Source organism: Puerhibacterium sp. TATVAM-FAB25 (genome assembly GCF_046535855.1).
Lineage (GTDB): Bacteria > Actinomycetota > Actinomycetes > Actinomycetales > Cellulomonadaceae > Puerhibacterium > Puerhibacterium variabilis_A.
In genome coordinates this window covers 1-57,167 of sequence record NZ_JAXUAK010000001.1, presented here as the reverse complement: position 1 = coordinate 57,167, position 57,167 = coordinate 1, and the positions used below count along the sequence as shown (strand labels likewise).

Sequence of the window (57,167 nt, the reverse complement as noted above, 5' to 3'; positions counted from 1 at the left end):
CGAGCGTGCCGAACACGTTGATGCAGATCGCGGCGAAGGTGGGCCCGTAGTCGACCGCTCCGTACATGCCGGTGAAGTTGAGCAGGCCGACCTGGATCGTCTGCAGGCTCGAGCTGTTGGTGAACGTCAGCGCGATCAGCAGGTCGTTCCAGATGAAGAAGAACTGGACCAGCGCGACGGTGAAGATGGCGTTGCGCACCATCGGGAACCCGATCGACCAGAAGGACCGCAGGATCGAGGCCCCGTCGAGCGTGGACGCCTCGAAGATCTCCCGCGGGATGGCGCGGAAGAACGTGGCCATCATGAACACCGTCAGCGGCAGCCCGATGGCGGTGTACGTGATGATCAGCGGCAGGAGCGTGCCGGTCAGGTGCAGCCGGAAGTAGATGGTGAACAGCGGCAGCAGGATCATCTGGCCGGGGACCATGATCCCGGCCAGGAACAGCAGCAGCGTGGCCGCGCGACCGCGGAACACCATCACCTCGAGGGCGAAGCCCGCCGCCACGCCCAGGATGACGATCAGCCCGAGCGCGGGAAAGACCGCGACGATGCTGTTGCGGATGTATGTCCCCAGCCCGCCGGCCGTCCACGCGGCGGAGTAGTTGTCGAGGCTCCAGCTGGACGGCAGGGACCAGAACGGCTCGTTGAGGAACTCGTCCTGCGTCTTGAACGACCCCAGCGTGAGCCACACCAGCGGGTACATCACGATCACGAGCAGCAGCGCCACGACGACGTTGCTGACGAGGCCGCGCCCGGCCCGCCGGGTCCGGCGGGCGCGGGGGCGGTCGGCGAGGCCCGAAGGGGTCCCGGCCCGGGTGTCCGTCGCGAGGGAGGTCACGATCAGCTCACCTCACTTCGTCAGGTCTCGGCGGGAGGAACGGAAGATGAAGACGGTCACGACCAGGCACAGCAGGGTCAACATCGTCGCGATGGTGCTGCCGTACCCGTAGTCGCCGTACGTGAAGGACGTCTGGAACATGTACAGCGTCAGCGGCGTGGTCGAGCTGCCGGGGCCGCCGTTCGTCAGGGCGACCACCGAGTCGAACACCTTCAACGTGCCGTTGATGCTGAAGATCAGCGACGACAGCAGGACCGGCGCCGACAGCGGCAGGACGATGTGCCGCGTCAGGCGCCAGCCCTTGGCTCCGTCGACCCGGGCGCTCTCGATCACTTCCTCGGGGATGTCGACGACCCCCGCGAACAGCAGCACCGCGTAGAAGCCCATCGAGCGCCACACGTCCATGAGGATGATGACCCAGAACGAGGCGCTCGGGTCCCCGAACCAGTCGATGGGCGCCACTCCGAACCAGCCGAGCACGGAGTTGACCGGCCCGACGGTCGGCGCGGCCTCGAAGAGCTTGCGGAACAGCAGCGAGACGGCGACGGTCGGCAGGATGACCGGGAAGAAGGTCATCGTGCGCACGAAGGACGACGCGCGGCGCAGCCAGAAGACGTACATCAGCGCGAGCAGGTAGCCGAGCGCGACCTGCAGCACCGTCAGGACGATCGCGTAGCGCACCGTGTACGACACGGCCTGCCAGGCGGCGGGGTCCTGGAAGAAGGTCCGGAAGTTGTCCAGGCCGACGTAGGCAAAGCCCGTGACGACGCTGCCGTCGTACACCGTGTAGATGAGCGACCACACGATCGGCACGAGCATGACGAGCGAATAGACGGTCAGCGCCGGGCCGAGCAGGATCGCGATCGCTCGGCGGTCCCCCAGAACGCTTCTCATTGCGGTACTCCCCCTCGGGCGAGGACGTGCCCGGGGGGCGCGACGGGTGTCGCCGCACCCCCCGGTGCCGCCGGTTCTCAGCTGGCGTTGGCGGACTGCACGAGCTCCATGAACTGCTTGCCGTCGATCTGACCGCTGATCAGCGGGATGGCGTTGTTCTGGCTGACCGTGGTGCCCTTGGCGGTGAACAGCGCCTCGAACCACAGCACGCTGGTCTCCGCGTCGGCCATCGTCTCCTGGACGCTCTGCGTCAGGGCTGGGAGATCGGCCGGCGGGTTGTCGATCGTGAAGCCGGAGACCACGCCCTCGTTCTCCAGGACGGTGCCGCCGTAGTTCTTCGCGATGCAGGCGACCCAGTCGGCGTTCGTCGTGCCGAAGTCCTTGGCGCCGAACGCGATCGGGACACCGACGTTCGCGGGAACCTGGTCGATGCTGCCCGCGCCGCCGGTGACGTTCGGGAAGGGCATGAAGCCGATGTTGTCGGCGCCGATCTTGTTCTGCGCCGGGTCGTTGAAGTTGCCCAGCGCCCAGCTGCCCATGTAGAGCATGGCGGCCTCACCGGTGAGGAACTGGTTCATCGCGCCGTTGTAGTCGATGGAGCTCGGCGCCGGGCCGTAGGCCTGGAGCTCGCCCAGCTCGGCGACGGCGTCGGCCGCCTTGACGTACTCCGGGTCCGTGAGCTCCGCCTGACCGTCGGCCACCTTCTGCAGGGCGTCGGGGCCCAGGTCGCGGAAGATGTAGCCGCCGATGAGGCGCGTGATGTTCCACCCGTTGTCCTTGCCCGGGGTGGTGAGCGGCTGGACGCCGGCGGCGTCCAGCCGCTTCACGGCGTCGATGAAGCCGTCCCAGGTGTCCGGGACCTCGATGCCGTTGTCGGCGAAGATCTGCTTGTTGTACCAGATGCCCTCGATGTTGAACTCGGTGGGCAGGGCGTAGAAACCGCCGTAGAGGGCCTCGACCGTCGACCTCGCCGCAGGCAGAACACTTTCCGCGGCGCCGGCCTCCTCGAGGACCGGACCGAGGTCCTCCAGCTGGCCGGCCTCGATGAACTGCTTGTTCAGGGCGGGGGTCCCGGCCGCCATCAGCACCTGGGGCAGGGCGTCCTGGCCGGCCAGAAGCTGGAGCTTCTGGTCGAAGCTCGCTCCCGGAGCGGTCTGGTGGCTGTACGGGGCGGCGTCGTTCTCGGCGCTGCAGGCACCGGTGGAGAGCGCCGTGAGCGTCGCGTCGATGGTCGTGTTCTCGGTCTGGCCGAGGAACTCGAACTTCGACGAGCCCGGCGCGCTCCCGCCCCCGGTCGAGCCACCCGAGGCGGTGTCGCCGGACGACGAGCTGCTGGAGCAGGCGCTCAGCGTGAGGCTGGCCGCGGCGGCGACAGCGATCACCGACAGCGCGTAACGGCTGTGACGAGTTGTCCTGTCCACACTTCCTCCTTGAAGTGGCCGTTCCTATTGGAACGTTTCATCCGGATGCTAGATAGCCCTCGTCGCTGCGTCAATCGGTTGGTGCGGCCGTCTTGATAACGGTCGGGACACGGTTATGAGGACCTGCTAGTTCACCCAGAGCACGCGGTTGCGGTGCCTGTGTCGAGAGGCTTCCACCAACGATTGACACGTGTCAAGAACATCTGTCAATCTCCGTTCACCACCACGGAGAGGACGGGACGATGGCGACCCAGCCCCAAGACCGCATCACGCCGGGACAGCCCTGGCTCGACACGAAGGGGGACCGGATCCATGCCCACGGCGGCTCGGTCATCGCCGTCGACGGCAGGTTCTACTGGTACGGCGAGAACAAGGAGAGGTCGACGCCTGGCAGCGGCATCTGGCACTGGGGTGTGCGCTGCTACTCCTCGACCGACCTGTACAACTGGACCGACGAGGGCCTGATCATCCCGCCGGAGCTCGATGACGTCGCCTCACCGCTCCACCCGTCGCGCGGCATGGATCGGCCGCACATCATCCGCAACCCGCGCACAGGCCAGTTCGTCTGCTGGATTAAGGTCATGGGCGCCGGCACCACGCAGCTCTCGACCGTGCTGGTGGCCGACTCGATCCTCGGCCCGTACCGCACGGTGCACGCCGACTTCCGCCCCCTGGGGATGAACGCCGGCGACTTCGACCTCGCCGTCGAGCCGACCGACGGCAAGGCGTACTACGTCTTCGAGCGGGTCCACTCCGAGCTCGTCGTCGCGGACCTCACCGACGACTACACCGACGTCACCGGCTACTACTCGACGCACTTCCCCCAGCCGCACCCGCCGTTCGTCCGCGAGGCCCCGGCGTACTTCCGCCGCGGCGGCCTGCACTACCTGATCACCTCCGGGACCACGGGCTACTACCCGAACCCGTCCCAGGTGGCGGTCGCACGGTCGTACCACGGGCCGTGGAGCGTGCTGGGCGACCCCCACCCGGCGGACGAGTCACGGACGTCGTTCCACTGCCAGATCAGCTCGGTCTTCCAGCACCCGGCGAAGAAGGACCTGTACATCGCCATCGGCGACCGGTGGCTCCCCCACTTCACCGAGGACAGCGCGCGGGCACTCGCGCTCTTCGAGCACCACTTCTCCCCCGCAGGCCCCGGGCCCGAGGCGGTCATGGAGGAGCTGGCACCCGTCGACACGTCCCTGGCCGACTACGTGTGGCTTCCGATCCGGTTCGACGGCGAGATGGCGTACATCGACTGGCACGACGAGTGGCGCATCGAGGACTTCGGCTGACCGCCGACTCACGGTCGGGCGAGCGCCTCCACGGCGCTCTCCCCCACCCGGTGCAGGTCCGCCGCGCGGGCGCCGAGGCGTTCCCCCGCGCCCCTCACCGGCCGCTACGCTCACCTGAACGGTCGGAGCAAAGGAGCTGTGCGTCGTGACGAACGATCCGTCGAGCCGAGTCTCGGCCAAGCCGCGCCCGAGCGTCGGCGACGTCGCGACGCTCGCCGGCGTCTCGCTCGGCACGGTGTCCAACGTGCTCAACCACCCGGACAAGGTGGCGGCCGCGACGCGCACGCGCGTCGAGCGGGCGATGGCGATGCTCGGCTACGTGCCGAACACGATGGCACGCTCGCTCCGGTCGGGCACGACCCGCACGATCGGCCTGATCGTCTCGGATCTGAGCAACTCGTTCTTCGTCGACATCGCACGCGGCGCCGAGACTGGCGCGGAGCACGGCGGGCTGACGCTGATGCTCGCCAACTCCGACGCCCGGGTCGAGCGCGAGTCGAACTACCTCATGATGTTCGCCCAGGCCCGAGTCACGGGCGTGCTCATGACACTGAACGACGCGGCGCACTTCGCCGCAGTCGATCGGACGGCACCGGCGGGGATGCCGCTCGTCTTCCTCAACTTCGGCGCGCCCGCCTCGCAGTACTGCAGCGTCGACGTGGACAACGTGCTCGGCGGCCACCTCGCGACGAAGCACCTCATCGAGTCCGGTCGCCGGCGCCTCGTGTTCGTCGGCGGGCCGGCAGAGCTCCAGCCCATCGTCGACCGACACAAGGGTTTCCACGAGGCCGTCAGCGAACACCCCGATGTGACGGCAGAGGTTGTGACCCCTGAGTGGATCAACCGCGCCGACGGCTGGACCGTCGGCGGTCACCTCGCTGGACGTATCGCCGCCGGCGCGATCGACGGCATCTTTGCTTCCACCGATCTGCTCGCCGCAGGGATCGTCCAGGCCCTCTCGGCGTCCTCCGACATTCGTGTCCCCGAGGATGTCGCCATCATCGGGTACGACAACAACCAGGCCGCCTGGGACAGCTCGATCCCGATCTCGACGATCGCCCAACCGGGCGAGGAGGTTGGGCGCCTCGGCGCGATGCTGCTCCAGGAGGAGGCCGCACACGACGCCACGCACAGGCACAACGCAATCGTTCTGCCGCCACGACTCGTCACGCGTCAGAGCTCGGTCGCCCGACCGGCTTGATCAAGGCTGCCCGCGACTAGACCTACGCCCAGACCGGGCCGAGCCGGTGCCGACTCGAGGAACCGAACACTGGCTTGGCAATCAGCCCGTGAGGCGTCGCCATCGGCCCGCCGGCGCCTGGCGCGGGAGCCGATATTGCCGCGCCGTCCGCACGTGGCGTGCGTCGGTGGCGTCGGGCGGGAACGCAACAGCGCACCCGCCCGACACCACGACGCGTCAGCGTCCGAACAGGCGGGCCAGGAAGCCACCCGCGCGCGGGGCGTCGGCGTGTCCGGCACACCACTGGGTTGCGGGGACGCTGCGGCGGACGTCGGCGACGTGCTGGCCGCACCCGGACCAGGTCGTCTTGCCGCACTGCTTGCAGGTGACGGCGTAGCACATGGGGCGTTCCTCCAGGGTGGTTCGATCGATGCTTCAGGGGTCAGGCGAGGGTGAGGAAGAGCTTCTCGAGCTCTTCGGTCGTCAGACCGTCCTCGGTGCGCGCGGTGGTCTCCGGGTCGGCGAGGCAGTCCTTCATGGCGGTCGCGATCACGGCGAAGCCGGCCCGGTCCAGGGCGCTGGACACCGCGGCAAGCTGTGTCACGACGTCGCGGCAGGAACCGCCGTTCTCGACCGCATCGATGACGGCGTTGAGCTGTCCGCGCGCCCGGCGCAGACGGTTGAGGATGCGCCGCTGGGCGTCGGCGTCGCTGGTGACCATGGGGATTCTCCTGTCAGTGCGGGTCATGGGATGTCGGCGGACGAGGCGTGCAGACCGCGGCACCGGGCAGGCACGCACCGGTGACCGCGCCGGTCGCGGCCGCGAGGGCGAAGAGGCCCGCCAGGACCGCGACGGCCGATTGGTCCAGCGCGGACGCCGCGAACACGCCCGCGACGACTGCGACGACGGCCGCGGTCACGCGGTATGCCAGCCCTCCGGCACAGGCGCCGCGGGCCTGCCTCTCAGGCATCCGTCGCCCCCGCCGTGGTCAGGGCCGCGTCGGCCCCGTCGCCCAGCGTCGCGCGCAGGGTCAGCATGCCGCCGGAGAGCGACGCCGAGTCGAACCCGGCCTGCGCCAGGACGCGGTGCGCGATCGCGGAGCGCACGCCGGATGCGCACAGCACCCGCACGGGACGCCCGGCGGCCGCCTCGCGCACCTCGTCCAGACGCTCGCGCAGCTCGGTGTGCGGGACGTTGAGGGCGCCGGGACGGTGGTCGGCGGTGAACTCCTCGCGGGTCCGGGCGTCCAGGACCAGCACGGAGTCACCGAGCTTTTCGAGGTCCTGGGCGTACCAGAGCCGCAGGGTCCCGTCGAGCACGTTGGCGCCGACCATGCCGGCGAGGTTGACTGGGTCCTTGGCCTGGCCGTAGGGCGGGGAGTAGGCCAGGTCCAGGTCGATGAGGTCGGTGACCGCCATCCTGGCGCGCATCGCCGTGGCCAGCACGTCGATGCGCTTGTCGACACCGTCGGCGCCCACGGCCTGAGCCCCGAGCAGGAGCCCGTCTTCGGCACCGACGTGCAGGACGAGGTGGACCTGGCTGGCCCCGGGGAAGTAGCCGGCGTGCTGGTTCGGGTGCAGGTGCAACGTGCGGTAGGCGACGCCGGCGGCATCCAGCGCGGCGCGGTTGGCGCCCGTCATCGCGGCGGTGACGTCACCGACGCGCACGATCGCGGTGCCGACGGGGGCGGGGATCGGCCGCGCGAGCTCCGGCCGCAGGATGTCGTCGGCGACCAGTCGCCCGGCGCGGTTGGCCGGGCCGGCCAGGGGCACGGGCCGGCGCACGCCGGTGACGGCGTCGGCCTGGGTGACCGCGTCTCCGACCGCCCACACCCCGGGCGCCGAGGTGCGGCCGTGCTCGTCGACCACGATGGCGCCACGCTCGCAGGCGATGCCGGCGGCCTCGAACACCTCGGTGTCCGGCCGGACGCCGGCCGAGAGCACCACTACGTCGGCGGCGAGGCGGGTGCCGTCGGCCAGGACGACGACATCGTGATCCGCCTCGTGCTCGATGGCCTCGGCGGCGGTCCCGGCGCGCACCGCGACCCCCAGCCGGCGCAGCTCCTGGGTAGCCAGATGCGCGAGCTCGGCCTCCAGCGGCGGCAGCACGTGCGGTCCGAGCTCGACGAGAGTGACGTCCATCCCCGCGAGGGCGAGGGCCTCGGCGGCCTCCACGCCGATGAACCCGGCGCCCAGCACGACCGCGCGGCGCCACCCGGCCTCGACGCCCGCGCGCAGGGCGACGGCGTCGGTGACCGTGCGCAGCGTGCGCACCCGCGGCGAGTCCAGCCCTGGCACAGGCGGGCGGACGGCACGGGCGCCCGGTGACAGCACGAGCGCGTCGTACCCCACCTCGGACTCCCCCGCCTCGGTGCGAACGGTCAGCACCCGGCGGTCGACATCCACCGCCGTCACCTCGTGACCGGTGCGCACGTCCAGGGCGAGGGACGCGCGCAGGGACCTGGGTGTCTGCACCAGCAGCCTGTCGGCCTCGGCGATCTCGCCACCCACGTGGTACGGCAGGCCGCAGTTGGCGAACGACACGTGCTCGCCCCGCTCCAGCACCACGATCTCCGCCGCCTCGTCCAGCCGCCGGGCGCGCGCGGCGGCGCTCATCCCGCCGGCCACGCCACCCACCACGACGATCCTCATCGGGACACCTCCGACTGCTGCGCCTCGATCCGGGCGTGCACGTCTGCCATGTCGAGCCCCTGCACGGCTGAGACCACCTGCTCGAGCTGCGATGCACTCAACGCTCCGGGCCGGGAGTAGACGACCACGCCCTCACGGAACGCCACGAGGGTGGGGATCGACGTGATGCGGAACGCGACCGCCAGGTCCTGCTGCGCCTCGGTGTCCACCTTGCCGAAGGCGATCTCCGGGTGATCCACGGCGGCCTGCTCGAAGACCGGCGCGAACGCGCGGCACGGGCCGCACCACGCGGCCCAGAAGTCGAGCAGGACGATGTCGTTCGCGGCGACGGTCTCCTGCAGGGTCTCGAGGGTCATCTCTGAGGTAGCCATGCCTTCACCATATACCCCGGGGGGTATGGCGGTGACGTGAGGTGGGCCACGTTCAACAGGAGCGATGGCCACAGCCGCGGCTGCCCGACTCGTCGAATGCACGTGCCGGCGTCGCGACGATCAGCGACCGAACCGGCTCGCCGCCAGCGCCGCGCGCAGCGGTGGATAGCGCCATCGTCGCGCCGCGCGCCGGGCTGACGGCGAACTGGACGACTCGCGCGAAGCGTTGGCCCGAAGCCCCATGCGGGGTTCACCTGCGGACGCGCCGGCACCTCACCCTTGCACCGAGCCCCGACCGGGCGCCGGCTGCGCACGGTGCTCGCGCCCTCGGCCTCGCCGCGGGACGTGGGACGTGCCGGCCGGCTCAGGCGGTCGCGCTGCGGGCGTCGAAGCGGCGGCGGTACTCCGAGGGCGAGGTACCGAAGGCGGCGGCGAAGTTCTGCCGCAGCGTGACGGCGTTGCCGAAACCGCAGGCGGCTGCGACCTGCTCGATCGGCAGGTCGGTGGACTCGAGCAGGCGGCGGGCCTTGTCCAGCCGGCGAGAGCGCACCCAGGCCGCCGGTGTGGCTCCCGTCGAGGCCTGGAAGGTCCGGATGAAGGTGCGCCGGCTCATGTGTGCCACGGCGGCCAGCTGATCGACGGTCAGGGCCTCGTCCAGGTGCAACAGGGCCCACTCCAGCACCCGGGAGATCGGGTCGTCAGCCGGACGCGGCGGCAGCGGACGGTCGACGTACTGCGCCTGCCCGCCCTCGCGGTGCGGGGCGACGACCAGGTGCCTGGCGACCTGGTTGGCGGCGGCGGCGCCGAGGCGGCCACGGACCAGGTGCAGGCACGCGTCGATCGCCGAGGCCGTGCCGGCGGAGGTGAGCACATCGCCGTGGTCGATGTACAGGACCGAGGGATCGATGGCGACGTCGGGATGCCGGGTGGCGAGCGCGGCGGCGGCCGCCCAGTGCGTCACGGCCGCACGCCCCGACAACAGCCCGGCGTCCACGACCGCGACGGCTCCCAGGCAGAGACCGGCGACGGTCGCGCCGCGGGTGTGCGCGCGGTGCAGCGCGCGCCGGAGCACCGGTCCGACAGGACGGTTGTCCGGGTGCCAGGAGGGCACCACCACGACGTCGGCGTCCTCGGCGGCACGTGGTCCACGCACGCCCGACATCCGGTAGCCCTCGGCCGTGCGGATGGACCCTGCCCGGTCGGAGAAGAGAACGGATTCCCAGGTGCCGAGCCCCTGACGAGTGACCTCGTCGAACACGAGCTGCGGGACGGCGAGGTGGAACATCGTCACGCCGTCGAAGGCGTATACGGCGATACGGAGCCGCTCGGTGGAGGTTGGCACGTATCCATCGTAAGCACGCACACGTGCCAATGGTCCAGCGGTCCATCGCCGCCGAGGATCGGTGGGGCGCCCGGCCCGTGGCGCCGATCCCCCAACGAGGAGTACCCACTCATGACCACCCCGCGCCGCGCCCTCGTCCTGGTCGACGTGCAGCAGGAGTACTTCGGCGGCCCGCTGGAGATCCAGTACCCGCCGCACACCGAGTCGCTGCCACAGATCGCCCGCGCGATCGACGCCGCCACCGCCGCGGGCCTCCCTGTCGTCGCGGTTCAGCACACGATGGGCGAGGGTGCGCCGGTCTTCGACCCGACCAAGGCCGGTTTCGAGCTGCACCCGGAGATCGAGGCCCGACGGACCGACGCCTGGAAGTCGATCGTCAAGCAGTACGGCACCGTGTTCGCCGGCACCGACCTGCTTGCCTGGCTGCGCGAGCGCCAGATCGACACCATCACCCTGGTCGGCTACATGACGAACAACTGCATCATCGCCTCGGCCGCCGAGGCCGAGACGCACGGCCTGGCCGCCGAGGTGCTCTCCGATGCCACCGGGGCGATCAACCTCGCCAACGACGCCGGCTTCGCCGACGCCAAGACCGTGCACACCACCCTGCTGACGCTGCTCAACTCCAACTTCGCCGCCGTCGCCGACACCCTCGCCTGGACCGACGCCGTCGCCGCCGGCCAGCCGCTGCCCAAGAGCGACCTCGGCACCTCCGCGGTCATCGGCGCCCAGCGCGCCCAGGGCTGAACCCGCAGGCACCGCGTCCGCCGGCCGATGCTGCGGCCGGCGGACGCGGTGCCGTGAGGGTCGCATCGCGCGACAGCCACCCGTCGAGAGAAGTCAGTGAGGCCGCATGGGAACGCGAGGTGGCACAGAGCGCGCCCGCTGCGCTGTCAGCCGGGCAAACACTCCCGAAGCCGCCACCGCTCGGGGACGGGCGACGGTCGCCACGATCCTCGACGAGGCCATCCGCGCCTTCGGTGAGCTGGGATATCACGGGGCGTCAGTGCGTGGCATCGCTGCACGAGCGGGGGTGTCGCACCCTTCGCTCCTTCGTTACTTCCCGAGCAAGGCGGCCTTGCTCAGGTCCGCACTTGAACACCGCGACGCGCTCGACGACGCAGCGTTCGCCGTCGACCTGGCGCGCGGCGTCGAGTTCGTCGAGGCCTTGGTGGCCGTCATGCAGCGCAACGAGGCCCGCCGCCCATTGGTGGAGGCTCTCGCCGGGTCGGCCGCTCAGGGCGCCGCCCCCGGTCATCCTGCCCATGAGCACATGCGGCGACGCTATGCGCGCCTGGTCGCCCGCATGCACGAGGCACTCCAAGAGCTGGAGCGCGACGACCGGCTCGCTGCTGGAGTAGATCCCAAGGCCGCGGCCCGGGTGATCGTGGCCCTGATGGACGGCTTGCAGGTGCAGTGGCTCTACTCGCTCGACGCCTCAGGGCCGCGACCACTGGACATGGCTGCGCACCTGGGGACCTACCTGCGTCTCGTCACCGAATAGAGATCCCGCCAGGCCCAGTCGGCGCTCAGCCGGCCAGGTCGGTGAGCTCGTAGCCTGCGTTGGCAACCGCGCCGGCCAGATCCCCCGCGGACAGGGGGCCACGCGAGGTGAGGGTCACAGTAGAGACGCCCCCGGCGACCAGTGCCACGTCGACGGCGCGAACGCCCTCGAGTCGAGAGAGCTCGCCCGTGACTGCGCCGACGCAGTGCCCGCATGTCATCCCGCGGACCCCGAGGGTCCTGGTCACGTCGGCCGCGCCGGCAGCCGTCTCCGTGGGCGCGGCAGGCGCTGGGTTCGTGGAGCAGCAGGCACAGCCTCCGCCGGTGGCGTTCACGTCGGTCAGCTGGAGGTTTCGCATGGTCGGGCCTTTCGGATTGGCGGCGCTGCGGCCCGGGACAAACGCCGGCGAGCCGCACGGGGTGGCATGGATACCACCCAGGGGTATACCCTACCGAATCGATACCCCCTAGGGGTACTAATGCCGGGTGTGCCTCACGGGCTCCGGTGCCGTCGAGCCGGGACGACCTCCCGGGTGTCGTGAGGAGTGGGTGTGACCGCAAGGACTGGTCAGCGCGGTGCAGGAGTGCCGCTGCTGGTGATCGCGACCGCGCAGCTGATGCTGGTGCTGGACGACTCGATCGTGAACATCGCGCTGCCGAGCATCCAGCGCGACCTCGACGTGACCGCGGTGCACCTGCCGTGGGTCGTCAACGCCTACATCCTGGCGTTCGGGGCGCTGCTGCTCCTCGGCGGCCGCATCGGCGACCTGTGGGGCCGGCGCGGCGCGCTGCAAGCCGGCATCGCGATCTTCGTCGCCGCCTCATTCGCCGGTGGGCTCGCGCAGACGACCGGCCTGCTCGTCGCGGCCCGCGCGGTCCAGGGCCTCGGCGCGGCGCTGGCCGCACCGAACGCCCTGGCGCTGATCGCCACCACGTTCGCCGACCGCGCCACGCGGGACAAGGCGCTGGCCCTCTACGGGGCCATGTCCGGGCTCGGCATCGTCGTCGGCCTGCTGCTCGGCGGCGTGCTGACCGACACCCTCGGCTGGCGATGGGTGTTCTTCATCAACGTCCCCATCGGCCTGCTCGTCCTGCTCGGCAGCCGCACCCTGGTCGCCGCCGACCGCCACCGCGGCCGCCTCGGCGCACTCGGCGCGGCGCTCGGCACCGGCGGCATGGTCGCCCTCGTCTACGCCATCACCCGGCTCGGCGAGGACGGCTTCACCGACCCGGTCGCCCTGGTCCTGCTCGCCGCGGCGGCCGTGCTGCTGGCCGCCTTCGTGCTGACCCAGGCGCGCAGCGCCAGCCCGCTGCTGCCGCTGGGCCTGTTCCGCGACCGCAACCGGTCCGGCGCCTACGCCACCATGCTGCTGCTGGCCGTCGGCCCGATGGGCACCTTCTACGTCATCACCCTGTACCTCCAGCAGGTCCAGCAGCTCAGCCCCCTGCAGGCCGGCCTCGCGTGGCTGCCGTTCGCGCTCGGCCTCGTGATCGGCGCCGGCGCCGCGCCCAAGCTCCTGGTGCGCCTCGCCCCGCGCCACGTCGCGACCGCCGGGGCGCTGCTCAGCGCCGCCGCCGCGTTCTGGTTCTCCACCATCGGCGTCGAGACCGGTTACTGGACGCACCTGGCCCCGGCCATGCTCGTCCTCGGGCTCGGGTTCGGCCTCGGGGTCATGGCCCTGACCCAGGCGGCCGTCTACCGCGTCGAGCCCGACAAGGCCGGCATCGCCTCCGCCCTGCTGAACACCGCCCAGCAGATCGGCGTCGCCCTCGGCCTGGCCGTGCTCGCAGCCGTCGCGGCCACCATCACGGCAGCACCGGCCAACGCCGCCCTCGGCGCCGAAGCCGGACTGGTGGCCGGGTACAGCACCGCGCTCGTCGTCGCCTCGGCGCTGCTGGTCCTCGCCGGCCTCGTGGCCCTCACCACCCTCAGCGGGCGCGCCACGACCGAGCCCGCCGCGACCGATCCCGCGGCGCCCGTCGGCTGACGTCGCACCCGCCCGCCAGGCACACGCACCAATCCCGGGGTCCGCAGGCCCCACCGGCACCCGAGCCCGCCCAGCAGCGGCACTAGCCGCAGCATGGCAAGCGTCGCGAGCGCCGGCGGTCACCGGCCCCCCACCGTGAACCACGCCGGGACCGGCGCGTCGAGCAGCACGGAGGCGTCACACACGGCCGTGATCGCGGCCACGGACGATGCCGACGAACAACAGGGCTGCGCGCGACTGCGCGGACGTACTCCTTGCGAGCTCTCCGATCGATACACCGGCGCGGGGAGGGTCAGGGTCGCGCACGTCGACCAGCCGACCGACGACCCGAGCCGGGAGCATCAGGGCAACCTGGGATCTCCACCCGGGTCCTGCCCGCCATCGCGTGGCGCGTTACGGGACGACGCGACACGGAACAAGCTCGCCGGTTCGCAACGGGCCCGTGCGGCGCGCGGACCACGCCAGGACCGGTCGCTGATGCAGAAGACGAGGGGTCCGTACGGGTTGCGGGCCTCACGCCGTCAACGTCCCGCACGCCCGGCGTCGCGCCCGGCTCCTCAGCGCCGGGCTCAGCGAGTCGCCAGCCACCAGGCCAGCGCGATCAGCGCGGCGCTGCCGAACGGTGCGGTGAGGGCTGCGACGAGCGTGGCGCCGCGCCTACGGGGCGCCTCCTCGGGCACGGCGAACGGTGACGTCACCGTGTCGCCGGCCAGCGCTGCCGGGCGGAGGTTCCATGCGTTCGCCACCAGGACGCCGAGCACCCCGGCGACCAGCACCGGCAGCGCGGGCAGCGTGAGCGCCTGGTGGCCACCCAGCACGAGCTGGGGCGAGACGACGACGGCGATACCCGCCATCGCGATGCACCATGCGCGCACGGGGTGCGCCACGACGACGCGCAGGACCGGGCCGCTGTGTCGGACGGTCAAGAGCACCGCGACGACGCCGAGCACGAGCGCGAGCAGCGTGCCCCAGCTCAGCGTGAGCACCTGGCCGCCGGTGACGGCAGGCGTCGCGGTGACCGCGGCCATGATGCCGCCGAGCGAGACAACGCCAGGGACGAAGGCCCTCACCATCGATCGCAGGCTCAGCTCTTCGACCTGCTCCAGCTCGAGGCTACGGGCGTAGGCGACCGGATCACCGAAGACCGCCGCGGCTCGTTCGCCGCTGTCCGCACAGTGCGACTCGACCTCCGCGAGCGCGGGGCCGATGTCGGCGCCACCGACACCCTGGATCCGCAGCTCGAGAAGGAACGACTCCGCCCGTTCGGGCTCGACGTGCGGCGCGATGCTCTGCTCCAGCTCGTACCGGCGCTCCTGTGCCTGCTGCCGCAGTCGCGTGATCAGCGGTGTCCTCCCCTGTCGTGAGCGTCGGTGGCCGCCGGGTCTTCGTTCGCTGTGGTGGGCGCGGCACCGGCGGGCCGGGCGGCATGCGCCACGAACCTGCTCGTGACGCGCGCGAACGCCAGCCACTGCGCGGAGCGCTCGTGCAGAGCCGCGCGGCCGGTGTCCGTGAGCTCGTAGTACTTGCGCCCGGGGCCGCCCTCGCCCGCACGCCAGGCCGTGCTCACCCAGCCGGAGCCCTCGAACCGCTTGAGCAGCGGGTAGAGCGTTCCGCCCTTGACCGTCCCGAGCTCACCGTCGGCCAGCGCAGCCGTGATGGCGTAGCCGTACGTCGGCCCGTCGGCCAGCACCCGCAGCACGCAGACCTCGAGGACGCCGCGCAACCAGTCGCTCGGCCACGGGGGCGTCTCGTCCACGGTTTAGTCTGTTACACCTACTAGATAGAAAGCCAAGGCTCTTGGCGGCCCCTAGGACTGATGGCTATGGCGGCGCACCAGGACTGTTGGTCGGTAACCTTCGGGCACCCGGGCAGCGCCGATGCCTCTGACCGGCGGTTCTTCGTCGACGACCGTGGCCTCGCGAGGGTCGGTGGCCAGGGATGCCGGGCACCACGTCTGAAGCCGGTCCGCCTCGCTGGTCAACACCTCGGCGAGGCCCCCTCCGTCGGCCGCCAGCGCTCGTCTGCCACGCGGCAGGTCCCGCGCCTCGCGGCCGACCACCCGTGGGCGCGCACCGTGTCCCAGCGGGCGGCGGGCGGACCGCCGATGTAGCGGATCGACGTGTGGCCGAGCTCGATCAGGTGCTGGGTCGCGGCGTAGGCGCCCGCCCAGTGTGCCCGCCGCTGAACCTGGCGCCGTGACCGACGACGTCGGCGCCGCCGCGGAGTGGTTCGTTACGTACACCGTGGCGGCGCATCGAGGAGCTGATGGTCAAGGGCCGCGCGCACCCCTACCGCGGCGGCGAGCGGGTGTGGGTCAAGGTAAAGCATCGCCGCACCCTGGACGTGGTGTGCGCCGCGGTGATCGGCACCCGGACCGGGCCTACGTGGGCACGCCTCGGCGGCGCCAGCGTGTCTACCGCCCCTTGCCGGTGAGGCCTGCAGCGACAAGGGCCGCGATCGCTACACATAGCGGCCCGTAATACCGGCGGTCCAAGTCGACGAATCTGTCCGAAGGCGCCCACGGCACCAGGCTGCGAGTAGAGCCACTGAGCCCGGCCACTCCCCTGACCGCGAACGCCCCAGCGATGCAGGCCCGCCCGGCTCGCCCGCGCAGTCCGCCGGCTCTCGTCGCGACGACTGCCGCGGCCCCAGCGAGCACGGCCGCGACCGTGAAGCATGCACCCGAGCCAGGGAACTCCGAGGTGCCGGCCACGAGGTCAGCGAGTTCGCGACGGTCCCGCGCCGGCCATGACGATCCAGTGCCCCAAAGGACGTGCAGCGCGGACGCCCCAGCGATTAAGGCGGCCCCCGCTGAAGGCAGAGCTTGCCGTCCGTCGGCCCGAGCCTGCGTTCGCTGATCCATGGCGGCTCCTTCGTGTCGTTAAGGCTTGGTGTTGCACTCGGTCGCGCGCAGCTGTCCTGCGCCATGGTCAGTCCTACCGCTCGTGCAGGGGATGGCTCCCTCGGTCGCCGCAGGCGGTGACCCTGCCGCTGGAGACGTTGGCGACCTGTATCACGTCCAGCTCGGCGGCGTCGATCGGCATCGGGGCTTGGGGTGGCCGCTTGAGCCGCTTGACCCCTACGACCGGGTTGCGGTCGATCGCCTCCAGCCGCAGGGCCAGCCCCATGACCAGGCTGACGATCTTCCAGGAGTGGACCGCGCGGGCGTAGCTGAACTGCCGCTGACGCTTCAGGTAGCGGTCGACCCGTCCCACGGTGATCTCGCGCAGGCGCAGGTGCTCGAATGCCGGAAGCACCAGGTGCCTGACCTCCCATTCGTAGCGCTGGCGCGAGCTGGGGGCGAGCTCGCCCTCGGCGTCGAGGTCGGCCAGCCAGTAGGCGACCATCTCGAGGAACGTGGTGTCGCCGGTGATCTCGCCCGTGGCCGACATCCGCCGGTCGACGGCCGTGATCCTCTCCTTCAGCCGGCGCGTGGCCTCGGCGGTGCTCGATCCGGCGGCACGCAGCTGGCGACGACGGCCGTCCTCGTCGCGGAGCCACACCTTGGCCACGGTGCGGCCTCGGCCGGCGGGCTCGGTCCAGATGTCGCCGAACGTGCCGACCGGCACCCGAGGCCTAGGCACGCGGGCTCACCGCCCGGCCGGTGGCGTGCCCGGCTCGCTCTCGCGAATCGTGGCCAGCCATTCCTGCACGTCCGACAGGGCGAACTTCAGGTGCCGTCCCACCCGGAGCGCACGCGGGCCTTTGCCTTCGGTGCGCCAGCGGTCGATGGTCACCACCGGGACGCCGACGTAGTCCGCCAGCGTCTCGATGCTCAGTAGCGGCTCGAGGCCGGCGACGGTCGGCTGCGGGTTCGGGGTACCGCTCGTGGGCGTGCTGTGACTGTCCATGCCATCCAGGTGGACATGCCACGCCTGACTGACGCGCGACCTTGCGCGAGGCTGCGAGCCGACACCCGCTGACCGCCGTATCGATCCCGGTCAGACCCGGTTTTGAGGGGGGGTCTTGGTTGGGTTTTGGTTGAGTTGGCCATCCCAGATAGACCTCAGGCCTGGCGAGACACCGTCTCACCAGGCCTTGTGGTCGGGCTGACAGGATTTGAACCTGCGACCCCTTGACCCCCAGTCAAGTGCGCTACCAAGCTGCGCCACAGCCCGATCGGCCGCCGTGACCGGCGAGCCGTCGTGGCCCCGCAGGGCCGACAGGAATACTACCCCACGTCACAGGCCCGCCGAGACCACGCCCCGGCGCGCGCCGTGCTCCGCGGCGAGCATCGCGTAGACCACCTCGGTGGACCAGACGCCGTCGGCGGGCCGCACGTCGTTCTCCACCAGGCGCGCCTCCAGCCGCATGCCGAGGCGCTGCGCGAGCCGCACGGAGGCGGTGTTCTGCTCGTCGATGCGGGCGAAGGCCCGGTGGAACCCGTAGCGTCCGAACGCCAGGTCGAGCAGCGCCCGCGCCGCCTCCGTGGCGTAGCCGTGCCCGGTCACGTCGGGGTGGAAGGCGTAGCCGACCTCGACCTGGCCGGCGCCGTCGGCCCACTTGAGCAGCAGCTCGCCCACCGCGGGCCCGCCGTCGTCGGCCACCACGGCGAGCACGAGCACGTCCCCCGGCCCCGCGAACGGACCGGCGGCCCAGCGCGCCAGCCGCTCCCGCGCGACCTCCGGCGTCCACGGGTCCTGGTACATGTAGCGCACGACGAGCGGCTGCGAGCGCCAGGCCAGGAACGCGTCGGCGTCGTCGGGCCCGGCGGGCCGCAGGACGAGCCGGGGCGTGCGCACGGGCCAGGTGGCCTCGACGGCGGGCGCGGTGGTCACGTGCCCAGCCTCCCGGTCGTCCCCGGCGCCGTCAACGGTCCTGCCGCGGGACGCCGTCGGCGTCCTGCCGCGGGACGCCGTCGGCGTCCTGGGCCGCCGGGACCGCCGAGCCGTCCGGCGCCTCCGCCTGCTCGCGCGCCCGCTGCGCGCCGTCGCGCAGCACGACCTCGAGCAGCCCGAAGGCCACGAGGTCGACGACGAGGCCGGCCACCGCGGCCCACTCCAGGGCGCGGAACACGAACGGCTGCGAGACGAGCAGGCTGACCAGCACGGCGCGGCGCATCCACACGGCCCCCTGCACCGAGGCGGTGCGGCCGGCCACGATCGCGAGCACGGCGCACACCACGGTCCCGGCGACGCCGGCGAGCACGACCACGCCCACCCAGGGCACGACGTCGATGGTCCGGCCCAGCACGCCGATCCCGACCGCCACGGCCTGGGCGGCCACGAGCACGACGGCGGCGCTCACGACGTACCGGGCCCAGGGCCGGGCGACGGCGGCGCGCAGCGTCGCGTCGAGGCGCAGCACGAGCGCGTGCACCGGGTCCGGCACGGCGACGTCGTCGTGCGGCACGGCCGCCAGCACCCGCCGCAGCTCGGTCGCGCCCGGCTCGCCGTCGCTGCGCTGCAGCAGGTCCTCGACCTCGGCACGGCCGGCGTCGGTGAGGCCGCCGGCGACGCCGGCCGCCAGCCGGTCGGCGGCGACGGCCAGGTACTCGGCCGGCTGGTGCGCGCGCCGGCCGTGCACCAGCTCCATGACGAGCACGAGCGCCACGACGACGACGTAGATCATCGCGGCGGTCGGGGCGAAGAAGTAGTCGTTGTCGGCGGTGACGAACTTGCCGATCTCGTCGACGAACAGCCCGAAGCCCACGCCGCCCAGCACGGAGGCCAGCGGCCGCAGGGTGGGCCCGACGTAGCTGAGCAGCAGCACGACCGCCAGGGCCATGAGCAGCCCGCCCCACAGCACGTGGGCCACGTGCAGCCCGCCCCCGCCGAGCTGCGGGAACCCGGCCAGCGCGAGGAACGCGCGGGTGAGCAGCACGGTGGCCACGGTCGCGACCAGGAACGCCACGACGTGGCGCACGGCGGCGGTGTCGCGGACCACCCCCGCGCGCAGCAGCCGGTCGCGCGCCACGAGCGCCGCGTGGTGGACGCTCGGGTGGTGGTGGGCACGGTGGTCGGCGCCGCCGTGACCGCCGGGGCGTCCGGCGGCGTGGGCCCCGGAGGGCGCACCGGGCCGGGCGGGACCGGCGGCCGGGGCGGCTGTCCGCTCCCCCGGCCGCTCGGCGGCCCGCCTGCCCGGCGTGCTCACCGGCGGCGCTTCTCCCGCACGCGCACGCTGATCTCGATCGGCGTGCCCTCGAAGCCGAACGTCTCGCGCAGGCGCCGCTCGATGAACCGGCGGTACTGCGCCTCGATGAAGCCCGTGGCGAAGACGACGAACCGCGGCGGGCGGGTCGAGGCCTGGGTGGCGAACAGGATGCGCGGCTGCTTGCCGCCGCGCAGCGGGTGCGGGTGGGCGGCCACGAGCTCGCCGAGGAACGCGTTGAGGCGCCCGGTGGGGATGCGGGTGTCCCACGAGTCGAGCGCGGTCTCCAGCGCGCGCACGAGGCGGTCGGTGTGCCAGCCGGTGCGGGCCGAGACGTTGATGCGCGGCGCCCACTGGAGCTGGACGAGCTCCTTCTCGAACTCCCGCTCGAGGTAGGGCCGGCGGTCATCGTCCATGAGGTCCCACTTGTTGTAGGCGATGACCAGGGCGCGCCCGGCGTCGACCACCTGCTGCAGCACGCGGGTGTCCTGCTCGGTGAGCGGCTCCGACGCGTCGAGCAGCACGACGGCGACCTCGGCCTTCTCGATCGCCGCCTGGGTGCGCAGCGAGGCGTAGAAGTCGGCGCCGGACGTCTGGTGCACGCGACGGCGGATGCCGGCGGTGTCGACGAACCAGTACGGCACGCCCTTGATCGCGACCAGCTCGTCGACCGGGTCGCGGGTGGTGCCGGCCAGCTCGTCGACGACGACGCGCTCGGCGCCGGCGAGCTTGTTCAGCAGCGAGGACTTGCCGACGTTCGGGCGGCCGACCAGCGCGACGCGGCGCGGGCCGGTCGGGCGGAGCTCGCCGTGCGCGGAGGTCTCCGGCAGCACGGCCATGGCGGCGTCCAGCAGGTCGCCCACGCCGCGCCCGTGCAGCGCCGAGATCGGGAACGGCTCGCCCAGGCCCAGGCTCCACAGGTAGGCGGCGTCCGCCTCGCCCGAGGGTCCGTCGACCTTGTTCGCGGCGAGCACCACCGGCTTGCCGGCGCGGCGCAGCAGCGCCACCACCCGCTCGTCGGTCGCGGTGGCGCCCACCGTGGCGTCGACCACGAAGACGACGGCGTCGGCGAGCGCGACGGCCACCTCGGCCTGCACCGCGACCTTGGACTCGATGCCCGCGACGTCGACCTCCCAGCCGCCGGTGTCCACGAGCGTGAAGTCGCGCCCGGCCCACTCGGCCGGGTAGCTCACGCGGTCGCGGGTGACGCCGGGCTTGTCCTCCACCACGGCCTCGCGGCGGCCGAGCACGCGGTTGACCAGCGTGGACTTGCCGACGTTGGGGCGGCCGATGATCGCCAGGACGGGCAGCGGCGCCTCGCCGGGCGCCTCCTCGCCGGCGTCCCAGTCGCCGTCGAGCAGCGCGCGGTCGGCCTCGTCGAGCTCGAACTCCTCGAGGCCGGCGCGCAGCGCGCGCTCGCGCGCCTCGTCGTCGCCGTCCGCCAGGGGCGCGTCGGTCACGACGGGCTCGCCGACGGCGAGGTCCTCGTCGGCGGCGGTGTGGTCGTCGGGGGTTGCCATGCGGACCATTCTCCCAGGCTCCGGGACCCGCGGCGCACCAGGTCGCGCCCGTGCGCGCCGGTCAGCGCGCGCGGGTGCCGGTGACCTGCGCGACGACGTCGAGGAGCGCGTCGACCGTCTGGTCGAAGTCGAGGTCGGAGGAGTCGACGGTGACGACGCCGTCGGCGGCCACCGAGAACTGGCTCACGGTGGAGTCGTCCCGGTCGCGGCGGACCACCTGGTCGCGGGTGGCGGCCACGGCCGCGGCGTCGGCGGCGCCGTGCACCTCGAGCGACCGGCGGCGCAGCCGCGCCTCCTCGCTGGCGGTGAGCAGCACGCGCACGTCGGCGTCCGGGGCGACGACCGTGGTGATGTCGCGGCCCTCGGCCACGACGCCGGCGCCGCCGGCCCAGCCCGCGTCGGTCGTCTCGAGCTCGATGATCTCGCGCTGCAGGCGGCGCAGCTCGGCGCGCACGTCGAGGTTGGTGGCCACCTTGGACACCTCGGTGGAGACCTCGGTGGTGCGGATGTCCGCGCCGACGTCCTGGCCGTCGAGGTGCACGGTCGGCCCCTGCGGGTCCAGGCCCATGACCAGCGGCATCACGCGCACGGCGCGGGCGACGGCGGTGGTGTCGGCGAGGTCGACCCCGCGCCGGGTGCACCACAGGGTCGCGGCCCGGTACATCGCCCCGGTGTCGAGGAACGCCAGGCCGAGGCGCCGGGCGACGGCCTTGGACACGCTGGACTTGCCGGAGCCGGACGGCCCGTCGACGGCGATGACGACCACTGGAGCTACTCCTCGGGGTACGGGTGGGGTGCGGGTGGGGTGCGGGTGGGGTGCGGGTACGGCTGCTGGTGCGGGGGCTGCGGGGGGCGGCTGGTGCGGGGGCTGCGAGGGGGCGGCGCTCAGGCGCGCGGCGCGGCGGGGCGGGCGGCCGTCACAGGTCGACGGCGGACATGAGGCTGCCGAGCTCGGTGCGGCCCAGCACCCGGGTGGTGCCGGGGCGCAGGTTGCCGAGCCGGACGGGCCCGATCTGCGTGCGGACCAGGCGCAGCACGGGGTGCCCGACGGCGTCCAGCATGCGGCGCACGATGCGGTTGCGCCCCTCGTGCAGCACGACCTCGATCATGGTGCGGTCGCCGAGCGCCTGGACGATCTTGACCTTGTCCATCACGGCCGGGCCGTCCTCGAGCTCCACGCCGCGCAGCAGCTCCTTGACCACGCGCGGGTAGACCTCTCCGCCGCCGACGGTCACCAGGTAGGTCTTGGCGATCTCGTAGCGCGGGTGGGCGAGCCGGTTGGCGAGCTCGCCGTCGTTGGTCAGCAGCAGCAGGCCCTCGCTGTCGGTGTCGAGGCGCCCGACGTGGAAGAGGCGCTCCGAGCGGTCGGCGACGAGGTCGGCCACGGTGGGCCGACCCTGCGGGTCGCTCATCGTGGAGACCACGCCGTGCGGCTTGTTCAGCGCCAGCGTGATCTTGTCGGTGTCGGTCTGCACCCGCATGCCGTCGACGTGCACGACGCTGCGCGCGGGGTCCACCCGCAGGCCGAGCTCCATGACGATCTGCCCGTCGACGGTCACGCGCCCGTCGGCGATGAGCTCCTCGGCCTTGCGGCGCGAGCCGAACCCGGCGGTGGCGAGCACCTTCTGCAGGCGCACGCCGTCGGGCACGTGCACGTCCTTCGGCTCGGGGGGCGTCGGCCGCGACCGGCGGGCGGGCTGCTTGGGGGGCTGGTTGGCGGGCACGGGTCGATTCTCTCAGGCTCGCGGGCCCTCGCGTGCCGGGGACGGCCGGGCCCGAGCTCAGCGCTCGGCGCCGAGGTCCTCCAGCGCGTCCAGGCCGGGCAGGTGGGGCGCCAGCGGCGGGAGCTCGTCGAGGGAGGTCCAGCCCATGCGGTCCAGGAACTCGCCGGTCGTGCCGAACAGGGCCGCGCCGGTCAGCGGGTCCTGCCCGGTCTCGGCCACCAGACCCCGCGCCAGCAGCGTGCGGACCACGCCGTCGACGTTGACGCCGCGCACCGCCGAGACCTGCCCGCGGGTGACGGGCTGGCGGTAGGCGATCACGGCGAGCGTCTCGAGCGCCGCCTGGCTCAGCCGCGCCGTCTGCCCGTCCCGCACCAGGCGGGCGACGACGTCCTGCTGCGCCCGGGCGGAGTAGACCCGCCAGCCCGTGGCACCCTCGCGCAGCTCGAACCCGCGCGGCCGGCCGCCGGTCTCGCCGCGGTACTCCGCCGCGAGGCCGGCCAGCAGCGCGCGCACCTCGTGCGCGGGCAGCCCGACGACGGCGGCGAGCCGCTCGGCGGGCACGGGGCCCTCGGCGACCATGAGCAGCGCCTCCAGCGCCGCCTCGGCCCCGCCCGGCAGGTCGGCGACGTCGACCTCCGGCGCGCCCTCCGGGACACCGGCCTCGGGGGTGCCCGTGCCCGCCACGCCGTCGGCGATACGGTCCTCGCTCATGCCTCACCCTCCTGCAGGGCGGCGGCCGGCACGGCCGCGGGCGCCCCGTCGAACTCCTCGAACCGTCCGAGCCCGTCGAGCCCGGCGAGTCCCGTGCCGGCGGCGTCCCCAGGCTCCTCGTCGGTGCCGGTCCAGCGCACCGTCAGCTCGCCGAGCGCCGCCGCCTGCTCGAACGCCACCTGCCCGGAGCGGAACAGCTCCAGCAGGGCCAGGAACCGGGCGACGACCACGAGCCGCTCCTCGCCCGCCGCGAGCGCCCGGAACGTCAGCGCGTGCTCCCGCCGCAGCCGCCCGACGACGATCGCGGCCTGCTCGCGCACGCTCACGGCGGGGGCGTGCAGGTGGTCGAGCGCGACGACGGGCGGCGCCTGGGGCGTCAGGGCGCGCGCGGCCAGCCGCGCGAGCCTGTCGCCGTCGAGCGTCCACACCAGCTCGGGCAGCAGGGCCGCGAGCTCGGGCTCGAGCGGCACCGACCGGGGCGTGCGCCGGCCCTCCGTGGCGAGCCGCCGGGCGAGCACCGCGGCGACCTCCTTGTAGGCGCGGTACTGCAGCAGCCGGGCGAAGAGGAGGTCGCGCGCCTCGAGCAGCTCGAGGTCCTCGGCGTCCTCCTCCACCGCCCCGGGCAGCAGCCGCGCGGCCTTGAGGTCCAGCAGGGTGGCGGCGACCACGAGGAACTCGCTGGCCGTGCCGAGGTCCCACGAGGGGTGCTCCTCGCCGCGGGAGCGGGCGGCGCGCGCCGCGTCCTCCGCCGCGCGGATGTGGGCCACGAAGTCGTCGGTGACGGCGGCCAGCGCCACCTCGGTGACGTCGAGCTCGCGCTTGGTGATCAGGCTCAGCAGCAGGTCGAACGGCCCGCTGAAGTTCTCGAGGCGGACCTCGAACGGCCCGCCGGGCCTCGCCTCAGGCGGCGTCGCCACGCGCCACGAGCTCCCGGGCCAGCTGCCGGTAGGCCGCAGCGCCCGGGTGGTTCGGGGCGTAGGCGGTGATCGGCTCCGCGGCCACGGACGCGTCGGGGAACTTCACGGTGCGCCCGATGACGGTGTGCAGCAGCGTGTCGCCGAACGCCTCGTGCACGCGGGCCACGACCTCGCGCGAGTGCAGGGTGCGCGAGTCGTACATGGTCGGCAGGATGCCGTCGATCTCCAGCGTCGGGTTGAGCCGGTCGCGCACCTTCTCGATGGTCTCGATGAGCAGCGCGACGCCGCGCAGCGCGAAGAACTCGCACTCCAGCGGGATCATCACGCCGTGCGCGGCGGTCAGCGCGTTGACGGTCAGCAGGCCGAGGGACGGCTGGCAGTCGACGAGGATCACGTCGTACTCGTCGAGCGCCGGGCGCAGGGCGCGGGCGAGCACCGACTCGCGCGCCACCTCGCCGACGAGCTGCACCTCGGCCGCCGAGAGGTCGATGTTGGCGGGCACCACGTCGAGGTTGGCCACGTTCGTCGGCACGACGACGTCCTGCAGCTGCACGCTGCGGTCCATGAGCAGGTTGTAGACCGTCAGGTCGAGCTCGTGCGGGTTGACCCCGACGCCGACCGAGGCGGCGCCCTGGGGGTCGAAGTCCACCAGCAGCACGCGGCGGCCGTACTCGGCCAGCGCGGCCCCGAGGTTGATGGTCGTGGTCGTCTTGCCGACCCCGCCCTTCTGGTTGCACATCGCGATGATGCGCGCGGGGCCGTGCCCGGCCAGCGGTGCCGGCACCGGGAACTCGGGCAGCGGGCGTCCCACCACGTCGGTGGCCACCTCGTCGGCCCCGGCCGTCGCGAACAGCGTGTCGTTCCCCAGTCCCTCGGTCACGACGGTCACGGTACCTCAGCGGCGAGCCGTCCCGACGGGGCACGACCGGCGCGCCGCGGCGTGGACGCACCGCCGGCGACCGCGCCCGCCCGTCACCGGCGCGCGGGCCTGTGCACCGACCTGCGCACCGACCTGCGCACCGACCTGCGCACCGACCTGCGCGCGGACCTCAGAGGGCGCGCGGGTGCGCCGCGGCGTAGACCTCGCGCAGCGTGTCCGGCGTGACCATCGTGTAGATCTGCGTCGTCGTGACCGACGCGTGCCCGAGCAGCTCCTGGACCACGCGGACGTCGGCCCCACCCTGCAGCAGGTGGGTGGCGAACGAGTGCCGCAGCGTGTGCGGCGAGACGTGGTCGCGCAGCCCGGCGCGCTGCGCCGCCGCCTGCAGCACCGCCCAGGCCGACTGCCGCGACAGGCGCCGCCCCCGGGTGTTGAGGAACAGCGCCGGCGTCCCCGTGCCGGCCGTGGCCAGCGGACCGCGCGCCCGGACCAGGTAGGCGTCGAGCGCCGCCCGCGCGTACGACCCCACGGGGACGACGCGCTCCTTGTCGCCCTTGCCACGCAGCCGCACCGCCTCGGCGGCGGAGTCGCCCGGCGCGGCGCCGAGCCACGCCAGCGCGTCGACGTCGAGCCCGACCACCTCGCTGATGCGCCCGCCGGTCGAGTAGAGCAGCTCGAGCAGCGCGCGGTCGCGCAGCGGCACGGGCCCCTCCCCCTGCCCGGCGGCCTCGAGCAGGCGCCCGACGGCGTCGACGCTCAGCGCGTGCGGCAGGCGGCGCAGCTGGGTGGGGGCGCGCACGTCGGCGGCGGGGTCGTCGGCGGTCAGGCCCTCGGCGTGCGCGAAGCGGTGCCAGCCGCGCACGGCGGCCAGCGCGCGGGCGGCCGACGCCGCCGACAGGGGCGCACCGCCGTCGCTCCCCTCGCGCACGGCGGTGAGGAACGCGGCGACGTCGTCCTCGCGGACGGTGCCCAGGGAGGCGCGCCCGGCGACCTCGAGGTGGCGCACGTAGCGGCCCAGGTCGCGCCGGTAGGCGGCGGTGGTGTTGGCGGACAGGCCCCGCTCGACGCGCAGGTGCGCCAGGTAGTCGTCGAGCGCCGCCTCGAGGGGGCCGCTGGTGACGACGGCTGCGGAGCTCACCGGGCCATGATGCCCGGCCGCGGTCCGCGGGCCGCGGCGCCTCGCCGGGGAGAGACGCAACCGCCGGCGGCCCCGAGCGGGACCGCCGGCGGCGCGTCGGCGACGGGAGCCCGGAGGGGGCTCAGAAGGGCAGGAACACGTCGACCGCCACGGCGACGAACAGGATCGTCAGGTAGGTGATCGAGTCGTGGAAGACGCTCATGCCCATCTTGCCCGCCTTGGGCCGGCCGGCCCGGGCGTGCTGCAGCATGCGCACGGCCTTCCAGCCGAACCAGAGGTTCACGCCCACGGCGACGACGGTGTAGACCCACGTCATGCCGGCGAGCGGGACCAGCGCCAGGGAGCACGCCGCCATCGCGACGGTGTAGACGACCATCTCGACCGCCACGCGCCGGTCGCTGGCCACCACGGGCAGCATGGGCACGCCGGCCTTGGCGTAGTCCGCCTTGAACTTCACCGACAGCGGCCAGTAGTGCGGCGGGGTCCAGAAGAAGATGACGCCGAACAGCGCGAGCGCCGGCCAGTCCAGCCCGCCGGTGACCGCGGCCCAGCCGATGAACACCGGCATGCAGCCGGCGATGCCGCCCCACACGATGTTCTGCGGCGTGCGCCGCTTGAGGATCATCGTGTAGCCGACGACGTAGATCGCGATGGCCGCGAAGGCCAGCCACGCCGAGGCGAGGTTGACCAGCAGCGCGAACCACAGCAGGGCGACGAGGCCGAGCACCGTGGCGAAGACCAGCGCCGCCCGCGGGGTGACCTCGCCGGTGACGAGCGGACGCCGCTTGGTGCGGTTCATCTGCGCGTCGATGTCCCGGTCCAGGTACATGTTGAACGCGTTGGCGCTGCCGGCCGCGATGGCGCCGCCCACCAAGGTCTGCAGCACCAGCACGATCGGCGGCAGGCCGTCCGCGGCGAGGAACATCGTGGGGATCGTCGTCACCAGCAGCAGCTCGATGATCCGCGGCTTGGTCAGGGCGACGTACGCCCCGACGCGGTCCCGCAGGCGGCCCGCGCCCGGGGTCGAGCGCGGCGCGGGGTCCGGCTCCGCGCCGTGCGTGCCGCGCGCCTCTCGGGTCGCCGCCGTCAGGGGACGGGCGGTCCCCTCGGTCGTCGTCTGGCTCGTGCTCACGCGCGTCGGTGTTCCGTTCTCCGCAGGGCTGTGGCCGCCGCCGGCGACCCGTGACGGCCCGCTCGGGCCAGGACGCGACCGGCGGTCTCGTCGTGCGCCCGGCGCCGCAGGACGCACGGGGCTCCGCCCCATCGTACGTCCGCCACGCCCGGCGGTCAGTCCGCGTGGCGGCCGTCCACGGTGTGAGAAATGTCCGGGATCCGGCCCTCTCCCCCGGACGTTGACCTGGGACGGCGCCCTGTGCGCGGGTGCCCCGCCGGTCCCGGCGGGGCACGGCCGGACGCCACGCCGGCCCCACCTGGTGGGACGACCGAGGCGTCCACGAGGCCGTGGATATACGCTGGACGTGCAACCGCCTGCACCGACGGCGCGAGCCACCTGCGACATCACGCGGGCATGCCGCCGTCCGGACCTGCGCGTTGGCACTCGGATCTGGCTAGCAGCACACGACCCCGGGGCCAGTTCCCCCGGGCAGGAATGAGGCATATTCGTGAGCACGTTCGACCCCGCCCTGACGCCGCTCGAGTGGAGCGAGCTCGACGACCGCGCGGTGAAGTCCATCAAGGCCCTCGCCGCCGACGCCGTCGAGAAGGTCGGCAACGGCCACCCGGGCACGGCGATCTCCCTGGCTCCGGCCGCGTACCTGCTCTTCCAGAAGACCATGCGCCACGACCCGGCCGACGAGCACTGGGTCGGGCGCGACCGCTTCGTGCTGTCGGCCGGCCACTCGTCGCTGACGATCTACCTCCAGCTGTTCCTGGCCGGCTACGGCCTGGAGATGGAGGACATCGCGGCGCTGCGCACCTGGGGCTCCAAGACCCCGGGCCACCCGGAGTACAAGCACACCGCGGGCGTCGAGATCACCACCGGCCCGCTCGGCCAGGGCCTCGCCTCGGCCGTCGGCATGGCGTTCGCCGCCCGCCGCGAGCGCGGCCTGCTCGACCCGGAGACCCCGGCCGGCGAGTCGCCGTTCGACCACCACGTCTACGTGATCGCCTCCGACGGCGACCTCGAGGAGGGCGTGACCTCCGAGGCGTCCTCGCTCGCCGGCCACCAGCAGCTGGGCAACCTCGTCGTCATCTGGGACGACAACAAGATCTCGATCGAGGACGACACCGACATCGCGTTCAGCGAGGACGTCCTCAAGCGCTACGAGGCCTACGGCTGGCACACCCAGCGCGTCGACTGGACCGAGGGCGGCACCGGCTACGGCGAGGACGTGGACGCGCTCGCGGCCGCCCTCGACGCCGCCAAGGCGGAGACGGGCAAGCCGTCGATCATCGCCCTGCGCACCATCATCGGCTGGCCGTCGCCGACCAAGCAGAACACCGGCGGCATCCACGGCTCCGCCATGGGCGCCGACGAGATCAAGGGTCTCAAGGAGATCCTCGGCCTCGACCCCGAGAAGTCGTTCCACATCGACGACGAGGTGCTCGCCTACACCCGCGACGTCGCCGGTCGCCAGTCCGCCCAGCGCGAGGCCTGGGAGCAGGCCTTCTCCGCGTGGTCGTCGGCCAACCCCGAGCGCGCCGCCCTGCTCGAGCGCCTCAGCAAGCGCCAGCTCCCCGAGGGCTGGGAGGCCGAGCTGCCCGTCTTCGAGGCCAGCGAGAAGGGCACCGCGACCCGCGCCGCCTCCGGCAAGGTCCTCACCGCCCTCAAGGACGTGCTGCCCGAGCTGTGGGGCGGCTCCGCCGACCTGGCCGGCTCGAACAACACCACGATGGACGGCGAGCCGTCGTTCGTCCCGGCCGAGCACGCCACCAAGAAGTTCCCGGGCCACGAGTTCGGCCGCACGCTGCACTTCGGCATCCGTGAGCACGCCATGGGCTCGATCCTCAACGGCATCGTGCTGCACGGCCTGACCCGCCCGTACGGCGGCACGTTCCTGCAGTTCTCCGACTACATGCGCGCCGCCGTGCGTCTCGCCGCGCTCATGGAGATCCCGTCGACGTTCGTCTGGACGCACGACTCGATCGGCCTCGGCGAGGACGGCCCGACCCACCAGCCGGTCGAGCACCTGGCCGCGCTGCGCGCCATCCCCGGCCTCGACATCGTCCGCCCGGCCGACGCCAACGAGACCGCCTGGGCCTGGCGCGGGATCCTGGAGAACACGGACAACCCGGCCGGCCTGATCCTCACCCGCCAGAACGTGCCGACGTTCCCGCGCGGCACCGACGGCTTCGCCGGCGCCGAGGGCACCCTCAAGGGCGCCTACACGCTGCTCGACACCGAGGGCACGCCCGACGTGATCCTCATCGGCACCGGCTCCGAGGTGCAGCTCGCCGTCGAGGCGCGCGAGGCCCTGGCCGCCGAGGGCGTGGCCGCCCGCGTCGTCTCGATGCCCAGCCGCGAGTGGTTCGACAAGCAGGACGACGAGTACCGCGAGTCGGTGCTCCCGGCGGCCGTCAAGGCCCGCGTGTCGGTCGAGGCGGGCGTCCGCCAGGGCTGGCGCGAGATCGTCGGCGACGCCGGCCGCAGCGTCTCCCTCGAGCACTACGGCGCCTCCGCCGACTACAAGAAGCTGTACCAGGAGTTCGGCATCACCGCCGAGGCCGTGGCCGCCGCCGCGCGCGAGTCCATCGCCGCGGCCGGGTCGGCCGCCCCGGGCGCGGCGCCCGCGCCGCAGACCGGCGGCACCGGCGACCAGCTCTGAGGCACGCGGGCGGGCCGCCGGGACGCACCCCGGCGGCCCGCCCGTCGCCCCGGCGGCACCGCCGCACTCCCCGAGCCCGCCACGAAGGAGGTCTGGTCCCATGACCGACACCACCCCCACCACCGACGACACCACGCGCCCGACGCGCCGCCTCTCCGAGGCCGGCGTGTCCATCTGGCTCGACGACCTGTCCCGCGAGCGCCTCGACACGGGCAACCTCGCGCAGCTCGTCGCCGAGAAGGACGTGGTCGGCGTCACCACCAACCCGACGATCTTCGCCTCGGCCCTCGCCAAGGGGAACGCCTACGACGCCACGCTGTCCGCGCTGGCCGGCACCGACGTCGAGGCCGCCGTCGAGAAGATCACGACCGACGACGTGCGCGACGCCGCCGACGTGCTGCGGCCCGTCTACGACGCCACCGGCACCGTCGACGGCCGCGTGTCGATCGAGGTCGACCCGCGCCTGGCGCGCGACGCCGACGCCACGATCGCCACGGCCAAGCGCCTGTGGGCCACGATCGACCGGCCCAACGTCATGATCAAGATCCCCGCGACGGAGCAGGCCCTGCCCGCCATCACCGCCGTGCTCGGCGCGGGCATCAGCGTCAACGTCACGCTGATCTTCTCGATCGAGCGCTACCGCGCCGTGATGGACGCGTTCCTCGCGGGCCTGGAGCAGGCGCGGGCGAACGGCCACGACCTGGCCCCCATCGGCTCGGTCGCGTCCTTCTTCGTCTCGCGCGTGGACGCCTCGGTCGACGCCGCCCTCACGAAGATCGGCACCGACGAGGCGCTGGAGCTGCGCGGCAAGGCGGCCATCGCCAACGCCCGCCTGGCGTACGCCGCCTACCAGGAGGTCTTCTCCTCCGAGCGCTGGCAGGCCCTGGCCGCGGCCGGCGCCCAGCCGCAGCGCCCCCTGTGGGCCTCGACGGGCGTGAAGAACCCCGAGTACCGCGACACCCTGTACGTCGACGAGCTCGTCGTGGCCGGCGTGGTCAACACCATGCCGCAGGCCACGCTCGACGCGTTCGCCGACCACGGCATCGTGATCGGCGACACGGTCTCCGGCACGGCCGAGGAGGCCGCCGCCACCGTCGCCGCGATCGAGAAGCTCGGCATCTCGATCCACGACGTCACCCGCACCCTCGAGGAGGAGGGCGTGCAGAAGTTCGAGGTGAGCTGGGACGAGCTGCTCACCACGACCAAGACGGGCCTCGACGCCGCCGGCGCCTGACCCCTCCCGTGCGGGCCCCGCTCCCCGGCGGGGCCCGCACGCCTTCCACCCCTCCATGACATCCACGAGGAGAGACGGGGACCTTGAGACCGGCAAAGATCACGGCGGAGCACAACCCGCTGCGTGACCCCCTCGACCTGCGCCTGCCGCGCATCGCCGGGCCCAGCGGCCTGGTGATCTTCGGCGTGACGGGCGACCTGTCGCGCAAGAAGCTCATGCCCGCGGTGTACGACCTGGCCAACCGCGGCCTGCTGCCGCCCGGCTTCGCGCTGACGGGCTTCGCCCGGCGCGACTGGGCGGACCAGGACTTCGCCGAGATCGTGCACGACGCCGTCAAGCAGCACGCCCGCACCCCGTTCCGGGAGTCCACCTGGCGCCAGCTCGCCGAGGGCATCCGGTTCGTGCAGGGCTCGTTCGACGACGACGACGCGTTCGACCGGCTGCGCCAGACCGTCGAGAAGCTCGACGAGGAGCGCGGCACGAACGGCAACCACGCCTTCTACCTGTCCGTGCCGCCGAGCGCCTTCCCGGTCGTGTGCCGCCAGCTCCAGGAGCACGGGCTGTCCACGCCGCAGGAGGGCGCCTGGCGCCGCGTCGTCATCGAGAAGCCGTTCGGCCACGACCTGGAGTCGGCGCGCGAGCTCGACGCCGTCGTCTCGGAGGTCTTCCCCGAGGACTCGGTGTTCCGCATCGACCACTACCTGGGCAAGGAGACCGTCCAGAACCTGCTGGCGCTGCGGTTCGCCAACCAGATGTTCGAGCCCATCTGGAACGCCAACTACGTCGACCACGTCCAGATCACCATGGCCGAGGACATCGGCATCGGCGGCCGGGCGAGCTACTACGACGGCATCGGCGCGGCGCGCGACGTCATCCAGAACCACCTGCTGCAGCTCCTCGCCCTCGTGGCGATGGAGGAGCCGGTGAACTTCGACGCCCAGGCGCTGCGCGCGGAGAAGATCAAGGCGCTGTCGTCCGTGCGCCTGCCGCGCGACCTCGGCAAGCACACCGCCCGCGGCCAGTACACGGCGGCATGGCAGGGCGGCGAGAAGGTCGTCGGCTTCCTGGAGGAGGAGGGCTTCAACCCGAACTCCACCACCGAGACCTACGCCGCGGTGCGCCTGGACGTCGACAACCGCCGCTGGGCGGGCGTCCCGTTCTACCTGCGCACGGGCAAGCGCCTCGGCCGCCGCGTGACCGAGGTCGCCGTCGTGTTCAAGAAGGCGCCGCACCTGCCATTCGAGAGCTCGCTCACCTCCGACCTCGGCAACAACGCCCTGGTCATCCGCGTGCAGCCCGACGAGGGCGTCACCATGCGGTTCGGCGCCAAGGTGCCGGGCACCGCCATGGAGGTGCGCGACGTGACCATGGACTTCGGCTACGGCCACGCCTTCACCGAGTCCTCCCCCGAGGCGTACGAGCGACTCATCCTCGACGTGCTGCTCGGCGACCCGCCGCTGTTCCCGACGCGCGAGGAGGTCGAGCTCTCCTGGAAGATCCTCGACCCGATCACCGCGTACTGGGCGCAGCACGGCAAGCCCGAGCCGTACCCCGCCGGTACCTGGGGGCCGGCGTCCGCGAACGAGATGATGGCCCGCGACGGGCGTGCCTGGAGGCGACCGTGATCATCGACATGCCCGAGACCACCACGACGGCGGTCGACAAGCGCCTCGTCCGGCTGCGGGACGAGGGCGGCGCCGTGGCCCTGGGCCGCGTGCTCACGCTCGTCGTGGTCGCGGACGCCGAGGACGTCGAGATGGCCGTGGACGCGGCCAACGACGCCAGCCGCGAGCACCCCTGCCGCGTCATCGTCCTCGCCGCCGCCGGCGGCCCGGACGACGAGCCGCGGCTCGACGCGCAGATCCGCGTCGGCGGCGACGCCGGCGCCTCCGAGGTGGTCGTCCTGCGCACCTCCGGCCCGCTGCAGGACGAGCCGGACTCCGTGGTCATGCCGCTGCTGCTGCCCGACGCCCCGATCGTCGTGTGGTGGCCGCGCGAGGCGCCCGAGGTGCCCTCGGCCGACCGCGTGGGCCGCATGGCCCAGCGCCGCGTGACCGACTCGATCATGTCCGCCGACCCGGAAGCGATGATCCGCCGCCTGGCGCAGAACTATGCCGAGGGCGACACGGACCTGGCGTGGGCGCGCGTGACGCTGTGGCGCGGCCTGCTCGCGGCGGCGCTGGAGCAGCCGCCGTACGAGCCGGTCACCGAGGTCGTCGTGGAGGGCGAGAAGGGCCACACCTCGCTCGACCTGCTGGCCGCGTGGCTCGGCAGCCGCCTGCACTGCCCGGCGCGCATCGTGCACCACGAGGGCGCCAAGGCGATCACCAAGGTGACGCTGCAGCGCAAGGCGGGCACCGTCGTGCTCGACCGCCCGGACGGGCGCGTCGTGACGATCCGCCAGACCGGCACGCCCGACCGGCGCATCGCGCTGCCGATCCGCAAGCTCGACGAGGCCCTCATCGAGGAGCTGCGGCGCCTCGACCCGGACGAGATCTTCGAGGAGGTCCTCACCAAGGGCCTCCCGCTGCTCGACGCCGGGGAGCAGGCCGAGACGGTGCCGGCATGACCGGCGCCGCCGTGGCCCCGGGGACGACGACGGCGGGCCGCCGGCTCGTCGTCGTCCACCCGGACGCCGAGGTCCTCGCCCAGGCGGCCGCCGCCCGGCTGCTGACGCGCGTCCTCGACGTGCAGTCGGTGCGCCGGCCGGTGCACGTGGTCCTCACCGGCGGCACGGTCGGCATCCGCACGCTCGCGGCGGCGGCGGCGAGCCCGCTCGTCGCCGCGGTCGACTGGTCCGGCGTCCACCTGTGGTGGGGCGACGAGCGGTTCGTGCCGGCCGGGCACGCCGACCGCAACGAGACGCAGGCGCGCGAGGCGCTGCTGGACGCCCTCGTCGCGGAGCACGGCCTGCCCGAGGCCAACGTGCACGCGATGGCCGGGCCCGACCGCGCCGACTCCCCCGAGGAGTCCGCGGCCGCCTACGCCGCCGAGCTCGCGGCCGTGGCCGACCCGGCTACGGGCGACCTGCAGGTGCCCGCCTTCGACGTGCTCCTGCTCGGCATGGGCCCCGACGGCCACGTCGCGTCGCTCTTCCCGGGGCACGCCGCCCTGGCGGCGGGCGGTGCGACGGTGGGCGTGCACGGCTCCCCCAAGCCGCCGCCGGAGCGGGTCTCGCTCACGTTCGACGCCATCCGGGCCGCCCGGGAGGTGTGGGTCGTGGCCGCCGGCGCCGAGAAGGCCGAGCGGGCCGCCGCCGCGCTGGCGGACCAGCCCGTCGACGAGGTCCCGGCCGCGGGCGTGCACGGCACCGAGCGCACGCTGTGGTTGCTCGACACCGCGGCGGCGGACGCCCCGTGACGGACGCCTGACCGGCGACTGGCCGGCGACTGGCCGGCGACTGGCCGGCGACTGGTCGGTACCCGTCCAGGGCCCGGCCGACGCACGAAGGCCCTGGACCGCTGCTGCGGTCCAGGGCCTTCGTCGTGCGGGACGTGCCGGCGCAGGTCCCCGCGCGTCAGGCGCCGTCGCCGCGGCGGCGGCGCAGGGTGGCGAGCGCCTCCTCGAGCAGCGCGGCGCCGTCCTCCTCGGAGCGGCGCTCCTTCACGTAGGCCAGGTGCGTCTTGTAGACCTCGGTGCGCACCGGCGCCGGCGGCGCCGTCGGGTCGAGCCCGGCCGGGTAGCCGCAGCGGGGGCAGTCCCAGCTCACCGGCAGCTCGACGTCGTGCCCGACGGCGAAGCTCGGGCGCGTCTCGTGCCCGTTCGCGCACCAGTAGGACACCTGGGCGCGGGGCGCGACGTCGCCGCGCTCGGCCTCTCCCAGGGGACCCGCGCCCACGCGCGAGCCTCGGATCGCCTGTCCGGCAGATGCCACGTTGCGTCGACCTCACCTTCGCGCCCGCGGCTCACCGCGCGGACGGTCGCTCCTGATCGGGTGGCGGCGCCCCGTCGCGCCGCCGCGGGGTCCGGCGGGGCAGGGCCCCGCCGGGCGGTCCGGGCCGGCGTCGTCGCGGCCCCGACCGGGTGGTCTCAGGCGACCTTCTGGATCAGACCCAGCAGGACGATGACCAGCGCCCAGACCACGGCGAAGCTGATCGTGATGCGGTTGAGGTTGCGCTCGGCGACGCCCGAGCTGCCCGCGCTGGCCGTGACGCCGCCGCCGAACATGTCGGACAGACCGCCGCCCTTGCCCTTGTGCAGCAGGATCAGCAGGGTCAGGAACCCGCTGGTGATCACCAGCAGGACCTGGAGGATGATGCGCAGCGCGTCCATGGGTCCTCGGTCTCGTCGTCGACGGGCCCCGGTGGTGCCGGGTCCCGCGGCCGGTCGCCCGGCCGGGTCAAGAGTATGTGACGCGCGCCCCGGGGGGCGAACCCCGTGCCGCGGGGCACGGGGTTCGCTCCCCGGGGCGTGCGTCGGGGGGCGCGGCGCCTCAGGCGGCGTGCGCCTGGAAGCGCACGATCTTGGCGAACTCCTCGGGGTCGAGGCTGGCGCCGCCCACGAGCGCGCCGTCGATGTCCGGCTGCGCCATGATCTGCGCGACGTTGCCCGACTTCACCGAGCCGCCGTACAGCACGCGGACCGTCTGGGCCACGTCCTCGTCGTAGAGGTCGGCCAGCCTGCGGCGGATCGCGCCGCACACCTCCTGCGCGTCGTCGGGCGTGGCGACCTCGCCGGTGCCGATGGCCCAGACGGGCTCGTACGCGACGACGACCTTGCTGACCTGCTCCTTGTCGAGCCCGGCGAGGCCGGCCTCGAGCTGGCGCAGGGTGTACGGCACGTGCTCGCCGGCCTTGCGGACGTCGAGCCCCTCCCCCACGCACAGGATCGCGGCGATGCCGTGCGCGTCGAGGGCGCGGATCTTGGCGTTGACCAGCTCGTCGGACTCGCCGTGGTACTCGCGGCGCTCGGAGTGGCCCACGGTGCAGTAGCGCACGCCGAGCCTGGCGAGCATCTGCGCCGAGACCTCGCCGGTGTACGCGCCGCTCGCGTGCTGCGAGACGTCCTGCGCCCCGTAGCCGACGTCGAGCTTGTCGCCGTCGACCAGGGTCTGCACCGAGCGCAGGTCGGTGAACGGCGGCAGCACGACGGCCTCGACGGCCGCCGGGTCGTGCTTGGCGTCCTTGAGCGTCCACGCCAGCTTCTGGACCGTGGCGATGGCCTCCTGGTGGTCCAGGTTCATCTTCCAGTTGCCCGCCATGAGCGGGGTGCGGTTCGTCATCGCGCTCAGTCCTCCAGGACCTGGATGCCGGGCAGGGTCTTGCCCTCGAGCAGCTCGAGGGAGGCGCCGCCACCGGTGGAGATGTGGCTGAAGCCGGCCTCGTCGAAGCCGAGCCGGCGCACGGCGGCGGCGGAGTCGCCGCCGCCGACGATGGAGAAGGCGCCGTTCGCGGTCGCGTCGACGATGCCCTGGGCGACCGTGCGGGTGCCGCCGGCGAACGCGTCGAACTCGAACACGCCCATGGGGCCGTTCCACGCGATCGTCCTGGCGTCGGCGAGCTTCGCGGCGAAGGCGGCGCCGGAGGCCGGGCCGATGTCGAGGCCCATGCGGCCCTCGGAAATGCCCTCGGCGGGCACGACGTCGTGCGGCGAGTCGGCGGCGAAGCGGTCGGCCACGACGACGTCCGTCGGCAGCACGATCTCGACGCCGTTCTCCTCGGCCGTGGCCAGGTAGCCCTTGACCGTCTCGACCTGGTCCTCCTCGAGCAGGGAGGCACCGACGCCGTACCCCTTCGCGGCGAGGAAGGTGAACACCATGCCGCCGCCCACGAGCAGGCGGTCGGCCTTGGTCAGCAGGTTGGCGATGACGCCGAGCTTGTCCGAGACCTTCGAGCCGCCGAGCACGACCGCGTACGGGCGCGCCGGGTCGGTGGTGGCCTTCGACAGCGACTCCACCTCGCGCAGCACCAGGTCGCCGGCTGCGGACGGCAAGAGCTTGGCGACGTCGTAGACCGAGGCCTGCTTGCGGTGCACCACGCCGAAGCCGTCGGAGACGAACGCGTCGGCGAGCTCGGCCAGCTCGCCGGCGAGCTCCTCGCGCTCGGCGTCGGTCTTCGAGGTCTCGCGGGCGTCGAAGCGGACGTTCTCCAGCAGCGCGACGTCGCCGTCGGCCAGGGCCTCGACGGTGGCGCGGGCGGACGGGCCGGTGACGTCCTCGGCGAGCCGCACGTCGGCGCCCAGGAGCTCGCCCAGGCGGGCCGCGACGGGCGCGAGCGAGTACTTCGCGTCGGGCTCGCCCTTGGGGCGTCCCAGGTGCGCGGTGACGACGACGCGGGCGCCGGCGTCGCGCAGGCGCGTCAGCGTCGGCAGGGCGGCGCGGATGCGGCCGTCGTCGGTGATCGTCGTGCCGTCCAGCGGCACGTTGAAGTCGGAGCGGACGAGGACGCGCTTGCCGCGCAGGTCCCCCAGGGAGTCGATGGTCTTCATGGGCACTCCACCTGTTGCCGGGTCTCGGGGAGGGTCAGGGACGGCGTCCGGCCCGCACGGGCCGGACACGACGACGTCCGCGTGCGCGGCGCCCGCCGGGGACTGAGCCACACGGTCGGGCGGCGCGCACGCGGACGTGTCGGTTCACGCTCTGCGCGCAGGCGTCAGAGACGCTCGCCCACGTAGGTGGTGAGCGCGACGAGCGAGTTGGAGTAGCCCCACTCGTTGTCGTACCAGGAGACGACCTTGACCTGGTTGCCGATCACCTTGGTCAGCTTGGCGTCGAAGATCGACTGGTGCGGGTTGGTGACGATGTCCGACGAGACGATCTCGTCCTCCACGTACTCGAGGTGGCCCTTGAGGGCGCCCTCGGCGGCGGCCTTGACCGCGGCGTTGACCTCGTCGACCGTGACCTCGCGCGAGGCCTCGAAGGTGAGGTCCGTGGCCGAGCCGGTGATGACCGGCACGCGCAGGGCGAAGCCGTCGAGCTTGCCCTTGAGCTCCGGCAGCACCAGGCCGATGGCCTTGGCGGCACCCGTCGAGGTCGGCACGATGTTCTGCGCGGCGGCGCGGGCGCGACGCAGGTCGCGGTGCGGGCCGTCCTGCAGGTTCTGGTCGCCCGTGTAGGCGTGGATCGTCGTCATGAGGCCGCGCTCGATGCCGATCGAGTCGTTGAGGGCCTTGGCGAGCGGCGCGAGGCAGTTCGTCGTGCACGACGCGTTCGAGATGATGTTGTGCGCGGCAGCGTCGTACTGCTCGTGGTTGACGCCCATCACGAAGGTGGCGTCCTCGTTCTTCGCGGGCGCCGAGATGATGACCTTCTTGGCGCCGGCGTCGATGTGCGCCTTGGCCTTGGTGGCGTCCGTGAAGAAGCCGGTGGACTCGATGACGATGTCGGCACCGAGCTCGGCCCAGGGCAGGTTGGCGGGGTCGCGCTCCGCGAGCGCGCGGATCTTCTTGCCGTCGACGATGATGTTGTCGTCGTCGTAGTCGACCGACGAGCCCAGGCGGCCCAGCACCGTGTCGTACTTGAGCAGGTGGGCCAGGGTCTTGTTGTCGGTCAGGTCGTTGACGCCGACGACCTCGATGTCCGCACCCGACTCGACCAGAGCCCGGTAGAAGTTCCGTCCGATGCGGCCGAAGCCGTTGATCCCGACGCGGATGGTCACAGTGCCCTCCTCAGGGGCGCGCCGGGGCCTCCCGACGCACACGTTGTTGCCTGACAGCGCGCGGTGGCGCGCGTCCGTGACGGCGCGGACCTTCGGTCGAGGGACCTCAGGCGCACGGCCTGCTGGACCTCTCGAGAAGGTCACGTCGTCGTCACCTGACGCCCTCGAGCCTATACCCCACCGCGCCCGGGTGTGTGACGGGGCCCGCATTCCGGCGTGCGAGGTCTGACCACGTGCTCAGAGGTCGAGCAGGTCCGGGCTGAGCCCCGCCTCGGTGTCCGGGATGCCGAGCTCGAGGGCGCGCTTGTCGGCCGTCGACAGCAGCCGGCGGATGCGACCGGCGACGGCGTCCTTGGACAGCGGCGGGTCGGCGAGCTGGCCGAGCTCCTCGAGCGACGCCTCCTTGTGCTTGAGGCGCAGCTCGCCCGCCTCGCGCAGGTGCTCGGGCACCTCGTCGGCGAGGATCTCGAAGGCGCGCTGCACGCGGGCGCCGGCGGCGACGGCGGCCCGCGCCGAGCGGCGCAGGTTCGCGTCGTCGAAGTTCGCCAGCCGGTTCGCGGTGCCGCGCACCTCCCGGCGCGCGCGGCGCTCCTCCCACACCGCGAGGGAGGCCGAGGCGCCCATGCGCCGCAGCATCTCGCCGATCGCGTCGCCGTCGCGGATCACCACCCGGTCGACGCCCCGCACCTCGCGCGACTTGGCCTGCACCCCCAGCCGGCGGGCGGCGCCCACGAGCGCCAGCGCGGACTCCGGGCCCGGGCAGGTCACCTCGAGCGCCATCGACCGGCCCGGCTCGGTGAGCGAGCCGTGCGCCAGGAACGCGCCGCGCCACACGGCCTCGGCCTCGGGCACGCCCGCGGAGACCACCTCCGGCGCCAGGCCCCGCACGGGCCGCCCGCGCTGGTCGAGCAGGCCGGTCTGCCGCGCGAGCGACTCCCCCTCGCGCACGACCCGCACCACGTACCGGTTGTTCTTCCGCAGGCCGCCGGCCTGGACGACGATGAGGTCGCTCGCGTGGCCGTACAGGTCGGCGATCGCGGTGCGCAGCCGGGCCGCGACGGACTCCGTGTCGAGCTCGGCCTCGATGACCACGCGCCCGGAGATGATGTGCAGCCCTCCGGAGAAGCGCAGGGTCGACGAGACCTCCGCCTTGCGGCACGACGTGCGGGTGACCCGCAGCCGCGCCAGCTCGTCCTTCACCTCTGCCGTGAGCGCCATGGCGGTCATCCTGCCACGGCGTGTCGCGCCCGGGCGTGTCGCGCCGCGCGCGGCGGGCGTGACGACGGTCTCAGGCCCGCGGTCCGGCGCCCGGCTCGGGGGCCCGGACGTCGCCCAGCACGCCGTCGAAGACGTCGCGGTAGGCGGCGGCGAGCCGCAGGGCGTCGTGGCGCGCGCTGCCGTCGCCGAGCGCCACCTGCCGCATGAGCAGCCGGGCGCCCATGGCCGCGGCCGCCTCCTCGGCCGCCGCCACGTCCTCGACGGCGGTGGGGTCCGCCAGCACGACGTCGACCCGCAGGCCGGGGGCGTGCTTGTGCAGCGCCTCGAGGTGGTCGACGGCGGTGAGGCCGGACGTCTCGCCGTCGGGCGAGAGGTTGAGCGTGACGCACCGGCGCGCGGACGTCTCGTGCAGCGCGGCGGCCAGCTCCGGCACGAGCAGGTGGACCAGCACGGACGAGTACCAGGAGCCGGGCCCGAGCACGACCCAGTCGGCCGCGCGGACCGCCTCGACGGCCTCCTCGTGCGCCGGCGGGTCGGAGGGCACGAGCCGCAGCTGCTCGATGCGCCCGGGCGCCGTGGCCACGCGGCTCTGGCCCGCCACCGTCTCCAGGTGCCCGCCGGCGCCGTCGTCCACCCGCACGTCCGCCTCCACGGCGAGCGGCACGGCCGACATGGGCAGCACGCGCCCGCGCGCGCCGAGCAGCCGCCCGACCCAGTCGAGGCCGGCGACCTCGTCGCCGAGCAGCTCCCACAGGGCGACGATGAGCAGGTTGCCGGTCGCGTGCCGGTCCAGCGGGCCGGCGGAGTCGAAGCGGTGCTGGAGCACGGCGCTCCACGTGCGGCCCCACTCGGAGTCGTCGCACAGCGCCGCGAGCGCCATGCGCAGGTCGCCCGGCGGCAGCACGCCGAGCTCGGAGCGCAGGCGGCCGGAGGAGCCGCCGTCGTCGGCGACGGTCACGACGGCGGTGAGGCGGTCGCTGACGTGCCGCAGCGCCGCGAGGCTGGCCGACAGGCCGTGCCCGCCGCCCAGGGCGGTCACGGCGGGCCGGGTCGAGCTGAACGCCACCTCACTCCTTCCCGAGGTCGCGCGCCGTCACGGTGACCCGCTGCCCCGTGGCCCGCAGCCGCTGGGCGATCGCCTCGGCGATCGCCACGGAGCGGTGCTTGCCGCCGGTGCAGCCGACCGCGATGGTCACGTACCGCTTCTCCTCGTGCAGGTAGCCGGCCAGCACGGGCTCGAGCGCGGCGACGTAGCGCTCGACGAACTCCTGGGCGCCCGGGCGGCCGAGGACGTAGTCGCGCACCGGGGCGTCCCGGCCGGTGAGGTGGCGCAGCTCGGTCACCCAGTACGGGTTGGACAGGAAGCGCACGTCGACGACGTGGTCGGCGTCCAGCGGCAGGCCGTACTTGAAGCCGAAGGCCACGACGTTGACGCGCAGGGTCTCCGGGCCGCCGCCGGCGACGGCGGCGCGGACCTCGCGCGCGAGGTCGTGCACCGACAGCTCGGAGGTGTCGATCACGGTGTCGGCGCGCTCGGCGATCGAGGCGAGCGCCCGGCGCTCGTCGGCGATGCCGTCAAGGATGCGGCCGTCGCCCTGCAGCGGGTGGGGGCGCCGCACGCTCTCGAAGCGGCGCACGAGCGTCTCGTCCGTGGCGTCGAGGAACAGGATCCGGTAGTCCACGCCGCGCTGGCGCATGTGCCCGAGCGCGCCGCGCAGGTCGTTGAAGTACTCGCGGCCGCGCACGTCGGCGACCACCGCGAGGCGCTCGACCGAGGACCCGCTGCGCGTCATGAGGTCCACGAGCGGGACGATCATGGCGGGCGGCAGGTTGTCGACGACGAACCAGTCGAGGTCCTCCAGGACGCCCGCCGCGCGGCTGCGCCCGGCGCCCGACATGCCCGTGATGATCAGGACCTCGGGGCTGCTGTGCTGGGGCCCGCGCGTGGCGGCCTCGATGGCCGGGATGCCGGTGGGCAGGGTCAGGGGCTCGGGCTCCTGGACGGCCGCCTCCGCGGCACGGGAGGCGGCGTCGGCCGACGTGTCGCTCATGCCCTCAGCATGCCAGCCTCGGCGGCTCCCGAGCCCCCCGCGCCGGCCGTGTCCCCGCCGGTCGCGGCGTCGCCCACGGGGGCGTCGGCAGGGGCGTCGGCAGGGGCGTCGGCGGGGGCGTCGGGCGCCGCACCGGCAGGGGCGTCGTCCGCGGACGCCGCGGAGTCGGCCGTGGCCGCGGAGTCGGCCGTGGCCGCGGACCCCGCCGCGCCGAGGGCGGTGAGCACCGCCTTGGCCGTCGCCGGCCCCATGCCGCGGACCGCGGCGATCTCCTCGACGCTCGCGGCCTTGAGCCGCTTGACCGAGCCGAAGTGGGTCAGCAGCGCCTTGGTGCGCGCCGGGCCCAGGCCCGGCACCTCGTCGAGCGCCGACGCCGTCATGCCCTTGCTGCGCCGGCGGCGGTGCTGGGTGATGGCGAACCGGTGGGCCTCGTCGCGGACGCGCTGCAGCAGGTACAGGCCCTCGGAGGAGCGCTGCAGGATCACCGGGTAGTCCTCCCCCGGCAGCCACACCTCCTCCAGGCGCTTGGCCAGGCCGCACAGCGCGACGTCGGTGACGCCGAGCTCGTCGAGCGCCCGGCGCGCGGCCTCCACCTGCGGCGGGCCGCCGTCGACCACCACGAGGTTGGGCGGGTAGGCGAACCGCGAGGGGCGGTCTGCGGGCGCGTCGGCGGTCACCTCGCCGGAGCGCTGCGCGCCGCCCGGCCCGGTGGGGGCCGGCGCGTCCTCGTCCTCGACGTCGATCTCCACCTCGCCGGCGCGCGACCGGTCGGCCAGATACCGGCGGAACCGCCGGGTGATGACCTCGTGCATCGCCTCCGTGTCGTCCCGCGCGCCGGTGCCGTCCGCGCCGCGGACGCTGAACGACCGGTACTCGCTCTTGCGGGCCAGGCCGTCCTCGAACACGACCATCGAGGCCGACTGGTAGGTCCCCTGGGTGTGCGACACGTCGTAGCACTCGATGCGCAGGGGTGCGGAGTCGAGGCCGAGCGCCTCCTGGATCTCGCGCAGGGCCTGGCTGCGGGTGGTGAGGTCGCCCGCGCGGCGGGTGCGGTGCAGGGCGAGGGCGTGCTCGGCGTTCTTGCGCACCGTCTCGGCCAGCTCGCGCTTCTCGCCGCGCTGCGGCACGCGCACGTCGACCCGCGCGCCGCGCAGCCCCGTGAGCCAGGCCGTGACCTGCTCGAGGTCGGGCGGCAGCACCGGCACGAGCACCTCGCGCGGCACCGCGTCGCGCGCGGCCGCGCGCGTCGCCTCGTCGGCGCCGGACTCGAGCCCCTCGTCGGCCGAGCCGTACACCTGCTGCAGCAGGTGCTCGACGAGCTCGCCGTCCGTGACGTCCTCGACCTTCTCCACGACCCAGCCGCGCTGGCCGCGGATCCGCCCGCCGCGCACGTGGAACACCTGCACGGCCGCCTCGAGCTCGTCACCGACGAGCGCGAAGACGTCGGCGTCCGTGGCGTCGCCGAGCACCACCGCGTTCTTCTCGAGCGCCCGCTGCAGGGCCTGGACGTCGTCGCGCAGCCGGGCCGCGCGCTCGTACTCCATGTCGGCCGCGGCCTCCTGCATCTGCTTCTCGAGCCGGCGCACGAACCGCTGGGTGTCGCCCGCCATGAAGTCGCAGAAGTCCTGTGCGAGCTGCTTGTGGTCCTCCTGCGAGATGCGCTCCACGCAGGGCGCCGAGCACTTGTCGATGTAGCCGAGCAGGCAGGGGCGCCCGCTGGCCTGGGCACGCTTGTAGACGCCCGCGGAGCACGTGCGGATCGGGAAGACGCGCAGCAGCAGGTCGAGCGTCTCGCGGATCGCCCAGGCGTGGCCGTACGGGCCGAAGTAGCGGGTGCCGGGACGCTTGGCGCCGCGCATCACCTGGGCGCGGGGCACCGCCTCGGACATCGTGACGGCGAGGTACGGGTACGACTTGTCGTCGCGGTACTTGACGTTGAACCGCGGGTCGTACTGCTTGATCCAGGTGTACTCGAGCGCGAGCGCCTCGACCTCGGTGCCCACGACGGTCCACTCGACCGAGGCGGCGGTGGTCACCATCGTCTGGGTGCGGTGGTGCAGGTTGGCGATGTCCTGGAAGTAGCTGGACAGCCGGGAGCGCAGGTTCTTGGCCTTGCCGACGTAGATCACGCGGCCGTGGGCGTCCCGGAAGCGGTACACGCCCGGCGACGTGGGGATCTCCCCGGGCGCAGGACGATAGGTGGCGGGGTCGGCCATGCCGTCCACCCTAAGCCGCCCCGCCGACACCGTCGGACCCGCCCGCGGTCAGCGCGGGCGGGTCGGCCGGCCGGCCGGCGTGCCGGCGACGGGCGGTCAGCGCGCGGGCCGCAGGTGCAGCCAGCGCTCCGTCACCACGTAGCCGAGGGCCCCGTTCGCCCGGCGGGACGCCGCGTTGACGCCCGCCCCGCCGGTGCCGAACAGCTCGTGGCCCTGGGCCGCCAGGTCGAGCACCGCCGCGGCCTTCACGCCCGTCGCCAGCCCCCGGCCGCGGACCGCGGCCCGGGTCACGGTGAAGTCGGTCTCGATCATGGGCGCCTCCCGGCCGAGCGACGGGTAGAGCACGGTGACGGCGTCCAGCCGGCCGTCCGCGGCGGTGGCACCGTAGGCCCAGCGGGCGCCGGAGCGCAGGTCGTCGGCCAGCGCGGCGGCGTCCGGCACGTCGTGCCGGGTCGCCACGGTGTCCGGGTAGTCGGCCGCGCAGGCCGCGTCGAGGGCCACGACGGCCTCGGCGTCCTGCGGGCCGAGGACGAGCACCTCCCAGCCGGCATCGGTGGCCGCGGCGACGGCCGCGGCGCACCGGCCCAGCACGGTCGGCGTCACGCGCAGCCGGGCGCCCCACGACTCGGCGACGGGCGCCCAGCCGTCGGCGGCCAGCGCCGCGGCGGCCGGGTCGTCGTCGCGGACGACGCGCACGGCCGCCTCCTGCGGCGCGCTCACGCCTTCGCGGTCGTGCGCCGGGCGCCCGACGTCGCGGCCGCGACCTTCTTCTTGCCGGCCTTGGCGGCGGGCGCCGCCCCTGCCGCGGTGGCCGCCTTGCGCGCGCGGCGCGGGCGCGCCGGCTGCTCCACCGGCGGGTGGGCGGCGAGCACCTCGGCGAGGAACCGGCCGGTGTGGCTCGCCTCGACCGCGGCGACCTCCTCGGGCGTGCCCTGGGCCACGACCGTGCCACCGCCGGAGCCGCCCTCGGGGCCCATGTCGATGATCCAGTCGGCGCTCTTGATGACGTCGAGGTTGTGCTCGATGACGATCACCGAGTTGCCCTTCTCGACGAGGTTCTGCAGCACGCCGAGGAGCTTGCGGATGTCCTCGAAGTGCAGGCCGGTCGTCGGCTCGTCGAGCACGTAGACCGTGCGGCCGGTGGAGCGGCGCTGCAGCTCGCTGGCGAGCTTGACGCGCTGCGCCTCGCCGCCCGACAGCGTCGGCGCGGGCTGCCCGAGTCGCACGTAGCCCAGGCCGACGTCGACGAGGGTCTGCAGGTACCGGGAGATCGCCGGGAACGCCGCGAAGAACTCGGCCGCCTCGGAGATCGGCATGTCGAGGACGTCGGCGACGGTCTTGCCCTTGAAGTGCACCTCGAGCGTCTCGCGGTTGTACCGCGCGCCGTGGCAGACCTCGCACGGGACGTAGACGTCCGGCAGGAAGTTCATCTCGATCTTCAGGGTGCCGTCGCCGGAGCACGCCTCGCAGCGCCCGCCCTTGACGTTGAACGAGAACCGCCCGGGCCCGTAGCCGCGCACCTTGGCCTCCTCCGTCTCCGCGAAGATCTTGCGGATCCGGTCCCAGACGCCGGTGTAGGTGGCCGGGTTGGAGCGCGGGGTGCGGCCGATGGGGCCCTGGTCCACGTGCACGACCTTGTCGAGCTGGTCGAGGCCCGTGACGCGCGTGTGGCGGCCCGCCACCTGGCGCGCGCCGTTCAGCTCGTTGGCCATCACCGTGTAGAGGATCGAGTTCACGAGCGTGGACTTGCCCGAGCCGGAGACGCCGGTGACGGCGGTCAGCACGCCCAGCGGGAAGCTGACGTCGACGTTCTTGAGGTTGTGCTCGCGCGCGCCGACGACGGTGACCTCGCGGTCCGGGTCGACCGGGCGGCGCGCGGCAGGCGCCGGGATGCGCCGGCGGCCCGACAGGTACGCGCCGGTCAGCGACTCGGGCGCCTCGAGCAGGCCGGCGTAGTCGCCGGAGTGCACCACCCGGCCGCCGTGCTCGCCGGCGCCGGGGCCGATGTCGACGATCCAGTCCGCCGTGCGGATGGTGTCCTCGTCGTGCTCCACGACGATGAGCGTGTTGCCCAGGTCGCGCAGACGCGTGAGCGTGTCGATCAGGCGCCGGTTGTCGCGCTGGTGCAGGCCGATGCTCGGCTCGTCGAGCACGTACAGCACGCCGACCAGGCCCGAGCCGATCTGCGTGGCGAGCCGGATGCGCTGGGCCTCGCCGCCGGACAGCGTGGCGGCCGGGCGCTCCAGCGACAGGTAGTCCAGGCCGACGTCGAGCAGGAACCCGAGGCGGGCGTGGATCTCCTTGAGCACCTCGGCGGCGATCTGCCGCTCCCGCTCCCCCAGCTCGAGCGTCTTGAGGAAGGCGGCGGCGTCCTCGATGGACATGCGGCACACGTCCCAGATCGACCGGCCGCCGACCTTGACGGCGAGCACCTCGGGCTTGAGGCGGGCGCCCTTGCAGACCGGGCACGGGACCTCGCGCATGAAGCCCTCGTACCGCTCCTTGGACCAGTCCGACTCCGTCTCGGCGTGCCGGCGCTCGACGAACGTCACGGCGCCCTCGAAGCCGGTGGAGTACTGCCGCTCGCGGCCCCAGCGGTTGCGGTACTTGACGTGCACCTCGTGGTTGCGGCCATGCAGGATCGCCTGCCGGGCACGCTCGGGCAGCGCCCGCCACGGCACGTCCATGGAGAAGCTCATCTCCTCCGCGAGCGCGGTGAGCACCCGCGCGAAGTACTCGCTGGAGGTCTGCGCCCACGGCGCGACGGCGCCCTCGGCGAGCGACTTCTCCGGGTCGGGCACCACGAGCTCGGGGTCCACCTCGAGACGGAACCCGATGCCGGTGCACTCCGGGCACGCGCCGTACGGGGCGTTGAACGAGAACGTGCGCGGCTCGATCTCGTCGAGCACGAGCGGGTGGTCGTTGGGGCAGGCGCGCTTCTCGGAGAACTTCCGGATGCGGTCGGGGTCGTCGGTGTCGGCGTCGACGAGCTCGATCATCATCAGCCCGCCCGCGAGCGACAGCGCCGTCTCGACGGAGTCGGTGAGCCGGCGCTGCACCCCCTCGCGCGACACGAGGCGGTCGACCACGACCTCGATGTCGTGCTTGAGCTTCTTCTCCAGCTGCGGCGGGCTGGACAGCTGCACGACCTCCCCGTCGACGCGGGCGCGGGCGAAGCCCTTGGTCTGCAGCTCCTTGAACAGGTCGGCGTACTCGCCCTTGCGGCCGCGCACCACGGGCGCCAGCACCTGGTAGCGGGTGCCCTCGGGCAGCTCCAGCAGCTTGTCGACGATCTGCTGCGGCGTCTGCGACTGCACCACCTCGCCGCACACGGGGCAGTGCTGCGTCCCGGCCCGCGAGTACAGCAGGCGCAGGTAGTCGTACACCTCGGTGATGGTGCCGACCGTCGAGCGCGGGTTGCGGTTGGTCGACTTCTGGTCGATGGAGACCGCAGGGCTCAGGCCCTCGATGAAGTCGACGTCGGGCTTGTCCATCTGCCCGAGGAACTGCCGGGCGTACGCCGAGAGCGACTCGACGTAGCGGCGCTGCCCCTCGGCGAAGATGGTGTCGAAGGCGAGCGACGACTTGCCGGAGCCCGACAGCCCGGTGAAGACGATGAGCCGGTCCCTCGGGAGGTCGAGGTCGACGTTGCGAAGGTTGTGCTCGCGGGCGCCGGAGATGACGAGACGGTTGCTCACCCCGGCATCGTAGTTCCGTCCCCTGACAGTCGCACAGACGTTCGAGGGAGTTCGCACGCCGGTGCGACGGATCTCACGCGCCGCGTGCTTGGATGTGCCCCATGGCCGTGTTCGTCGTCACCTACGTCTACGCCCCCGACAGCGCCGCGCGCCGCGACGTCGTCCGCCCCGAGCACCGCGAGTTCCTCCGCGGCCTGCACGCGGAGGGCCGCCTGCGGCTGTCGGGCCCGCTGCCCGCGACGGGCGACCAGCCCGACGGCGCGCTCATCGTCGTCGAGGCGGACGACGCGGACGGCGCGCTGGCCCTGCTGGACGCCGACCCCTTCCGCCGCGAGGGCCTCGTGGGCACCCGCACGGCCCGGGAGCTGGTCCCCGTGATCGGCGGCTTCGCGGGCTGACCCCGCCCGGACCTACGAGGACCGACGCGGCCCCGTCCGTCTCCTGACGGCCGCAGGCCCGGACCCCGCGCGGGGTCCGGGCCTGCGGCGTCCGAGAGGTGGACGCGGCCGGTCGTCGACGGTCAGGCGTCGGCGCCGGCGTTGACGGCCGCGTCGCGCCGCGTCTTGGCCAGGCTCGCCACCGTGGCGATCGTGAGCGACGCCAGGATGACGACCAGCGAGAGCCAGATCGGCACCTCGGGCACGCCGTGCAGCCCCTCGCCGCCGTTGATGAACGGCAGCGTGTTCTGGTGCAGCGCCTCGAGGATGAGCTTGACGCCGATGAAGCCGAGGATGACCGCCAGCGCGATCGGCAGGTAGACCAGCCGCTCCAGCAGGCCGCCCAGCAGGAAGTAGAGCTGGCGCAGCCCCATGAGCGCGAACACGTTCGCGGTGAAGACGATGAACGGGTCCTGGGTGAGGCCGAAGATCGCCGGGATCGAGTCGAACGCGAAGAGCAGGTCCGTGGACCCGATCGCGAGGAAGACGACGATCATCGGCGTCCACAGGCGCTTGCCGTCGACGGTCGTGCGCAGCCGGCCCTCGTCGTAGTGCGCCGAGAGCGGCAGCGCGCGGCGCAGCGAGCGGATGACGGCGTTCTCCTTGAACTCCTCGTCCTCCTCGCCGCCGGTGACCAGCTTGATCGCCGTGTAGATGAGGAACGCGCCGAACAGGTAGAACACCCAGACGAACTGCTCGATGACCGCGGCGCCGACCAGGATGAAGACCGCCCGCAGCACGAGCGCGGTGATGATGCCGACCATCAGCACCTTCTGCTGGTACTGCCGGGGCACCGCGAACTTCGTCATGATGATGACGAAGACGAAGAGGTTGTCGACGCTGAGGGAGTACTCCGTCAGCCAGCCGGCGAAGAACTCGCCGGCCGGCACGGCCCCGCCGACGAGCCACACCACGACCCCGAAGACGATCGCCAGCGCCACGTAGAAGGCGACCCACAGGCCGGACTCCTTCATCGTGGGCACGTGGGGCCTGCGGCCGACGATGAGGAGGTCGGCGGCCAGCAGGACGACCACGGCGACGAGGGCTACCGCCTCGAAGACGTAGGGCAGCTCGTGGATCATTCAGCGTCCTTCATGGGGTTCGTGGGAGTGGTCATCTCCGCGGCGGCGGCCCTGCGGTCCGCGCGGTCGCGGCGCAGGGAGGCGACCGTGGTGATCGTGAGCACCACGAGGATGAACCCGAGCGAGGCCGGGGTGGAGATCTCCGGGATCGCCTCGACGTGCTCGCCGCCGTTGATGAACGACAGCTCGTTGGTGTGCAGCGCGTGGATGAGCAGCTTGACGCCGATCATGCCGAGGATCGCCGCCAGACCGTAGTTGAGGTACACGAGGCGGTCGAGCAGGCCGTCGATGAGGAAGTAGAGCTGGCGCAGGCCCAGGAGCGAGAAGGCGTTCGCGGTGAAGACCAGGTAGGTCTCCTGGGTCAGGCCGAAGATCGCCGGGATGGAGTCGACCGCGAACAGCAGGTCGGCCGACCCGATCGCGATCATGACGATGAGCATCGGGGTGACGAACCGCTTGCCGTCCACCTTGGCGGTCATCTTGTCGCCGACGTAGGAGTCCGTGGTCGGCAGCACCCGCCGGGTCAGCCGCAGGACCGCGTTCTCCTTGAACTCCTCGCCCTCGTCCTTGTGCCGCGCCTGCGCGATCGCGGTCCAGATCAGGAACGCGCCGAAGAGGTAGAACACCCACGAGAAGTTGGCGATGAGCGCCGCGCCGGCGGCGATGAAGCCCGCGCGCATCACGAGCGCGATGGTGATGCCGATCAGCAGGACCTTCTGCTGGTACTCCCGGGGCACCCGGAAGCTGGTCATGATCAGCACGAACACGAAGAGGTTGTCGACGCTGAGCGACTTCTCGGTGATGTAGCCGGCGAAGTACTCGCCGCCGTACCGGCCGCCCCACACGGCCCAGACGATCAGGCCGAAGACGACGGCGATCGCCACGTAGACGATCGACCAGCGGGTGGCCTCGCGCAGCGAGGGCGCGTGGGGCGTGCGGACGTGTCCGACGTAGTCGACCGCGAGCATCGCCAGGATGGCGACGACGGTGACTGCCCAGACCCAGACGGGCACGTTCATAGGAGGACCTCCGGTGGGTAGCACGATGTCACCGGACGTCTTCTCCGCCTGCCTCGCGACCGTGCCGCGACGCCGGCGGGTGAGGCCGAACCGGCACCGACGCCGGTCGTGCTGACGACCTCACCGCTCAGGGAGTACTCCCGCCCAACGGGGACTCAGCATACGGCACGCGGCCCTCCCCCACCGCCGGACGCGACGTCGCCGCGGCGTGTCGGCCGGCCGCGGCGCCGCCCGCCGCGCCAGGCGCGTCAGGCCGTGGCCGCCTGCATCTGCCGCAGCTCCTTCTTCAGCCCGGAGATCTCGTCGCGCAGGCGCGCCGCGACCTCGAACTGCAGCTCGGAGGCGGCGGTGTGCATCTGGTCGGTGAGCTCCTGGATGAGCCCGGCGAGGTCGCTCGCCGCGGCGCCGGCGAGCCGGTTGCCCGTCGTCGCGCCCTCCTTGGGCGCCCCCGGGACGGGCGCGCCGCCCTTCGCGCGGCGGCCCCCGTCGGCCGGCTTGCGGTAGCCGCCGGCCAGCAGCTCCTGGGTGTCCAGGTCCTCGCGGGCGAGCATGTCGGTCACGTCGGCGATCCGCTTGCGCAGCGGGGTCGGGTCGATGCCGTGCTCGGCGTTGTAGGCGAGCTGCTTCTCGCGCCGGCGGTTCGTCTCGTCCAGGGCGTACCGCATGGCGGGCGTCGTCTTGTCCGCGTACATGTGCACCTGGCCGGACACGTTGCGGGCGGCGCGGCCGATCGTCTGGATCAGCGACCGCTCGGAGCGCAGGAAGCCCTCCTTGTCCGCGTCGAGGATCGCCACCAGGGACACCTCGGGCAGGTCGAGGCCCTCGCGCAGCAGGTTGATGCCGACCAGCACGTCGTACTCGCCCAGCCGCAGCTCGCGCAGCAGCTCGACGCGCCGCAGCGTGTCGACCTCGGAGTGCAGGTACCGCACCCGCACGTCCTTCTCGAGGAAGTAGTCCGTGAGGTCCTCGGCCATCTTCTTGGTCAGCGTGGTGACCAGGACGCGCTCGTCGCGCTCGACCCGCTGGCGGATCTCGTGCAGCAGGTCGTCGATCTGCCCCTTGGTCGGCTTGACGACGACCTCCGGGTCGACCAGGCCGGTCGGGCGGATGACCTGCTCCACGACGCCGTCGGACAGCGACAGCTCGTAGTCGCCGGGCGTGGCGGACAGGTAGACCGTCTGGCCGATGCGCTCGACGAACTCCTCCCAGCGCAGCGGCCGGTTGTCCATGGCCGAGGGCAGGCGGAAGCCGTGCTCGACGAGCGAGCGCTTGCGCGACATGTCGCCCTCGAACATGGCGCCGATCTGCGGCACCGTCTGGTGCGACTCGTCGATGACGAGCAGGAAGTCCTCGGGGAAGTAGTCGAGCAGCGTGTTCGGCGGCGTGCCGGCCGCCCGGCCGTCGATGTGCCGCGAGTAGTTCTCGATGCCGTTGCAGCTGCCGATCTGGCGCATCATCTCGATGTCGTAGGTGGTGCGCATGCGCAGCCGCTGGGCCTCGAGCAGCTTGTTCTGCCGCTCCAGGTCGGCCAGGCGCTCGGCCAGCTCGGCCTCGATCGTGCCGATGGCCCGCTCCATGCGCTCCGGGCCCGCGACGTAGTGGGTGGCCGGGAAGAGGTAGATGCTCTCCTCGTTGCGGACCACGTCCCCGGTGAGCGGGTGCAGCGTCTGGATCGCCTCGATCTCGTCGCCGAAGAACTCGATCCGCACGGCGAGCTCCTCGTAGACCGGGATGATCTCGACGGTGTCGCCGCGCACCCGGAAGGTGCCCCGCGTGAACGCCATGTCGTTGCGGGAGTACTGCATCTGCACGAACCGGCGCAGCATCTCGTCGCGGTCGACGACGTCCCCGACGTCGAGCCGCACCATCCGGTCGACGTACTCCTGCGGCGTGCCGAGGCCGTAGATGCAGGACACCGAGGCGACCACGACGACGTCGCGCCGCGTCAGCAGCGAGCTCGTGGCGGAGTGGCGCAGCCGCTCGACCTCGTCGTTGATCGACGAGTCCTTCTCGATGTAGGTGTCCGTCTGCGCGATGTACGCCTCGGGCTGGTAGTAGTCGTAGTACGAGACGAAGTACTCGACGGCGTTGTTGGGCAGCAGCTCGCGGAACTCCGACGCGAGCTGCGCCGCGAGCGTCTTGTTGGGTGCCATGACCAGCGTGGGCCGCTGCAGCTTCTCGATGAGCCACGCGGTCGTCGCGCTCTTGCCGGTGCCCGTGGCGCCCAGCAGCACGACGTCCTTCTCCCCCGCCTGGACGCGCCGGGTGAGCTCGGCGATGGCCGCGGGCTGGTCGCCCGACGGCTCGTACTCGCTGATGACCTCGAACGGGGCCACCGCACGCTGCAGGTCGGTCACGGGTCGCATGCCTCTACGGTAGGCCGACCCGCCGACACCCGGGCAGCCGGGCAGCTGGGCGGCCCGCCAGCCGGGCGGCCCGCCCGCCCGAGGGGTCAGCCCTCCTCGGCCCCCGCCTCGGCCGCGGCCTCCGCGGCGACCCGCTCCCACAGGGCGTCGACCTGCGCCCGCAGCGCGTCCTGCGTGCCCGTGCCGTCGAGCACCACGTCCGCGACGGCCAGCCGCTCGTCGTCCGTCGCCTGCGCCGCGACGCGGGCGCGCGCCGCGTCGGGGTCCAGCCCGCGCGTCCCGGTGAGCCGCTCCGCGCGCAGCGCCGCCGGCGCGTGCACGACGACCACCAGCCCGAACCGGTCCGCCTGGCCCGTCTCGACCAGCAGGGGGATGTCGTGCACGACGACGGCGCGCGGGTCGGCCGCGACGGCGGCGGCCTCGCGCTCGGCGGACAGCCGCCGCACCTCGGGGTGCACGATGCTCTCGAGCCGCTCCCGCGCGGCGGCGTCGCCGAAGACCACGGCCCCCAGCGCCGGGCGGTCGAGCGACCCGTCCGCGAGCAGCACCCCGTCCCCGAACGCCTCGACGACGCGCTCCAGCCCCACGGAGCCGGGCGCGACCGCCTCGCGGGCGAGCACGTCGTGGTCGACGACGACGGCGCCGAGCTCGGCCAGGCGCCGCGCCGCCACGGACTTGCCGGCGGCGATGCCGCCCGTCAGGCCGATGCGGAGCATGGGCCCCATCCTGCCCCAGCCGGCCTCAGCGGGCCGTGCCGTCCGGGCCGTCGGCGCCCGCCGGGCCGTCGAGGTCGTCGGGATCGTCGGCGCCGACCACCCGCAGCATGCGCAGCAGCTCCGCGCGCTCGTCGGGCGTGAGGCGCGCGAGGCGCGCCGCCGCGCCCTGGCGCCGCTCGGCCCACACGCGCGCCAGCGCCGCGCGCCCGGCGTCCGTGAGCTCGACCAGCCGGGCCCGCCGGTCGTGCGGGTCGGGCAGCCGGCGCACGTACCCGTCGGCCTCGGCCTGGTCCACCTTGGTGGTCACCGAGCGGGGCGCGACGTCGAGGCGGGCGGCGAGGTCGACGGCGCGCAGCGGCCCGTCGGCGTGGGCCAGCGAGCGCAGGAGCCGGGCCTGGCCGGGCGTGAGCGGGTCGCCCAGCGTGGCGGCGTCGCGCCGCAGGCCCCGGACCGCCGCGTGCAGCAGCTCGACGAGCGTCGCGGCGTCGTCGTGCACGTGCCGCTCGGCCAGCGGGGTCGCCTCCGTCGCTCCGGTCACGGCGCCAGCGTAACCGATCTGGTGAGCCGAACACATAGTGAGGTATGCTCAGCATCTGCTCGTGTCCCCGAACCCCTGGAGGCGACCGTGAGCATGCCCCACCCCGGCCACGGGATGCGGTCCTTCACCCAGGACTCCTCCGTGACGACCCACCGCCTCGCCCGCCGCACCCTGCGGCGCGTGCTGTCCTTCGCGCGGCCCTACCGCGGCCGCCTGGCCGTCTTCCTGCTGCTGCTGGCGCTCGACGCCGCCGCTGGCGCGGCCACCCCGCTGCTGTTCCGCCACCTCATCGACGACGGCATCGCCGCCGGCGACCGCGGCCTGATCGTGCTGCTCGCCTCCGGCGCCGCCGTCCTGGCCCTCGTCTCCGCCGGCCTCGCGGTCGCCGAGCGCTGGGTCTCCTCCCACGTCGGCGAGGGCCTCATCCTCGACCTGCGCACCGCCGTGTTCGACCACGTGCAGCGCATGCCCCTGGCCTTCTTCTCCCGCACCCGCACCGGCGCCCTCGTCCAGCGGCTCAACGGCGACGTGCTGGGCGCGCAGCAGGCCTTCACCTCCACCCTGCAGACCGTCGTGTCCAACGGCCTGACGATCGTGTTCACGCTCGCCGCGATGCTGGCGATGTCGTGGGAGCTGACGCTGCTGGCGCTCGTGCTCGTGCCGTTCTTCGTGCTGCCGGCGCGCTGGTTCGGCCGCCGTCTGGCCGCCATGACCCGCGAGGGCTACGAGCTCAACGCCGAGGCCGGCCAGCTCATGAACGAGCGGTTCAACGTCGCGGGCGCGCACCTGGCCAAGGTGTTCGGCGACCCCGAGCGGGAGAACGCCCGCTACGGCGCGCAGGTGCGCCGGCTGCGGGACCTCGGGATGCGCCGCGCCCTGGTGAGCACCTGGTTCCGGGTCGGTCTCACCACCCTCGCCTCGGTCGCCATCGCCGCCGTGTACGGGCTGGGCGGCCTGCAGGCCGTCGCCGGCGAGCTCACCGTCGGCGTCGTCGTCGCTCTCACCGCCTACCTCGGCCGCCTCTACGGCCCCCTGACGGCGATGAGCAACGTCCAGGTCGACGTCATGACCGCGCTCGTGAGCTTCGAGCGGGTGCTCGAGGTGCTCGACCTCGAGCCGAGCGTCGCGGACCGGCCCGACGCCGCCGACCTGCGCACGGCCGTCGCCGTCCGCGGGGCGGGCGTGGAGCTCGACGGCGTGACGTTCCGCTACCCGAGCGCGGACGAGGTCTCGCTCGCCTCCCTCGAGTCGGTCGCCGCCCTGCGCAACGACCCCACCGGGGACACGCTGCACGACGTGACGTTCTCCGTGCCGGCCGGCGCGATGGTCGCCCTGGTGGGCCCCTCGGGCGCCGGCAAGACGACGGTCTCCCAGCTCGTGTCGCGCATGTACGACCCCACGCACGGCACCGTCCGCATCGCGGGCACGGACCTGCGCGACGTCACGCTGGCGTCGCTGCGGGACACCGTCGGGGTGGTCTCCCAGGAGGCGCACCTCTTCCACGACACGATCGCGGAGAACCTGCGGTACGCCCGGCCCGACGCCACGGACGCCGACCTCGAGGCCGCGCTGCGCGCCGCCCGGATCTGGGACCTGGTCGAGCGCCTGCCCCACGGCGTCGAGACCGTCGTCGGCGACCGCGGCTACCGCCTGTCCGGCGGCGAGCGGCAGCGCCTGGCCATCGCCCGCCTGCTGCTCAAGGCGCCCGAGGTCGTGGTCCTCGACGAGGCGACGGCGCACCTGGACTCCGAGTCGGAGGCGGCGGTGCAGGCGGCGCTCGACGCGGCGCTGGCCGGGCGCACCTCGCTCGTCATCGCCCACCGGCTGTCGACCGTGCGCGAGGCCGACCTCATCGTCGTGCTCGACGACGGCCGCGTCGTCGAGCAGGGGACGCACCCCGAGCTGCTCGCGGCCGGCGGCCTGTACGCCGAGCTCTACCGCACGCAGTTCGCCCCGGCGGCAGCCTCGGCCGCCTGAGGCCCGCCACCCGCCGCCGCCGCCCGAGGTCGCCCGCGAGGCGACCGCGGCGCCGCGGCGCCTCAGGCGAAGCGGCCGAGGCGCGCGCCGGCGAACGCCAGCGCGGCCACGGTCTCGCCGTCGCGGATCTCGCCGGCGGCGGCCATCGCCACCGCGTCGCCGAACGGCACCCAGCGCGTGGCGCCGATGCCCTCCTCCCGCTGGGTGCGGGCGAGCTCGCCCGCACCCGCGACCGCGCGCAGGCCGCGGGCGAGGAACACGTGCTCCGGCGCGACGCAGATGCCGTTGAGGGCGTCCATCCGCCCCACCTCGGACCAGTCGTCGGCCTCCAGGCCGGCCTCCTCGCGCAGCTCCCGGCGCGCGGCCGCCAGCGGGTCCTCCCCGTCGGAGCCGCCGGCCACGACCTCCCACGAGCGCCCCACCGTGTACCGGTCGACCTCGACCAGCAGCACGCGGCCGGCGTCGTCGAGGGCCACCACGAACACCGCCGGGTGGCGCACCTCCACCACGCCGTAGACCCCGTCCGCCCCGTCGGGCATCACCACCGCGTCCTCGCGGACGCGGATCCAGCGGTTGGCGTACACGGTGCTCGAGGTGCGGGTCTGCCAGGCCATGCGGCCACCCTACGAGCCCGCCCGCCCTCGCCCAGAGAGACCCCCGGCGCAGGTTCGGGGACGACGGAGGCCCGCCACCCCCCCGGGGGGGGGGGGGGGGGCGGGGGGGGGCGGGGCGGGGGGGGGGGGGCGGGGGGGGGGGGGGGGCGGCCCCCGC

The 57,167-nt window shown here is 73.3% G+C and carries 53 protein-coding genes, 1 tRNA gene and 1 pseudogene (1 of these 55 running past the window's edge); 13 read left to right on the top strand and 42 right to left on the bottom strand.

The window, feature by feature from the left end:
- From U5M74_RS00275 to U5M74_RS00265, 3 genes are all read right to left on the bottom strand, one after another.
- Positions 1-838, bottom strand: the 5' portion of a protein-coding gene (locus U5M74_RS00275) for a carbohydrate ABC transporter permease (protein ID WP_410905050.1). Its footprint begins 65 nt before the window's first position; 838 of the gene's 903 nt are visible here — the first part of the coding sequence; it begins with the start codon at positions 836-838; its stop codon lies beyond the left edge, outside the window.
- A gap of 12 nt (positions 839-850) precedes the next feature.
- The gene (locus tag U5M74_RS00270) at positions 851-1,732 is read right to left on the bottom strand and encodes a carbohydrate ABC transporter permease (RefSeq protein ID WP_410905048.1); all 882 of its coding nucleotides are present in this window, start codon (positions 1,730-1,732) and stop codon (positions 851-853) included.
- A 77-nt stretch (positions 1,733-1,809) separates the two neighbouring features.
- Positions 1,810-3,114 (bottom strand): ABC transporter substrate-binding protein, encoded by a 1,305-nt coding sequence (locus U5M74_RS00265; RefSeq protein ID WP_410905046.1) that lies wholly within the window; start codon positions 3,112-3,114, stop codon positions 1,810-1,812.
- A 281-nt stretch (positions 3,115-3,395) separates the two neighbouring features.
- Between U5M74_RS00265 and U5M74_RS00260 the strand changes: the two genes are divergently transcribed.
- Both U5M74_RS00260 and U5M74_RS00255 read left to right on the top strand, forming a co-directional pair.
- The gene (locus tag U5M74_RS00260; RefSeq protein ID WP_410905044.1) at positions 3,396-4,448 is read left to right on the top strand and encodes a family 43 glycosylhydrolase; all 1,053 of its coding nucleotides are present in this window, start codon (positions 3,396-3,398) and stop codon (positions 4,446-4,448) included.
- Positions 4,449-4,593: 145 nt separating this feature from the next.
- A complete protein-coding gene (locus U5M74_RS00255; protein WP_410905042.1) occupies positions 4,594-5,649 on the top strand; it encodes a LacI family DNA-binding transcriptional regulator in 1,056 nt (351 codons plus the stop codon).
- 421 nt (positions 5,650-6,070) lie between these two features.
- Here the strand turns inward: U5M74_RS00255 and U5M74_RS00250 are convergent, their stop codons facing one another.
- The 5 genes from U5M74_RS00250 to U5M74_RS00230 all read right to left on the bottom strand — a co-directional run bounded on the left by U5M74_RS00250 (position 6,071) and on the right by U5M74_RS00230 (position 9,993).
- Positions 6,071-6,349, bottom strand: coding sequence for a metal-sensitive transcriptional regulator (locus U5M74_RS00250; RefSeq protein WP_410905040.1), 279 nt, complete (start codon positions 6,347-6,349; stop codon positions 6,071-6,073).
- Between the two features lie 13 nt (positions 6,350-6,362).
- The gene (locus tag U5M74_RS00245) at positions 6,363-6,548 is read right to left on the bottom strand and encodes a hypothetical protein (RefSeq protein ID WP_410905038.1); all 186 of its coding nucleotides are present in this window, start codon (positions 6,546-6,548) and stop codon (positions 6,363-6,365) included.
- 43 nt (positions 6,549-6,591) lie between these two features.
- Entirely contained in the window at positions 6,592-8,280 is a 1,689-nt protein-coding gene (locus U5M74_RS00240) for an FAD-dependent oxidoreductase (protein ID WP_410905036.1), read from the bottom strand.
- Positions 8,277-8,651 carry a thioredoxin gene (gene trxA / locus U5M74_RS00235; RefSeq protein ID WP_410905034.1) on the bottom strand — a complete coding sequence of 125 codons (375 nt, stop codon included), beginning with the start codon at positions 8,649-8,651 and terminating at the stop codon, positions 8,277-8,279. The genes U5M74_RS00240 and trxA overlap by 4 nt, the downstream gene beginning before the upstream one ends.
- Before the next feature lie 364 nt (positions 8,652-9,015).
- Entirely contained in the window at positions 9,016-9,993 is a 978-nt protein-coding gene (locus U5M74_RS00230; protein ID WP_410905032.1) for a GlxA family transcriptional regulator, read from the bottom strand.
- A 111-nt stretch (positions 9,994-10,104) separates the two neighbouring features.
- Here U5M74_RS00230 and U5M74_RS00225 point away from each other — a divergent pair, with 111 nt between their 5' ends.
- From U5M74_RS00225 to U5M74_RS00215, 3 genes and pseudogenes are all read left to right on the top strand, one after another.
- A complete protein-coding gene (locus U5M74_RS00225) occupies positions 10,105-10,740 on the top strand; it encodes an isochorismatase family protein (protein ID WP_410905031.1) in 636 nt (211 codons plus the stop codon).
- 106 nt (positions 10,741-10,846) lie between these two features.
- A pseudogene (locus U5M74_RS00220) lies at positions 10,847-11,071 on the top strand (helix-turn-helix domain-containing protein); the annotation flags it as partial.
- Positions 11,072-11,497, top strand: coding sequence for a TetR family transcriptional regulator C-terminal domain-containing protein (locus U5M74_RS00215; RefSeq protein ID WP_410905755.1), 426 nt, complete (start codon positions 11,072-11,074; stop codon positions 11,495-11,497).
- 25 nt (positions 11,498-11,522) lie between these two features.
- Here U5M74_RS00215 and U5M74_RS00210 read toward each other — a convergent pair whose 3' ends face one another.
- Positions 11,523-11,717, bottom strand: a complete 195-nt coding sequence (locus U5M74_RS00210) for a heavy-metal-associated domain-containing protein (protein WP_410905754.1) — start codon at positions 11,715-11,717, stop codon at positions 11,523-11,525.
- Positions 11,718-12,047: 330 nt separating this feature from the next.
- Between U5M74_RS00210 and U5M74_RS00205 the strand changes: the two genes are divergently transcribed.
- Positions 12,048-13,484, top strand: a complete 1,437-nt coding sequence (locus tag U5M74_RS00205) for an MFS transporter (RefSeq protein ID WP_410905029.1) — start codon at positions 12,048-12,050, stop codon at positions 13,482-13,484.
- Between the two features lie 569 nt (positions 13,485-14,053).
- Here U5M74_RS00205 and U5M74_RS00200 read toward each other — a convergent pair.
- From U5M74_RS00200 to U5M74_RS00125, 16 genes are all read right to left on the bottom strand, one after another.
- On the bottom strand, positions 14,054-14,557 hold the full coding sequence (locus U5M74_RS00200) for a hypothetical protein (RefSeq protein ID WP_410905027.1): 504 nt from the start codon (positions 14,555-14,557) through the stop codon (positions 14,054-14,056).
- A 266-nt stretch (positions 14,558-14,823) separates the two neighbouring features.
- Complete coding sequence (locus tag U5M74_RS00195) at positions 14,824-15,240, bottom strand: PadR family transcriptional regulator (protein ID WP_410905025.1); 417 nt, start codon at positions 15,238-15,240, stop codon at positions 14,824-14,826.
- Between the two features lie 657 nt (positions 15,241-15,897).
- Positions 15,898-16,347, bottom strand: a complete 450-nt coding sequence (locus U5M74_RS00190) for a DUF3995 domain-containing protein (protein ID WP_410905023.1) — start codon at positions 16,345-16,347, stop codon at positions 15,898-15,900.
- Between the two features lie 73 nt (positions 16,348-16,420).
- The gene (locus tag U5M74_RS00185; RefSeq protein ID WP_410905021.1) at positions 16,421-17,068 is read right to left on the bottom strand and encodes a hypothetical protein; all 648 of its coding nucleotides are present in this window, start codon (positions 17,066-17,068) and stop codon (positions 16,421-16,423) included.
- Between the two features lie 6 nt (positions 17,069-17,074).
- Positions 17,075-17,335: a helix-turn-helix transcriptional regulator gene (locus tag U5M74_RS00180; protein WP_410905019.1), complete on the bottom strand. Its 261-nt coding sequence runs from the start codon at positions 17,333-17,335 to the stop codon at positions 17,075-17,077.
- Between the two features lie 190 nt (positions 17,336-17,525).
- A tRNA-Pro gene (locus tag U5M74_RS00175) sits at positions 17,526-17,602 on the bottom strand.
- A 63-nt stretch (positions 17,603-17,665) separates the two neighbouring features.
- Positions 17,666-18,262 (bottom strand): GNAT family N-acetyltransferase, encoded by a 597-nt coding sequence (locus tag U5M74_RS00170; RefSeq protein WP_410905018.1) that lies wholly within the window; start codon positions 18,260-18,262, stop codon positions 17,666-17,668.
- A 31-nt stretch (positions 18,263-18,293) separates the two neighbouring features.
- Positions 18,294-19,577, bottom strand: a complete 1,284-nt coding sequence (locus U5M74_RS00165; protein ID WP_410905016.1) for a hypothetical protein — start codon at positions 19,575-19,577, stop codon at positions 18,294-18,296.
- Complete coding sequence (der, locus tag U5M74_RS00160) at positions 19,574-21,094, bottom strand: ribosome biogenesis GTPase Der (RefSeq protein ID WP_410905014.1); 1,521 nt, start codon at positions 21,092-21,094, stop codon at positions 19,574-19,576. The genes U5M74_RS00165 and der overlap by 4 nt, the downstream gene beginning before the upstream one ends.
- 61 nt (positions 21,095-21,155) lie before the next feature.
- Entirely contained in the window at positions 21,156-21,860 is a 705-nt protein-coding gene (gene cmk / locus U5M74_RS00155; protein WP_410905012.1) for a (d)CMP kinase, read from the bottom strand.
- Positions 21,861-22,011: 151 nt separating this feature from the next.
- A complete protein-coding gene (locus U5M74_RS00150) occupies positions 22,012-22,743 on the bottom strand; it encodes a pseudouridine synthase (protein ID WP_410905752.1) in 732 nt (243 codons plus the stop codon).
- 132 nt (positions 22,744-22,875) lie between these two features.
- Positions 22,876-23,529, bottom strand: a complete 654-nt coding sequence (gene scpB / locus U5M74_RS00145) for an SMC-Scp complex subunit ScpB (RefSeq protein ID WP_410905010.1) — start codon at positions 23,527-23,529, stop codon at positions 22,876-22,878.
- Positions 23,526-24,446 (bottom strand): segregation and condensation protein A, encoded by a 921-nt coding sequence (locus U5M74_RS00140; RefSeq protein WP_410905008.1) that lies wholly within the window; start codon positions 24,444-24,446, stop codon positions 23,526-23,528. The genes scpB and U5M74_RS00140 overlap by 4 nt, the downstream gene beginning before the upstream one ends.
- The gene (locus U5M74_RS00135; protein ID WP_410905006.1) at positions 24,430-25,326 is read right to left on the bottom strand and encodes a ParA family protein; all 897 of its coding nucleotides are present in this window, start codon (positions 25,324-25,326) and stop codon (positions 24,430-24,432) included. Before U5M74_RS00135 ends, U5M74_RS00140 begins: the two co-directional genes overlap by 17 nt.
- A gap of 169 nt (positions 25,327-25,495) precedes the next feature.
- Positions 25,496-26,464 (bottom strand): site-specific tyrosine recombinase XerD, encoded by a 969-nt coding sequence (locus U5M74_RS00130; protein WP_410905004.1) that lies wholly within the window; start codon positions 26,462-26,464, stop codon positions 25,496-25,498.
- Positions 26,465-26,585: 121 nt separating this feature from the next.
- Positions 26,586-27,596, bottom strand: coding sequence for a heme o synthase (locus U5M74_RS00125; protein WP_410905002.1), 1,011 nt, complete (start codon positions 27,594-27,596; stop codon positions 26,586-26,588).
- Between the two features lie 490 nt (positions 27,597-28,086).
- Here U5M74_RS00125 and tkt point away from each other — a divergent pair, with 490 nt between their 5' ends.
- The 5 genes from tkt (at position 28,087) to pgl (ending at position 34,843) form a co-directional block, all read left to right on the top strand.
- Entirely contained in the window at positions 28,087-30,249 is a 2,163-nt protein-coding gene (gene tkt, locus U5M74_RS00120) for a transketolase (protein ID WP_410905001.1), read from the top strand.
- A 100-nt stretch (positions 30,250-30,349) separates the two neighbouring features.
- The gene (tal, locus tag U5M74_RS00115) at positions 30,350-31,483 is read left to right on the top strand and encodes a transaldolase (RefSeq protein ID WP_410904999.1); all 1,134 of its coding nucleotides are present in this window, start codon (positions 30,350-30,352) and stop codon (positions 31,481-31,483) included.
- A gap of 83 nt (positions 31,484-31,566) precedes the next feature.
- A complete protein-coding gene (gene zwf, locus U5M74_RS00110) occupies positions 31,567-33,108 on the top strand; it encodes a glucose-6-phosphate dehydrogenase (RefSeq protein WP_410904998.1) in 1,542 nt (513 codons plus the stop codon).
- The gene (opcA, locus tag U5M74_RS00105) at positions 33,105-34,052 is read left to right on the top strand and encodes a glucose-6-phosphate dehydrogenase assembly protein OpcA (protein ID WP_410904996.1); all 948 of its coding nucleotides are present in this window, start codon (positions 33,105-33,107) and stop codon (positions 34,050-34,052) included. The genes zwf and opcA overlap by 4 nt, the downstream gene beginning before the upstream one ends.
- A complete protein-coding gene (pgl, locus tag U5M74_RS00100) occupies positions 34,049-34,843 on the top strand; it encodes a 6-phosphogluconolactonase (protein WP_410904994.1) in 795 nt (264 codons plus the stop codon). Before opcA ends, pgl begins: the two co-directional genes overlap by 4 nt.
- 157 nt (positions 34,844-35,000) lie before the next feature.
- Here pgl and U5M74_RS00095 read toward each other — a convergent pair whose 3' ends face one another.
- The 11 genes from U5M74_RS00095 to uvrA form a co-directional block, all read right to left on the bottom strand.
- Positions 35,001-35,357 (bottom strand): RNA polymerase-binding protein RbpA, encoded by a 357-nt coding sequence (locus tag U5M74_RS00095; protein ID WP_069982757.1) that lies wholly within the window; start codon positions 35,355-35,357, stop codon positions 35,001-35,003.
- A 155-nt stretch (positions 35,358-35,512) separates the two neighbouring features.
- Complete coding sequence (secG, locus tag U5M74_RS00090) at positions 35,513-35,755, bottom strand: preprotein translocase subunit SecG (protein ID WP_069982758.1); 243 nt, start codon at positions 35,753-35,755, stop codon at positions 35,513-35,515.
- A 160-nt stretch (positions 35,756-35,915) separates the two neighbouring features.
- Entirely contained in the window at positions 35,916-36,704 is a 789-nt protein-coding gene (gene tpiA, locus U5M74_RS00085) for a triose-phosphate isomerase (protein WP_410904991.1), read from the bottom strand.
- 5 nt (positions 36,705-36,709) lie between these two features.
- Positions 36,710-37,909, bottom strand: coding sequence for a phosphoglycerate kinase (locus tag U5M74_RS00080; protein WP_410904990.1), 1,200 nt, complete (start codon positions 37,907-37,909; stop codon positions 36,710-36,712).
- A 164-nt stretch (positions 37,910-38,073) separates the two neighbouring features.
- On the bottom strand, positions 38,074-39,078 hold the full coding sequence (gene gap / locus U5M74_RS00075) for a type I glyceraldehyde-3-phosphate dehydrogenase (RefSeq protein WP_410904988.1): 1,005 nt from the start codon (positions 39,076-39,078) through the stop codon (positions 38,074-38,076).
- Positions 39,079-39,315: 237 nt separating this feature from the next.
- Entirely contained in the window at positions 39,316-40,296 is a 981-nt protein-coding gene (gene whiA / locus U5M74_RS00070; protein WP_069982762.1) for a DNA-binding protein WhiA, read from the bottom strand.
- 70 nt (positions 40,297-40,366) lie between these two features.
- Entirely contained in the window at positions 40,367-41,362 is a 996-nt protein-coding gene (locus U5M74_RS00065; protein ID WP_410904986.1) for a gluconeogenesis factor YvcK family protein, read from the bottom strand.
- A 1-nt stretch (position 41,363) separates the two neighbouring features.
- Positions 41,364-42,347 (bottom strand): RNase adapter RapZ, encoded by a 984-nt coding sequence (gene rapZ / locus U5M74_RS00060; RefSeq protein ID WP_410904984.1) that lies wholly within the window; start codon positions 42,345-42,347, stop codon positions 41,364-41,366.
- Positions 42,344-44,563 carry an excinuclease ABC subunit UvrC gene (gene uvrC / locus U5M74_RS00055; RefSeq protein ID WP_410904982.1) on the bottom strand — a complete coding sequence of 740 codons (2,220 nt, stop codon included), beginning with the start codon at positions 44,561-44,563 and terminating at the stop codon, positions 42,344-42,346. The genes rapZ and uvrC overlap by 4 nt, the downstream gene beginning before the upstream one ends.
- Before the next feature lie 96 nt (positions 44,564-44,659).
- Positions 44,660-45,283: an acetyltransferase gene (locus tag U5M74_RS00050; RefSeq protein WP_410904980.1), complete on the bottom strand. Its 624-nt coding sequence runs from the start codon at positions 45,281-45,283 to the stop codon at positions 44,660-44,662.
- Positions 45,280-48,261, bottom strand: coding sequence for an excinuclease ABC subunit UvrA (gene uvrA / locus U5M74_RS00045; protein WP_410904978.1), 2,982 nt, complete (start codon positions 48,259-48,261; stop codon positions 45,280-45,282). The genes U5M74_RS00050 and uvrA overlap by 4 nt, the downstream gene beginning before the upstream one ends.
- Before the next feature lie 101 nt (positions 48,262-48,362).
- Here uvrA and U5M74_RS00040 point away from each other — a divergent pair, with 101 nt between their 5' ends.
- Positions 48,363-48,659, top strand: a complete 297-nt coding sequence (locus U5M74_RS00040) for a YciI family protein (RefSeq protein ID WP_410904976.1) — start codon at positions 48,363-48,365, stop codon at positions 48,657-48,659.
- 122 nt (positions 48,660-48,781) lie between these two features.
- Here U5M74_RS00040 and U5M74_RS00035 read toward each other — a convergent pair whose 3' ends face one another.
- The 5 genes from U5M74_RS00035 to U5M74_RS00015 form a co-directional block, all read right to left on the bottom strand.
- Positions 48,782-49,780, bottom strand: coding sequence for a TerC family protein (locus U5M74_RS00035; protein ID WP_410904974.1), 999 nt, complete (start codon positions 49,778-49,780; stop codon positions 48,782-48,784).
- Positions 49,777-50,799, bottom strand: coding sequence for a TerC family protein (locus U5M74_RS00030; protein ID WP_410904972.1), 1,023 nt, complete (start codon positions 50,797-50,799; stop codon positions 49,777-49,779). The genes U5M74_RS00035 and U5M74_RS00030 overlap by 4 nt, the downstream gene beginning before the upstream one ends.
- 248 nt (positions 50,800-51,047) lie before the next feature.
- Positions 51,048-53,165 carry an excinuclease ABC subunit UvrB gene (gene uvrB / locus U5M74_RS00025; RefSeq protein ID WP_410904970.1) on the bottom strand — a complete coding sequence of 706 codons (2,118 nt, stop codon included), beginning with the start codon at positions 53,163-53,165 and terminating at the stop codon, positions 51,048-51,050.
- Positions 53,166-53,251: 86 nt separating this feature from the next.
- A complete protein-coding gene (gene coaE, locus U5M74_RS00020; protein ID WP_410904969.1) occupies positions 53,252-53,881 on the bottom strand; it encodes a dephospho-CoA kinase in 630 nt (209 codons plus the stop codon).
- 25 nt (positions 53,882-53,906) lie between these two features.
- Positions 53,907-54,419, bottom strand: a complete 513-nt coding sequence (locus tag U5M74_RS00015) for a MarR family winged helix-turn-helix transcriptional regulator (RefSeq protein ID WP_410904967.1) — start codon at positions 54,417-54,419, stop codon at positions 53,907-53,909.
- A gap of 93 nt (positions 54,420-54,512) precedes the next feature.
- Here U5M74_RS00015 and U5M74_RS00010 point away from each other — a divergent pair, with 93 nt between their 5' ends.
- Positions 54,513-56,396, top strand: a complete 1,884-nt coding sequence (locus tag U5M74_RS00010; RefSeq protein WP_410905750.1) for an ABC transporter ATP-binding protein — start codon at positions 54,513-54,515, stop codon at positions 56,394-56,396.
- Between the two features lie 62 nt (positions 56,397-56,458).
- Here the strand turns inward: U5M74_RS00010 and U5M74_RS00005 are convergent, their stop codons facing one another.
- Positions 56,459-57,010 (bottom strand): NUDIX domain-containing protein, encoded by a 552-nt coding sequence (locus U5M74_RS00005; RefSeq protein ID WP_410904966.1) that lies wholly within the window; start codon positions 57,008-57,010, stop codon positions 56,459-56,461.
- Positions 57,011-57,167: the final 157 nt, after the last annotated feature.

Bases quoted from the DNA above. Each gene is read 5' to 3' on its own strand.
- U5M74_RS00270 (WP_410905048.1), bottom strand. From the start codon at position 1,732: ATGAGAAGCGTTCTGGGGGACCGCCGAGCGATCGCGATCCTGCTCGGC.
- U5M74_RS00260 (WP_410905044.1), top strand. From the start codon at position 3,396: ATGGCGACCCAGCCCCAAGACCGCATCACGCCGGGACAGCCCTGGCTC.
- U5M74_RS00250 (WP_410905040.1), bottom strand. From the start codon at position 6,349: ATGGTCACCAGCGACGCCGACGCCCAGCGGCGCATCCTCAACCGTCTG.
- U5M74_RS00240 (WP_410905036.1), bottom strand. From the start codon at position 8,280: ATGAGGATCGTCGTGGTGGGTGGCGTGGCCGGCGGGATGAGCGCCGCC.
- trxA (WP_410905034.1), bottom strand. From the start codon at position 8,651: ATGGCTACCTCAGAGATGACCCTCGAGACCCTGCAGGAGACCGTCGCC.
- U5M74_RS00225 (WP_410905031.1), top strand. From the start codon at position 10,105: ATGACCACCCCGCGCCGCGCCCTCGTCCTGGTCGACGTGCAGCAGGAG.
- U5M74_RS00210 (WP_410905754.1), bottom strand. From the start codon at position 11,717: ATGACATGCGGGCACTGCGTCGGCGCAGTCACGGGCGAGCTCTCTCGA.
- U5M74_RS00200 (WP_410905027.1), bottom strand. From the start codon at position 14,557: ATGGTGAGGGCCTTCGTCCCTGGCGTTGTCTCGCTCGGCGGCATCATG.
- U5M74_RS00190 (WP_410905023.1), bottom strand. From the start codon at position 16,347: ATGGATCAGCGAACGCAGGCTCGGGCCGACGGACGGCAAGCTCTGCCT.
- U5M74_RS00180 (WP_410905019.1), bottom strand. From the start codon at position 17,335: ATGGACAGTCACAGCACGCCCACGAGCGGTACCCCGAACCCGCAGCCG.
- der (WP_410905014.1), bottom strand. From the start codon at position 21,094: ATGGCAACCCCCGACGACCACACCGCCGCCGACGAGGACCTCGCCGTC.
- scpB (WP_410905010.1), bottom strand. From the start codon at position 23,529: ATGAGCGAGGACCGTATCGCCGACGGCGTGGCGGGCACGGGCACCCCC.
- tal (WP_410904999.1), top strand. From the start codon at position 30,350: ATGACCGACACCACCCCCACCACCGACGACACCACGCGCCCGACGCGC.
- pgl (WP_410904994.1), top strand. From the start codon at position 34,049: ATGACCGGCGCCGCCGTGGCCCCGGGGACGACGACGGCGGGCCGCCGG.
- secG (WP_069982758.1), bottom strand. From the start codon at position 35,755: ATGGACGCGCTGCGCATCATCCTCCAGGTCCTGCTGGTGATCACCAGC.
- tpiA (WP_410904991.1), bottom strand. From the start codon at position 36,704: ATGACGAACCGCACCCCGCTCATGGCGGGCAACTGGAAGATGAACCTG.
- U5M74_RS00080 (WP_410904990.1), bottom strand. From the start codon at position 37,909: ATGAAGACCATCGACTCCCTGGGGGACCTGCGCGGCAAGCGCGTCCTC.
- whiA (WP_069982762.1), bottom strand. From the start codon at position 40,296: ATGGCGCTCACGGCAGAGGTGAAGGACGAGCTGGCGCGGCTGCGGGTC.
- rapZ (WP_410904984.1), bottom strand. From the start codon at position 42,347: ATGAGCGACACGTCGGCCGACGCCGCCTCCCGTGCCGCGGAGGCGGCC.
- uvrC (WP_410904982.1), bottom strand. From the start codon at position 44,563: ATGGCCGACCCCGCCACCTATCGTCCTGCGCCCGGGGAGATCCCCACG.
- U5M74_RS00040 (WP_410904976.1), top strand. From the start codon at position 48,363: ATGGCCGTGTTCGTCGTCACCTACGTCTACGCCCCCGACAGCGCCGCG.
- U5M74_RS00035 (WP_410904974.1), bottom strand. From the start codon at position 49,780: ATGATCCACGAGCTGCCCTACGTCTTCGAGGCGGTAGCCCTCGTCGCC.
- U5M74_RS00030 (WP_410904972.1), bottom strand. From the start codon at position 50,799: ATGAACGTGCCCGTCTGGGTCTGGGCAGTCACCGTCGTCGCCATCCTG.
- uvrB (WP_410904970.1), bottom strand. From the start codon at position 53,165: ATGCGACCCGTGACCGACCTGCAGCGTGCGGTGGCCCCGTTCGAGGTC.
- coaE (WP_410904969.1), bottom strand. From the start codon at position 53,881: ATGCTCCGCATCGGCCTGACGGGCGGCATCGCCGCCGGCAAGTCCGTG.
- U5M74_RS00010 (WP_410905750.1), top strand. From the start codon at position 54,513: ATGCCCCACCCCGGCCACGGGATGCGGTCCTTCACCCAGGACTCCTCC.
- U5M74_RS00005 (WP_410904966.1), bottom strand. From the start codon at position 57,010: ATGGCCTGGCAGACCCGCACCTCGAGCACCGTGTACGCCAACCGCTGG.